Annotated in this window: 68 protein-coding genes and 2 tRNA genes (2 of these 70 cut by a window edge); 43 read left to right on the plus strand and 27 right to left on the minus strand. The window is 64.4% G+C overall.

Annotation, left to right across the window (positions count from 1 at the left end):
- Nucleotides 1-82, minus strand: partial view of an Rv1352/Rv1906c domain-containing protein gene (locus tag E1H16_RS18645; protein WP_208379069.1) — the start only. The gene continues 506 nt to the left of window position 1, outside the view; 82 of the gene's 588 nt are visible here — the first part of the coding sequence; the start codon lies at nt 80-82; the stop codon falls past the left edge of the window.
- A gap of 300 nt (nt 83-382) precedes the next feature.
- Here E1H16_RS18645 and E1H16_RS14655 point away from each other — a divergent pair, with 300 nt between their 5' ends.
- The gene (locus E1H16_RS14655; protein WP_134324653.1) at nt 383-1804 is read left to right on the plus strand and encodes an MFS transporter; all 1422 of its coding nucleotides are present in this window, start codon (nt 383-385) and stop codon (nt 1802-1804) included.
- A 51-nt stretch (nt 1805-1855) separates the two neighbouring features.
- Here E1H16_RS14655 and E1H16_RS14660 read toward each other — a convergent pair whose 3' ends face one another.
- On the minus strand, nt 1856-3202 hold the full coding sequence (locus tag E1H16_RS14660; RefSeq protein ID WP_134324654.1) for an NAD(P)/FAD-dependent oxidoreductase: 1347 nt from the start codon (nt 3200-3202) through the stop codon (nt 1856-1858).
- 116 nt (nt 3203-3318) lie between these two features.
- Here E1H16_RS14660 and E1H16_RS14665 point away from each other — a divergent pair, with 116 nt between their 5' ends.
- Nucleotides 3319-3765: a ribose-5-phosphate isomerase gene (locus E1H16_RS14665; RefSeq protein WP_134324655.1), complete on the plus strand. Its 447-nt coding sequence runs from the start codon at nt 3319-3321 to the stop codon at nt 3763-3765.
- Between the two features lie 82 nt (nt 3766-3847).
- Here E1H16_RS14665 and E1H16_RS14670 read toward each other — a convergent pair whose 3' ends face one another.
- Together E1H16_RS14670 and E1H16_RS14675 are read right to left on the minus strand one after the other, a co-directional pair.
- The gene (locus E1H16_RS14670) at nt 3848-4039 is read right to left on the minus strand and encodes a hypothetical protein (RefSeq protein WP_134324656.1); all 192 of its coding nucleotides are present in this window, start codon (nt 4037-4039) and stop codon (nt 3848-3850) included.
- Nucleotides 4040-4042: 3 nt separating this feature from the next.
- Entirely contained in the window at nt 4043-4771 is a 729-nt protein-coding gene (locus E1H16_RS14675; RefSeq protein ID WP_134324657.1) for a mycothiol-dependent nitroreductase Rv2466c family protein, read from the minus strand.
- 41 nt (nt 4772-4812) lie between these two features.
- On the opposite strand from E1H16_RS14675, the gene pepN reads away from it, so the two are divergent.
- Nucleotides 4813-7410 (plus strand): aminopeptidase N, encoded by a 2598-nt coding sequence (gene pepN / locus E1H16_RS14680; RefSeq protein ID WP_134324658.1) that lies wholly within the window; start codon nt 4813-4815, stop codon nt 7408-7410.
- A gap of 83 nt (nt 7411-7493) precedes the next feature.
- On the opposite strand, the gene E1H16_RS14685 is transcribed toward pepN, so the two are convergent.
- Genes E1H16_RS14685 through E1H16_RS14700 form a run of 4 tightly spaced genes read right to left on the minus strand, consistent with a single transcriptional unit; the run spans nt 7494 to nt 10667 of the window.
- Nucleotides 7494-7916, minus strand: a complete 423-nt coding sequence (locus E1H16_RS14685; RefSeq protein WP_134324659.1) for a DUF5130 family protein — start codon at nt 7914-7916, stop codon at nt 7494-7496.
- Nucleotides 7917-7931: 15 nt separating this feature from the next.
- On the minus strand, nt 7932-8198 hold the full coding sequence (ctaJ, locus tag E1H16_RS14690; protein ID WP_134324660.1) for an aa3-type cytochrome oxidase subunit CtaJ: 267 nt from the start codon (nt 8196-8198) through the stop codon (nt 7932-7934).
- A gap of 52 nt (nt 8199-8250) precedes the next feature.
- On the minus strand, nt 8251-9669 hold the full coding sequence (locus tag E1H16_RS14695; RefSeq protein ID WP_134324661.1) for an amidase: 1419 nt from the start codon (nt 9667-9669) through the stop codon (nt 8251-8253).
- A 59-nt stretch (nt 9670-9728) separates the two neighbouring features.
- Nucleotides 9729-10667 (minus strand): P-loop NTPase family protein, encoded by a 939-nt coding sequence (locus tag E1H16_RS14700; RefSeq protein ID WP_134324662.1) that lies wholly within the window; start codon nt 10665-10667, stop codon nt 9729-9731.
- A 96-nt stretch (nt 10668-10763) separates the two neighbouring features.
- Between E1H16_RS14700 and E1H16_RS14705 the strand changes: the two genes are divergently transcribed.
- From E1H16_RS14705 to E1H16_RS14715, 3 genes are all read left to right on the plus strand, one after another.
- The gene (locus E1H16_RS14705) at nt 10764-11684 is read left to right on the plus strand and encodes a mechanosensitive ion channel family protein (RefSeq protein ID WP_134324663.1); all 921 of its coding nucleotides are present in this window, start codon (nt 10764-10766) and stop codon (nt 11682-11684) included.
- Between the two features lie 24 nt (nt 11685-11708).
- Nucleotides 11709-12122 carry a globin gene (locus tag E1H16_RS14710; RefSeq protein ID WP_134324664.1) on the plus strand — a complete coding sequence of 138 codons (414 nt, stop codon included), beginning with the start codon at nt 11709-11711 and terminating at the stop codon, nt 12120-12122.
- Nucleotides 12123-12245: 123 nt separating this feature from the next.
- Nucleotides 12246-13298, plus strand: a complete 1053-nt coding sequence (locus tag E1H16_RS14715; RefSeq protein WP_134324665.1) for a hypothetical protein — start codon at nt 12246-12248, stop codon at nt 13296-13298.
- Nucleotides 13299-13382: 84 nt separating this feature from the next.
- Here E1H16_RS14715 and E1H16_RS14720 read toward each other — a convergent pair whose 3' ends face one another.
- The 5 genes from E1H16_RS14720 to E1H16_RS14740 form a co-directional block, all read right to left on the minus strand.
- Nucleotides 13383-14033, minus strand: a complete 651-nt coding sequence (locus E1H16_RS14720) for a DUF8185 domain-containing protein (protein WP_134324666.1) — start codon at nt 14031-14033, stop codon at nt 13383-13385.
- On the minus strand, nt 14030-14461 hold the full coding sequence (locus E1H16_RS14725) for an acyl-CoA thioesterase (protein WP_134324667.1): 432 nt from the start codon (nt 14459-14461) through the stop codon (nt 14030-14032). The genes E1H16_RS14720 and E1H16_RS14725 overlap by 4 nt, the downstream gene beginning before the upstream one ends.
- Nucleotides 14462-14463: 2 nt before the next feature.
- Complete coding sequence (locus E1H16_RS14730) at nt 14464-14895, minus strand: acyl-CoA thioesterase (protein WP_134324668.1); 432 nt, start codon at nt 14893-14895, stop codon at nt 14464-14466.
- A 3-nt stretch (nt 14896-14898) separates the two neighbouring features.
- Entirely contained in the window at nt 14899-16569 is a 1671-nt protein-coding gene (gene ettA, locus E1H16_RS14735) for an energy-dependent translational throttle protein EttA (RefSeq protein ID WP_134324669.1), read from the minus strand.
- Between the two features lie 131 nt (nt 16570-16700).
- Complete coding sequence (locus E1H16_RS14740) at nt 16701-17222, minus strand: hypothetical protein (RefSeq protein ID WP_134324670.1); 522 nt, start codon at nt 17220-17222, stop codon at nt 16701-16703.
- 124 nt (nt 17223-17346) lie between these two features.
- Here E1H16_RS14740 and E1H16_RS14745 point away from each other — a divergent pair, with 124 nt between their 5' ends.
- Nucleotides 17347-18627 (plus strand): lipopolysaccharide biosynthesis protein, encoded by a 1281-nt coding sequence (locus tag E1H16_RS14745; protein WP_166741789.1) that lies wholly within the window; start codon nt 17347-17349, stop codon nt 18625-18627.
- Here E1H16_RS14745 and E1H16_RS14750 read toward each other — a convergent pair.
- From E1H16_RS14750 to E1H16_RS14760, 3 genes are all read right to left on the minus strand, one after another.
- Nucleotides 18594-19793, minus strand: coding sequence for a beta-ketoacyl-[acyl-carrier-protein] synthase family protein (locus E1H16_RS14750; RefSeq protein WP_134324672.1), 1200 nt, complete (start codon nt 19791-19793; stop codon nt 18594-18596). The genes E1H16_RS14745 and E1H16_RS14750 overlap by 34 nt on opposite strands.
- On the minus strand, nt 19790-20035 hold the full coding sequence (locus tag E1H16_RS14755; RefSeq protein WP_134324673.1) for an acyl carrier protein: 246 nt from the start codon (nt 20033-20035) through the stop codon (nt 19790-19792). Before E1H16_RS14755 ends, E1H16_RS14750 begins: the two co-directional genes overlap by 4 nt.
- A 111-nt stretch (nt 20036-20146) precedes the next feature.
- On the minus strand, nt 20147-20407 hold the full coding sequence (locus tag E1H16_RS14760; RefSeq protein WP_134324674.1) for a hypothetical protein: 261 nt from the start codon (nt 20405-20407) through the stop codon (nt 20147-20149).
- Nucleotides 20408-20463: 56 nt separating this feature from the next.
- Here E1H16_RS14760 and E1H16_RS14765 point away from each other — a divergent pair.
- Nucleotides 20464-20536 (plus strand) — tRNA-Arg (locus E1H16_RS14765).
- 41 nt (nt 20537-20577) lie between these two features.
- Here the strand turns inward: E1H16_RS14765 and E1H16_RS14770 are convergent.
- Nucleotides 20578-21438: an EamA family transporter gene (locus tag E1H16_RS14770; RefSeq protein WP_134324675.1), complete on the minus strand. Its 861-nt coding sequence runs from the start codon at nt 21436-21438 to the stop codon at nt 20578-20580.
- Nucleotides 21435-21788, minus strand: a complete 354-nt coding sequence (locus tag E1H16_RS14775) for a DUF488 domain-containing protein (RefSeq protein ID WP_134324676.1) — start codon at nt 21786-21788, stop codon at nt 21435-21437. The genes E1H16_RS14770 and E1H16_RS14775 overlap by 4 nt, the downstream gene beginning before the upstream one ends.
- Nucleotides 21789-21971: 183 nt before the next feature.
- On the opposite strand from E1H16_RS14775, the gene E1H16_RS14780 reads away from it, so the two are divergent.
- From E1H16_RS14780 to E1H16_RS14795, 4 genes are all read left to right on the plus strand, one after another.
- Nucleotides 21972-22256, plus strand: coding sequence for a GlsB/YeaQ/YmgE family stress response membrane protein (locus E1H16_RS14780; protein ID WP_134324677.1), 285 nt, complete (start codon nt 21972-21974; stop codon nt 22254-22256).
- Between the two features lie 102 nt (nt 22257-22358).
- Nucleotides 22359-22988, plus strand: a complete 630-nt coding sequence (gene orn, locus E1H16_RS14785; protein ID WP_208379070.1) for an oligoribonuclease — start codon at nt 22359-22361, stop codon at nt 22986-22988.
- A gap of 157 nt (nt 22989-23145) precedes the next feature.
- Nucleotides 23146-23221: transfer RNA gene (locus E1H16_RS14790), tRNA-His, on the plus strand.
- Nucleotides 23222-23315: 94 nt separating this feature from the next.
- Nucleotides 23316-24461, plus strand: a complete 1146-nt coding sequence (locus E1H16_RS14795) for a tyrosine-type recombinase/integrase (RefSeq protein WP_134324679.1) — start codon at nt 23316-23318, stop codon at nt 24459-24461.
- Here E1H16_RS14795 and E1H16_RS14800 read toward each other — a convergent pair.
- The 8 genes from E1H16_RS14800 to E1H16_RS14840 form a co-directional block, all read right to left on the minus strand.
- Complete coding sequence (locus E1H16_RS14800; RefSeq protein WP_134324680.1) at nt 24399-24650, minus strand: DUF3263 domain-containing protein; 252 nt, start codon at nt 24648-24650, stop codon at nt 24399-24401. The two genes, E1H16_RS14795 and E1H16_RS14800, sit on opposite strands and share 63 nt — an antisense overlap.
- Nucleotides 24647-25093 carry an ImmA/IrrE family metallo-endopeptidase gene (locus E1H16_RS14805; RefSeq protein ID WP_208379071.1) on the minus strand — a complete coding sequence of 149 codons (447 nt, stop codon included), beginning with the start codon at nt 25091-25093 and terminating at the stop codon, nt 24647-24649. Before E1H16_RS14805 ends, E1H16_RS14800 begins: the two co-directional genes overlap by 4 nt.
- 116 nt (nt 25094-25209) lie before the next feature.
- Nucleotides 25210-25431, minus strand: a complete 222-nt coding sequence (locus tag E1H16_RS14810) for a hypothetical protein (protein ID WP_134324681.1) — start codon at nt 25429-25431, stop codon at nt 25210-25212.
- A gap of 53 nt (nt 25432-25484) precedes the next feature.
- Nucleotides 25485-26267, minus strand: coding sequence for a GIY-YIG nuclease family protein (locus E1H16_RS14815; protein ID WP_134324682.1), 783 nt, complete (start codon nt 26265-26267; stop codon nt 25485-25487).
- Complete coding sequence (locus tag E1H16_RS14820) at nt 26260-27417, minus strand: DNA cytosine methyltransferase (protein WP_134324683.1); 1158 nt, start codon at nt 27415-27417, stop codon at nt 26260-26262. Before E1H16_RS14820 ends, E1H16_RS14815 begins: the two co-directional genes overlap by 8 nt.
- Nucleotides 27418-27718: 301 nt before the next feature.
- Nucleotides 27719-28087, minus strand: coding sequence for a hypothetical protein (locus E1H16_RS18650; RefSeq protein ID WP_208379072.1), 369 nt, complete (start codon nt 28085-28087; stop codon nt 27719-27721).
- A gap of 15 nt (nt 28088-28102) precedes the next feature.
- Nucleotides 28103-28621, minus strand: a complete 519-nt coding sequence (locus E1H16_RS14835; RefSeq protein WP_134324685.1) for a hypothetical protein — start codon at nt 28619-28621, stop codon at nt 28103-28105.
- A gap of 5 nt (nt 28622-28626) precedes the next feature.
- The gene (locus E1H16_RS14840) at nt 28627-29103 is read right to left on the minus strand and encodes a helix-turn-helix transcriptional regulator (protein ID WP_134324686.1); all 477 of its coding nucleotides are present in this window, start codon (nt 29101-29103) and stop codon (nt 28627-28629) included.
- Between the two features lie 467 nt (nt 29104-29570).
- Here E1H16_RS14840 and E1H16_RS14845 point away from each other — a divergent pair, with 467 nt between their 5' ends.
- The 13 genes from E1H16_RS14845 to E1H16_RS14905 all read left to right on the plus strand — a co-directional run bounded on the left by E1H16_RS14845 (nt 29571) and on the right by E1H16_RS14905 (nt 38301).
- Nucleotides 29571-29864, plus strand: a complete 294-nt coding sequence (locus E1H16_RS14845) for a hypothetical protein (protein WP_134324687.1) — start codon at nt 29571-29573, stop codon at nt 29862-29864.
- 197 nt (nt 29865-30061) lie between these two features.
- Complete coding sequence (locus E1H16_RS14850) at nt 30062-30244, plus strand: hypothetical protein (RefSeq protein WP_134324688.1); 183 nt, start codon at nt 30062-30064, stop codon at nt 30242-30244.
- Nucleotides 30241-30435: a hypothetical protein gene (locus tag E1H16_RS14855; RefSeq protein ID WP_134324689.1), complete on the plus strand. Its 195-nt coding sequence runs from the start codon at nt 30241-30243 to the stop codon at nt 30433-30435. Before E1H16_RS14850 ends, E1H16_RS14855 begins: the two co-directional genes overlap by 4 nt.
- Nucleotides 30432-30620, plus strand: coding sequence for a hypothetical protein (locus E1H16_RS14860; RefSeq protein ID WP_134324690.1), 189 nt, complete (start codon nt 30432-30434; stop codon nt 30618-30620). The genes E1H16_RS14855 and E1H16_RS14860 overlap by 4 nt, the downstream gene beginning before the upstream one ends.
- Nucleotides 30617-31516, plus strand: a complete 900-nt coding sequence (locus E1H16_RS14865; RefSeq protein ID WP_134324691.1) for a hypothetical protein — start codon at nt 30617-30619, stop codon at nt 31514-31516. Before E1H16_RS14860 ends, E1H16_RS14865 begins: the two co-directional genes overlap by 4 nt.
- Complete coding sequence (locus E1H16_RS14870; protein WP_134324692.1) at nt 31513-31881, plus strand: hypothetical protein; 369 nt, start codon at nt 31513-31515, stop codon at nt 31879-31881. The genes E1H16_RS14865 and E1H16_RS14870 overlap by 4 nt, the downstream gene beginning before the upstream one ends.
- Before the next feature lie 83 nt (nt 31882-31964).
- Nucleotides 31965-32306 (plus strand): hypothetical protein, encoded by a 342-nt coding sequence (locus tag E1H16_RS14875; RefSeq protein WP_134324693.1) that lies wholly within the window; start codon nt 31965-31967, stop codon nt 32304-32306.
- On the plus strand, nt 32306-32533 hold the full coding sequence (locus E1H16_RS14880) for a hypothetical protein (RefSeq protein WP_134324694.1): 228 nt from the start codon (nt 32306-32308) through the stop codon (nt 32531-32533). Before E1H16_RS14875 ends, E1H16_RS14880 begins: the two co-directional genes overlap by 1 nt.
- Nucleotides 32530-33330, plus strand: coding sequence for a PD-(D/E)XK nuclease family protein (locus E1H16_RS14885; protein ID WP_134324695.1), 801 nt, complete (start codon nt 32530-32532; stop codon nt 33328-33330). The genes E1H16_RS14880 and E1H16_RS14885 overlap by 4 nt, the downstream gene beginning before the upstream one ends.
- A gap of 25 nt (nt 33331-33355) precedes the next feature.
- Nucleotides 33356-33997, plus strand: a complete 642-nt coding sequence (locus tag E1H16_RS14890; RefSeq protein WP_134324696.1) for a hypothetical protein — start codon at nt 33356-33358, stop codon at nt 33995-33997.
- A gap of 316 nt (nt 33998-34313) precedes the next feature.
- Nucleotides 34314-36758 (plus strand): phage/plasmid primase, P4 family, encoded by a 2445-nt coding sequence (locus E1H16_RS14895; protein WP_134324697.1) that lies wholly within the window; start codon nt 34314-34316, stop codon nt 36756-36758.
- A 313-nt stretch (nt 36759-37071) separates the two neighbouring features.
- Nucleotides 37072-37533 (plus strand): hypothetical protein, encoded by a 462-nt coding sequence (locus E1H16_RS14900; RefSeq protein WP_134324698.1) that lies wholly within the window; start codon nt 37072-37074, stop codon nt 37531-37533.
- Between the two features lie 12 nt (nt 37534-37545).
- The gene (locus E1H16_RS14905; protein ID WP_134324699.1) at nt 37546-38301 is read left to right on the plus strand and encodes a hypothetical protein; all 756 of its coding nucleotides are present in this window, start codon (nt 37546-37548) and stop codon (nt 38299-38301) included.
- A 320-nt stretch (nt 38302-38621) separates the two neighbouring features.
- Here the strand turns inward: E1H16_RS14905 and E1H16_RS14910 are convergent, their stop codons facing one another.
- Nucleotides 38622-39149, minus strand: coding sequence for a hypothetical protein (locus tag E1H16_RS14910; protein WP_134324700.1), 528 nt, complete (start codon nt 39147-39149; stop codon nt 38622-38624).
- A gap of 57 nt (nt 39150-39206) precedes the next feature.
- Here E1H16_RS14910 and E1H16_RS14915 point away from each other — a divergent pair, with 57 nt between their 5' ends.
- The 18 genes from E1H16_RS14915 to E1H16_RS15000 form a co-directional block, all read left to right on the plus strand.
- Nucleotides 39207-39479, plus strand: coding sequence for a hypothetical protein (locus tag E1H16_RS14915; RefSeq protein ID WP_134324701.1), 273 nt, complete (start codon nt 39207-39209; stop codon nt 39477-39479).
- A gap of 420 nt (nt 39480-39899) precedes the next feature.
- Nucleotides 39900-40616, plus strand: coding sequence for a VG15 protein (locus E1H16_RS14920; protein WP_134324702.1), 717 nt, complete (start codon nt 39900-39902; stop codon nt 40614-40616).
- 53 nt (nt 40617-40669) lie between these two features.
- Complete coding sequence (locus tag E1H16_RS14925) at nt 40670-41146, plus strand: phage terminase small subunit (RefSeq protein ID WP_134324703.1); 477 nt, start codon at nt 40670-40672, stop codon at nt 41144-41146.
- Nucleotides 41121-42767 (plus strand): terminase, encoded by a 1647-nt coding sequence (locus E1H16_RS14930; protein WP_134324704.1) that lies wholly within the window; start codon nt 41121-41123, stop codon nt 42765-42767. Before E1H16_RS14925 ends, E1H16_RS14930 begins: the two co-directional genes overlap by 26 nt.
- Nucleotides 42768-42781: 14 nt before the next feature.
- Nucleotides 42782-44137, plus strand: coding sequence for a phage portal protein (locus tag E1H16_RS14935; protein WP_134324705.1), 1356 nt, complete (start codon nt 42782-42784; stop codon nt 44135-44137).
- A 66-nt stretch (nt 44138-44203) separates the two neighbouring features.
- On the plus strand, nt 44204-44800 hold the full coding sequence (locus E1H16_RS14940; RefSeq protein WP_134324706.1) for a hypothetical protein: 597 nt from the start codon (nt 44204-44206) through the stop codon (nt 44798-44800).
- Nucleotides 44793-45161, plus strand: coding sequence for a capsid cement protein (locus E1H16_RS14945; protein ID WP_134324707.1), 369 nt, complete (start codon nt 44793-44795; stop codon nt 45159-45161). The genes E1H16_RS14940 and E1H16_RS14945 overlap by 8 nt, the downstream gene beginning before the upstream one ends.
- 12 nt (nt 45162-45173) lie before the next feature.
- Nucleotides 45174-46085, plus strand: coding sequence for a phage major capsid protein (locus E1H16_RS14950; RefSeq protein WP_134324708.1), 912 nt, complete (start codon nt 45174-45176; stop codon nt 46083-46085).
- Between the two features lie 10 nt (nt 46086-46095).
- Nucleotides 46096-46290: a hypothetical protein gene (locus tag E1H16_RS14955; protein WP_134324709.1), complete on the plus strand. Its 195-nt coding sequence runs from the start codon at nt 46096-46098 to the stop codon at nt 46288-46290.
- A 59-nt stretch (nt 46291-46349) separates the two neighbouring features.
- Nucleotides 46350-46697 (plus strand): hypothetical protein, encoded by a 348-nt coding sequence (locus E1H16_RS14960; RefSeq protein ID WP_134324710.1) that lies wholly within the window; start codon nt 46350-46352, stop codon nt 46695-46697.
- Complete coding sequence (locus tag E1H16_RS14965; RefSeq protein ID WP_134324711.1) at nt 46694-47026, plus strand: hypothetical protein; 333 nt, start codon at nt 46694-46696, stop codon at nt 47024-47026. Before E1H16_RS14960 ends, E1H16_RS14965 begins: the two co-directional genes overlap by 4 nt.
- Nucleotides 47023-47334 (plus strand): DUF5403 family protein, encoded by a 312-nt coding sequence (locus E1H16_RS14970; RefSeq protein ID WP_279586373.1) that lies wholly within the window; start codon nt 47023-47025, stop codon nt 47332-47334. The genes E1H16_RS14965 and E1H16_RS14970 overlap by 4 nt, the downstream gene beginning before the upstream one ends.
- Nucleotides 47331-47768: a hypothetical protein gene (locus E1H16_RS14975; protein WP_134324713.1), complete on the plus strand. Its 438-nt coding sequence runs from the start codon at nt 47331-47333 to the stop codon at nt 47766-47768. Before E1H16_RS14970 ends, E1H16_RS14975 begins: the two co-directional genes overlap by 4 nt.
- On the plus strand, nt 47761-48363 hold the full coding sequence (locus tag E1H16_RS14980; RefSeq protein ID WP_134324714.1) for a phage tail tube protein: 603 nt from the start codon (nt 47761-47763) through the stop codon (nt 48361-48363). Before E1H16_RS14975 ends, E1H16_RS14980 begins: the two co-directional genes overlap by 8 nt.
- Before the next feature lie 101 nt (nt 48364-48464).
- Entirely contained in the window at nt 48465-48857 is a 393-nt protein-coding gene (locus E1H16_RS14985; protein WP_134324715.1) for a hypothetical protein, read from the plus strand.
- 56 nt (nt 48858-48913) lie between these two features.
- Nucleotides 48914-49312, plus strand: coding sequence for a hypothetical protein (locus tag E1H16_RS14990; protein WP_134324716.1), 399 nt, complete (start codon nt 48914-48916; stop codon nt 49310-49312).
- Between the two features lie 3 nt (nt 49313-49315).
- Nucleotides 49316-53062, plus strand: a complete 3747-nt coding sequence (locus tag E1H16_RS14995; RefSeq protein ID WP_134324717.1) for an Mce/MlaD family protein — start codon at nt 49316-49318, stop codon at nt 53060-53062.
- Nucleotides 53062-53630: the 5' portion of a hypothetical protein gene (locus E1H16_RS15000; RefSeq protein ID WP_134324718.1), read on the plus strand. 250 nt of this gene lie beyond the right edge of the window; 569 of the gene's 819 nt are visible here — the first part of the coding sequence; the start codon lies at nt 53062-53064; its stop codon lies off the right edge, out of view. The genes E1H16_RS14995 and E1H16_RS15000 overlap by 1 nt, the downstream gene beginning before the upstream one ends.

The following is a 53630-nucleotide window of genomic DNA, read 5'->3' on the forward strand; positions in this document are numbered from 1 at the left end:
GGCGAGAAACACCGTTGTTCGGCGGCACCGGTCGGTTGGCCATAGTTGGCCCGGTAGTCACTTCGTAGTGTGGCTCCGTCATTTCGACGCCCTTCAATGGTTTCCCTGACGCGAACGTAACGCGCGTTCCAGCCCCACACCATCCGCCAAACTACTGGGCATTTTCGGCCCGAGACGGCGTAACCTGCCGAAGAAAATTCACGCGACAGTTGTCAGGGGCGGCGCCTACGCTTTTCCCATGCACCCTGACGCCGCATCCGGCGATGTTCCGCACGAATCTGACGCGCGCCTAGCCGGCGATCCTGGCGACGCGCTCGCGCCCGACCCTCACAGCTCAGCAACATCAGCCAGATCAGAGGGGCCTAAGGTTCCCGCCGACGGCATGCGCACATTTCTGCACGTGCTCGTCAACACCGCGCTCGCTAACGTCACGACGAGCTTCCTATGGTTCGCGCTCACTTTCTGGGTATACCTAGAAACTAGGTCTGTGCTCGCAACCGGGGTGATCGGTGGCGCGTACATGCTGCTGGTCGCCATGTTCAGCATGTTCTTCGGCACGCTCGTTGACCGCTACCGCAAGCACCAGGTGATGGTGGCCTCCGCCGTAGGTACGTTCGCCCTGTTCGGTCTCGGCGGACTCGTGTACGCCGTCGTCCCCACCAGTTCGCTGTTGGATATCGGCCAACCATGGTTCTGGGTGTTCACCGTCATCATTCTCTGCGGCTCAGTCATCGAACAGTTGCGCAATATCGCGTTGTCGACGACGGTCAGCCTGCTGGTGCCGGCCGAGCGGCGCGCCAACGCAAACGGGATGGTCGGTACCGTTCAAGGTCTGGCGTTCATGGTCACCAGCGTGTTCAGCGGTCTGGCGATCGGCATGATGGGCATGGGGTGGACCATCGTGATCGCCGTCGTGCTGGTTGCTGCCGCGCTCGTCCATCTGCTCACACTGGGCATCCCCGAACCTGAAGTCGCGCGCGATCCGAACAACCGAGGCGTCGATTTCCGTGGCGGTTATCTAGCTGTGCGCGCGGCATCCGGTCTGCTGGCGCTGATCATTTTCACCACGTTCAACAACCTCACCGGCGGCGTCTTCATGGCGCTGATGGACCCGTACGGGCTCGAACTGTTCTCCCCCGAGGTGTGGGGCGTCGTGCTCGCCGTCACGACCACGGGATTCCTTATCGGTGGTGCGGTCATCGCGAAATTCGGGCTCGGCAAGAACCCGATCCGCACGATGCTGATCATGGTCATGGTGATCGGCGTGCTCGGGTCGACGTTCGCGATTCGCGAAGTGTGGTGGCTATACGCGATCGGGATCTGGCTGTTCATGATCACCATGCCGGTCGTCGAGGCGGCCGAGCAAACGATCATCCAGCGCGTCGTTCCGTTCCGCAAGCAAGGGCGTGTTTTCGGGTTCGCGATGACGTTCGAGTCGGCATCGGCGCCCATCACATCGTTCCTGGTCGCACCCATCGCTGAATTCTGGGTGATTCCGTATATGAATGGGGAGTCTGGACAAGAGACGTGGGGCTGGCTGCTCGGCGAAGGCAGCACCCGTGGAATCGCGCTGTGCTTCCTCGCCGCGGGAATCGTGTCGATTCTGCTCGGCGCCGGGGCGTTCATGACGAAGTCGTACCGGAATATCTCAGCGCAGTACCGAGAAGCGACAAAGAACGACCCGGGCCAAGATAGGCAGCCGTCCAACGCGAGTGTTGACGTGCCGATCAACTCTCCCGAGCAGCCCGCCCAGCTACCGGACGAGCCCGACGAGACGCCGGCAACGGCGCCAGCACCGCGATGATCTCTGCGGGCGACGCCCGGCGGCGATCACTGGTGCTGGCCCCGGGCGGCGTCAAGCCGATCGCTGAGCGTGCTTCTCGAGTGGACTGTAATCAGGACCAAGGTCCTCGATCGCGGCGCGAGCGATCACCTGCTGGACCGACACTGCTCGCTCGGAACGGCCGCGTCCGATGAAGGACACCGTCCAATGCAGCAGAGTCGTCAATCGCTTCTTGAATCCGATGATGTAGAAGAGGTGCACGACCAGCCACATCAGCCAGGCGATCCACCCCGTGGCACGGATCGGGCCGGCGCTGACGATCGCGCGGAATCGCGAGATCGTTGCCATACTGCCCTTGTCGCGGTACTCGAACTTGCGGGTCACCGTCGGCATAATCAACCGATCACCGATCAGTCCCGCTGCATGTCGTCCGCCCTGAATCGCCACCTGCGCCACTCCCGGCAGCCCGTCCAGTGACATCATGTCGCCGACGACGTACACCTCGGGGTGATTCGGCAGTGTCAGGTCGGGGTTCACCATGATTCGCCCGGCCCGATCAAGCTCCGCACCGGACTGCTCCGCCAGCGTCTTGGTCAACGGCGAGGCCTGCACACCAGCGGCCCAAATCTTGCACTCCGCCGGGATCCGATAGGTCTTACCGTCTGGCCCCTCTACGACCAGACCGTAGGCGTCGACGTCCACCACCTTGCTGTTGAGGCGTACGTCGATGCCCACATGTTCGGCGGTTCGTTTTGCCTTGGCCGACAGTCGATCGCCGAACGTGCCGAGCATCTGCGGCGCGCCGTCCAACAGGATGACCTTGGCCTTACGGGTGTCGAAGTTGTTGAACTCCGACGGAAGTGCCCGGTACGCCAGCTCGGCGATCTGTCCCGCCATCTCGACGCCGGTCGGTCCAGCACCGACGACGACGAAGGTCATCAGCCGCTCGACCTCGGCAGGGTCAGCGGTGAGTTCCGCGCGCTCGAACGCACCGAAGATGCGACCGCGCAGTTCCAGCGCGTCATCGATTGACTTCATACCGGGCGCGAATCGCGCGAAATGATCGTTGCCGAAGTACGACTGCCCCGCTCCGGCGGCGACGATAAGCGAGTCGTAGCTCATCTTCATCCGCTTGTCGAACAGCCGGTAGTGAACGGCCTTGTTGTCCAGATCGATGTCGGTAACGTTCGCGAGGTGCACCTGCACGTTCTTTTGACGCCGCAGCACCTCACGCGTCGCCGGCGCAATCTCGCCAGCACTCAGAATGCCGGTCGCCACTTGATAGAGCAGCGGCTGGAACAAGTGCTGGCTAGTACGGCTGACCAAGGTGACGTCGACGTTCTTCTTCTCGAGCGCACGAGCGGCGAACAACCCGCCGAACCCGGAACCGATGATGACTACGTGGTGGCGCCTGCCCATCGTTAATCCCTCCGACTAAACGACTGCCCTTATCATGGTATGGGCGCTAGGGGCAAAACTGGGCCCGATTCGACACCGACTACCTCACGTTGAGACGTGCGCGATACGTTTTCCGTATGCGCGTTTTTATCGGCTGCGATCACGCCGGATTCGAACTCAAGAACTATCTCGTTGACCACCTCACCGACGCCGGGCATGAGGTGACAGACATGGGTGCCCACGTCTACGACAAGGACGACGACTACCCACCGTTCTGCATCGCCACCGCTGAATCCGTCCGCGACACCGCGGGGAGCCTCGGCATCGTGATCGGCGGGTCCGGAAACGGCGAGCAGATCGCCGCAAACAAGGTGAAGGGTATCCGGGCCGCGCTCGCCTGGAGCCCGGAAACCGCCTCGCTGGCGCGCGAACACAACAATGCGCAGGTTGTCGGCATCGGTGCGCGGATGCACACGCTCGAGGAGGCAGCGCAGATCGCCGACGCGTTCCTCGCCACGGCGTGGAGCGGCAACGAGCGTCACCAGCGCCGGATTGATCTGCTGGCCGACTACGAGGCGAAGTAGCAAGCTTTAGGACGTCGAAAGCCGCCGGTCGCCCCGTGGAGTGGGGTTACCGGCGGCTCGCTGTTATTGGGCGTTATTGGGCCTACGTCGGCGGCTTCCAGTTGCGCCGGACGATCTGCAAAGTCTCCTCGGCCTCGTCAAAGTCCTCCGCCGACGGGCGGTCTACGTCACGTACTCGCATCGCCCGGGGCCGTTCGATCTGCGACGGACCGTTCGCGACGACCTCGTGCACAGCGCGAGACTCGCCGTCCTGCTGTCCCCGTGCCCGTCCCATCGATTAGTCGAACTCGGGCGCTTCGTGCCGCGTCCGCTTGAGCTCGAAGAAGTGCGGGTACGAGGACAACAGCACCGTGCCGTCCCAGACCGTTCCCGCATCCTCGCCGCGAGGAATGCGCGACAGCACCGGCCCGAAGAAGGCCACGCCGTTCACGTGGATCGTGGGCGTGCCGACGTCCGGTCCGACCTTGTCCATACCCGCATGATGCGACTTGCGCAGATCATCGTCGAAGTCGCTGCTACGAGCCGCCTTCGCCAGCGACGCAGGAAGTCCGACCTCGGCCAGCGACTCCGCAATCACCTTGGCGTAGTCCTTGCGGCCCTGATTGTGGATTCGGGTGCCCATGGCCGTGTACAACCCGGAGAGGACCTCGTCGCCGTGGTTCTTCGCGGCGGCAATCGCGACCCGCACCGGTCCCCAGGCCTTCTTCATCAGCGCCTGGTACGACGAAGGCAGATCGCGTCCTTCGTTCAACACGGCCAGACTCATCACGTGGAAGTGGGCATCGATCTCACGGACCTTCTCGACCTCGAGAATCCAGCGCGAGGTGATCCAGCACCAGGGGCAAAGCGGATCGAACCAGAAGTCCGCACGATCACGCCCAACCGATGCGGTCGCCGAGGCCTTGCCCTTCTTGCCGAGTTTCTTCGCCGATCCCTTGCCGGACTTCTTCGCCGACTTCTTCCTGGCCTTCTTGGCCTCGTCGTCCGCGTCCTTCTTCTTGCCCATCTCGGCTCCAACGTTCTCGACAGCGTGGTGCGTTCGATCCTATGGCAGGATCGATTTCACCCGCTCCATCTGCCGGTAAGGACAAGGAAGCTCTCTTCGTGGCACACCCCAATCTCACGCGCGATCAGGCGCGGCAGCGTTCGTCCATCCTCTCCACCACCTCCTATGACGTCGCGATCGATCTCACCGACGGCACCGGTAAAGCGACTGATCGCACCTTCCGGGTGCACGCCACGATCGCCTTCGGCGCGACCGCAGGAGCATCGACATTCATCGACGTTGTCGCCGATTCGTTTCACAGCGCGACACTCAACGGCGTCGCGCTCGACACCTCGGCGTACCGGGCGGAGCATGGCCTGGCACTACCCGATCTCGCCGAGCAGAACGAACTGCGCATCGATGCAGAATTGCTCTACACCAACACCGGTGAGGGCCTGCACCGTTTCATCGACCCGAGCGACGGCGAAACGTATCTGTACTCGCAGTTCGAGACGGCGAACGCGAAGTTGATGTTTCCTTGCTTCGACCAGCCTGACCTCAAGGCCACGTACACGTTCCACGTGCGTGCGCCGCAGGGATGGCAGGTCGTCTCCAACGGTGTCCCCGAAGCCACCACCGAACACACCGATGGTTCGAAGACTGTCGACTTCGAGACCACCAAACCGATGTCGCCGTACATCACCGCGCTGATCGCCGGTCCCTTCCACCACGTGCACGATGAGCATGACGGCATTCCGCTCGGCATCTACTGCCGTGCTTCGCTGGCGAAGTATCTCGACGCCGAGGAGATCTTCGAGGTCACCAAACAGGGCTTCACGTTCTTCCAGGACCTCTTCGATTTCCCTTATGCCTTCGGAAAGTACGACCAACTGTTCGTCCCGGAGTTCAATTTCGGCGCGATGGAAAACGCGGGCGCTATCACCTTCCGCGATGACTACGTCTTCCAGTCCAAGGTCACCGAGTACCGCCTCGAGCGCCGCGCCGAAACGATCCTGCACGAGATGGCGCACATGTGGTTCGGCGACCTCGTGACGATGCGGTGGTGGGATGACCTATGGCTGAACGAGTCCTTCGCCACCTACGCGTCCGTGCATTGTCAGGCCGAGGCCACGAAGTACACGTCGGCGTGGACGACGTTCGCGAACGTGGAGAAAACCTGGGCCTATGACCAGGACACGAAGTCGACTACGCACCCGATCGCCGCTGACATGGTCGACGTCGAGGCCGTTGAGGTGAACTTCGACGGCATCACTTACGCTAAGGGCGCCTCGGTACTTAAACAGCTCGTCGCGTACGTCGGACAGGACGCGTTCTTCGCCGCGATCCGCGCGTACTTCAAGAAGCATCAGTACGGCAACACCGAACTCAGCGACCTATTCGCCGAACTAGAGGCGACCAGCGGGCGGGACCTGTCGTGGTGGTCGCAGCAGTGGCTGGAAAGCGCCCAGGTCAATACCCTGCGCCCGCTCATCACCACGGACGCTGACGGCGTCATCACGTCGTTCGCGATCGAGCAAAGCGCGCCGACCGACCACCCGACGCTGCGCACGCACCGCATCGCTGTGGGGTGCTACAACCTCGAGGGTGACGCACTCGTGCGTACGCAGCGAGTAGAGCTAGACATCTCGGGCGAGCGCACCGAGGTACCCGACCTCGTCGGCGGTGTCCGCGCCGACCTGATCCTGCTCAACGACGACGACCTCACGTATGCCAAGGTGCGTTTCGACGAGCAATCGCTGGCCTTCCTGCTGGATAACATCGACAAGTTCACCGAGTCGCTACCGCGAGCGCTGTGCTGGGGTGCGACGTGGGATATGACCCGCGATGGCGAGATGCGGGCGCGCGATTACCTGGCGCTGTTCCTGAAGGGCGTCGGCAGCGAGCAGACCATGAGCGTCATCCAGACGCTATCCGGGCAGGCGCAGACAGCAGTCTTCTCGTACAGCGCGCCCGACTGGTCGGCGACCGGCACCGAGCAACTGGCGGACTTTGCATGGCAGCAGACCGAAAAGGCGACCGGCGGTAGCGACGCGCAGGTTCACTGGTCACGCGTGTTCGCCTCGGCAGCCGTCACCGATGCACAGTTGGACACGCTCGCCGCGTTGGTCTCCGGGGAGCGCGTGCTGGAAGGTCTGGCGATGGACCTCGATACCCGCTGGGCTCTGCTCACCCCGCTGGTCGCCGCCGGACGCGCAGGCGATGTGGAGATCGAGTCCGCGATCGCCATCGACGCCGGCGATGTCGCGCAGCGTCGCGCGGCCACCGCTCGCGCCGTACGGGCAACCGAGCAGGCAAAGGCAGCTGCCTGGCAGGACACGGTCACCTCGAACGCGCTGACGAACTACATGCACGAAGCCACCGCACTCGGCTTCTATTCGTGGCGCCAGTACGAACTGACCCGCCCGTACCGAGATCGCTTCTTCGAGGCGCTGGACGGTGTCTGGCAGGACCGCTCGTCCGCGATCGCGCAACAGGTAACCGAACTGATGTTTCCGCGGTTGATCGAGCCGGCGACCGTCGACGCCGCCGATCGCTGGCTAGCGCAGGATGGCCACGTCAGTGCGCAGGTGCGCCTCGTCGCCGAGCAGCGCGATGCGATCGTGCGCGCGTTAGCGTGTCGCCGCAAGGACGCCGAATAGCTCGACCGCTGCGGCACGAACGACGTGCGGCGTACTTCCCCCAGGGACGGGAAGTACGCCGCACGTGGCGTTTCAGGCGTGTGTTATTCGGCCGTGTTGCCTGCGGCGTCGGCGAGCATCCGAAGCGCGTTGACCAGGCCGCCGATCAGGTCGCCACCGGCGAAGCTGGAGGACATCGCCGCGACGGCGAGCTCGCAATCGCGGTCATCGATCCGCCGGGCAGCGTGTTCACCGACGCCGATTTCGATCGCATGCTCGTTGGGCGAGACTGCTACCAGGCAGGTATCGCGCGCTTCGTGGCCGAAAGTGCGGTGCTTCGCCGCGACGGCGCCGCGCCGGTCCGGCCCGAGGTCACCGATCAGTACCGAGAAGTTGATGCCGGTTTCGTGTGAGGACCTCGTCAGTGCCTCGGAGAGCCGATCCATCTCGGTGAAGTTGAACGGACCCGTATTGCCCTCAGGACCGAACGCGAGCGTCGGTGTGGATGTAGTGAGTGTGCTAGCCATATCGTCTCTCCTCGCTTACCAGGTACCGCTCGCGCCACCGACCATCGTCGTCGCGGGGACACTGTCGGTCCCGGACTCGATGGCGTGGATGGACTGGTGAACGCTCGTGCCCTGCTTCGGGCGTCCGACGAACCACAACGTGCCGCGATCCCAATGCTCGCCGAGCTTGTATCGCTTAGCGGTCTCGGTGTCACGGCTGGTCAAGAACGCCAGGAGGTAGGTCAGCAGGAGTACCAGGACGGGTCCGCCGACGAAAACAAGTAGGACGTGCGGGATGCTCATGCCTACAGAATCTAGCCCAGCGCTGAACTTTCTTCAGCCACGGGTTTGCCGATCAGGACCGCCACAGGTCTGGTACTCGCTCACGCCAGGGCGCGGCCGCCTGAAGTTGCGCGCTCAGCGCCAGCAGCGTGACCTCATCGGCCGGGCGCCCGACGAACTGCATTCCGATCGGTAGTCCGTCATCGCTCATCTGCAGCGGCAGGCTGATCGCAGGCTGACCGGAGACGTTGTACAACGACGTGAACGCCGAGTACTGCTTTTGCAGCTCGAAGTCGACGGCTGGGTCCTCGCCGTACCAGTCCAGCGGTCGCGCGACATCGGTCGTGACAGGCGTGAGGACGACGTCGTACGGCGCCAGCTTCTCCACGACACTGCGCCCGATCTGTCCCATCGTGACGTGCGCGGCCATCGCCTGCTGACCGGTAAGTTTCATGCCTTGCTCACGCAGCCAGCGGGTCAGCGGCTGCAGTCGCGGCAGTTGGTCGTCGGTGACCGGTAACGTCGTCGCTCCCAGCACCCACACCTGCACAAAGGCCGCCATTGCTTCCGGGCCGACCGGCGCTGGGATGTCCTCGACCTCGTGCCCGAGCGATTCCAGCAGTTCGGACGTGCGCTGCCATGCGGCAGTCACGTCCGGCGAGACCTGCGCGCCAGGTATGACCGGGTCGACGTACCGCCCGATCCGCAATGGGCCCACCTCGCGGCGCGTGGCGTCCAGGAATGTCTGCCCCGATGGCAGCGGTGGTGCCCAGTGTGGATCCGATCGCCCCGGCCCAGCGGTCAGGTCCAGGAACGCGGCGGCATCTTCTACCGTGCGCGCCAACGGGCCGGTCACTCCCAAACCAGCAGGGTCTACCCGCAGCGGTCCGCTCGTGATCCGCCCGCGAGCGGTCTTGAGGCCGACGAGCCCGCAGGCCGACGCGGGGCTACGGACGGAGCCACCGCCGTCCGAACCTTGCGCGATCGGCGCTAGACCTGCGGCGACGGCGGCTCCTGCGCCACCGGAGGACCCGGCAGCGAATCGGCCGAGGTCCCAGGGCGTGCGCGCGGTCGGACCGACGTCGTTGCGTGTCCAGCAAGGAAACCCGAACTCGGGTGTCTGGGTCTTACCGAGGCTGACCATGCCGCCGTCCAACAGGCGCGCGATCGCCTCGTCCGTGTGTACGGCGATGTTCTCGCGCATCAGCGCGCTGCCGAATGTCGTCCGCACGCCTTCGATGTTGTTGAGGTCCTTGATCCCGATCGGCACCCCATGCAGCTGGCCAAGTCGCTCGCCGTCTCGTACAGCGCGCTCGGCCCGGCTCGCGTCTCGTCGGGCGTCCTCAGCGGTGATCGTGACAAATGCGCCGACCGATTCATTGAGCCGCTCGATGCGCGCGAGATAGTGCTCGGTGAGCTCGACCGGGGATAACTCACCGGACGCGATGGCTGCGGCCTGCTCGGTGGCGCTTAGATCATGCAGTTCGGACATGGCCCCACGCTAGCGGGCGATCGGCCATGTTCGGTACCGGGCATTCGGCGCCAACTTGTTCAGTACCGGGATCGAAACACCTTGCGTGGACGGCCGGAACGACCCGCGCTGCGTTCTTCGCTGTCGACCGCGCCGGCGGCCTCGAGTTCGGCCAGAACCTGGACAAGCCGAGATCGAGTCCAGCCGGTCGCGGCCTGTAGCGCCGGATCCGACGCGCTGGCCGGGCCCCGAGTCACCAATTCCTCGAGTAACATCCGCGCCGGGCGCGATAGTGGGCGGCCGATCTCTCGGCGCAGGAACACTGAGCGGGACAGTTCGGCTGGGTCGACGCCCTCCAGCACGATGCGGCGGGCCGACTGAACCAGCGCCCGCGGGTTCCCACCGGAAGTCGCCACGACCACACGCAGCGCAGCGGCGTCCATTTCCTCCCGGTTGACCCGACGTCGCAGGAGCCCCGCGGCCTCCACGTCGGTCAATGGTCCTAACTCAACGACCACGTCGAAAAAATCCGAAGCACGGCTACTGAGCACGCTGGAGCGATCGAGTTCGGTACAGGTAACCACCCAGGCGACCGGCACTTGCCACATATCGTCGCGGTGGGTCCCGAATGCCTCGATGAGCAAGCGCGCCGGCGCGTTGTCCACGAGAACCACGAGATTGTCCGGCACCCCGGTGAAGCGAGCAAACTTCGCGTACGCCGAATCGCCGTCCACTACCGCCATCGCCGGCACCAGTTCGCTCAGCGCCTCGTGCAGCAACTCCTCCACCGATCCGATGGTCGCCGCGTTCACAAATCGTGGGTGTAGTGCTTCACGGGGCAGACGTCGCAGCAGCTGGTGAATGGTCGTCGTCAACCCGCTGCCGGCGCTGCCGGACAGCAAGACATTCAACCGCTGAGCCACCGCGGATTCGACTCGCGCGCATTCGGGTCCACGCTCGATGACGAGATCGCGATCGACGGAGGTTGACAACAGCGGACGGTTGGACAGTGTTGCCATTCACTTACTTTACTTACTGAAAGTTTTGTTAGTCAACTATGTCACGTCGAGCGCACCGACGGGCCAGCCGCGCGCCACTCTCTTACAGTGGACCGCATGACTGTCCACACCACTGCAATCGAGGCAGCGAGCGTGCAACTGGAGTTGAACGATGCGCTCGTGACTGGAGGCAGGATCGCGCTCATCGTCGCTCTGGCGATCATCGTGCGCTACCTGCTGCACCGCGCGATCCGGCGCGTCACGAAACGCTCGGTCGACGGCAGAATGCCCGTGATGCTGAAGGGCGTGAAGGGTCGCGCCCGGAATGTGATCGTGAACGCGGCCGGGCTGGACACTGAGCGCCGACGCCAACGCGCGGAAACGATTCGCTCGGTGTTGCAGAGCGTGGTCTCGATCGCCGTTTTCACCCTGGCGACTGCGCTGGTGCTCGGTGAACTGGGAGTCAACCTTGCGCCCATTGTGGCCAGCGCAGGCATCGTTGGTGTCGCCCTCGGTTTCGGCGCGCAAAACCTGGTCAAGGATTACCTCAACGGCATCTGCATGATCCTCGAAGATCAGTACGGCGTCGGCGATCTGGTCGACTTCGGCGACGTGGTCGGCACCGTCGAGGCAGTCAGCCTGCGCACGACGCGGGTACGGGATGTGGAAGGCGTCATTTGGTACGTGCGCAACGGCGAGGTGCTGCGGATCGCCAATCAGAGCCAAGGTACGGCCAGCGTTGTTGTCGATTTCCCGGTCGCGCACGGCACCGACCTCGAGCTCGCGCAGCGCGAGGTGCAGCGCGTACTCAGCGAGTACGCCGAAACCGAGGACGGCCAGAAGGTCATCCTGGCAGCACCGGAAGTGCTCGGCGTTCAGGCCGTCACCGCCGTCGGGATCACGCTGCGCGCGACACTGAGTGTGACCCCGCCCGACCGGTACCGGGTAGCCCGCCTACTCAACGGCAAACTCGCTGAGGCGTTCGCCGCCGCCGGAATCCGTACACCGCGGGTACCCTTCGAGTCGAACCCCCAATAGGCACCTTGGCGAAGTAGGAGCAACGTGACCACCCGAGCCCAACGCCACGGATCGTTCTACGACCAGATCGGCGGACACGAGACCTTTGTGCGTCTGGTGCGACGGTTCTACGAAGGAGTCGCCGCGGACCCCGAGTTGCGGGCGATGTACCCCGAGGAGGATCTTCACCCGGCCGAAGAGCGGCTGCGCATGTTCCTCGAGCAGTACTGGGGTGGCCCGTCAACGTATTCCGACCAGCGCGGGCACCCGCGCCTTCGGATGCGCCATGTTCCGTACCGCGTGACACCGCGCGCACGCGACATCTGGCTAGCCCATATGCGCGATGCACTCGATTCACTCGAGTTGGATCCCGAGCACGACGCACAGTTCTGGCAGTACCTCACCAATGCCGCGCACTCGCTGGTGAACGCCGACGATACGCATTCACCTCTCGGTTGATGTAACCCAGCGCACACCCCCGGACTCTGTTCTGTCACGGCGTAGTCACGGTTACGCGCCAGCAGGTAACGCCGCTGCCCAACGACGCGCAACCTCGGCGACTATAGATACAACATGTCGTCGATGAGCCCAGCCCCCGCTACCGGCGGTGCCCCCACGGCCCCGCCGCCCTCCCGCGTCACCAAGTATGCGTGGAGGTTGCTGGTGATCCTGCTGCCGCTGACGACCTTGCTGCTGTTCTTCCCATGGACGACGAACGCAATCACTCCGTCTGTCGACGTACGCCCCGAATTGGTGTGGTCCAGCGTGGCCACCATCGTGATCGGTGCCATCGCGCTGGCGTTCCCCAACCGCTGGATGTCTTACACCGCGGCGCTGCCCACCATCGGCGCGCTCACCGACCTCGGGCCGGTGCTGATGCCAGAGTCCGGTGAGTACCCGCTGGTCGTGCGAATCAACGTCATCGTTGTCGCGCTGATCGGCATCGCGTGGATGACGATGGCGATGGGCTATCCGGCCCGTGAACAACAGACCCGCTGGATCGTCGCGCCGGTCGCGGCGGCGTTGACCGTCGCCACGCTGTGGCTGCCGTGGTTGGTGATCTTCGGTATCGGTCAGCAGTCGGGCCAGGCGACCGCGATCGACGTGTTGTTCAGTACGTACGCAACCGCTGCGCCGGGGGTCGTCTTCACGCGCCTATCGGTCCTGATCATCATGATCGTCGGAATCGTTGGTGCCGTGCTGCCACTACTCAGCCGCACCTCGCGGGCCACCCGGATCGCGATGGGAATGACCCTCGCGTCAACGGTGGCGCTGGTGCTGCTGTGCTTGTGGCTATCGATGCCCGGTGACTCCGTACAGCCCGCTGATTACGCCTCTGGTCCGCGCGTGGCGATCGCCGGTTTCGCGATCATCACGTTGGTGTGGAACTCGCGCCTGAAGGCCGCCGGAGGCCCGGACGATGCTCCTCCCCCGCGCCGCATCGACGACAGCGGGTACATCCCGGTCATCATGTCGGGTTCGCTGCATTCGGATCCGCCGACGCCGCGACAATTCACACCCGGTCTAGATCTCACCCATCTACCAGGTACCGACCCGAATCAGTCCACCGGTCCGCACGGCACCATCGGCAACACCCTCAGCGGCGGCCCCGCCTACGGCACCCGAATGTTCTGAACTCGCTTGACGAGGCTGCAGCTCGCGGCACGAGCCCTTAGGTGAGCCCTCAGCAAAGCGCTCCGGCGAGTCCCAGCAGATCGCTCAGGTGAGTCCCAGCAAATCGATAGTCGCCGGCCGCCGGAACGCTGCGCCGATCCGCGTCGCGGCCACCACCCACTTCCCGTTCGTAGCGACCCGGATGGTGTCATTTGAGCCCTCTGATTCGGTGAGGAAACCCAATCGACTCATCGCCACCAGCATCCGCATCGGTATCTCTACCGGGTCAATGCCGTCCCGATCGACCATCGCGATCGTCTGGCTCAGCATCGCGTCACCGGCCGCGGCCACCTGGCTGTCGTCCAGCGCGCGCAACTGAGATCCGGCGAGATCGAGCGTTTGGCGAATCTCGGTCGTCGGCAGGTCCTCGCGATGAGTCCACGCCGACACCGGCGGCAACGATGCCCGCCACTGCTCATCGACACGCTGCGGCAACGGCACACGATCAGACGCCGTGACGGAGCGTTCGACGGCGTCGGCCAGCGCGGACGCCGGGGCCGTGATGTCGGTGGCGCCGTCCAACGTGGCCGTGAAGTCCTTGCGGATCAGCACTCCGACGACCAACGCGAACGCCGTCGTGCCCGCGTCGCTGCTCTTGAGGCGCACCAGCCCGTCCGGCGCCAACCGCGCCACTCGCGAACTGAACGTGAGCAGATCGGTACGCGCCGCCGGAGTCGCCGGCAACAGCTCGATCATCCCCTGCCCCCTTCCGGGGAGAACGACAACAGGTACTCGCGCTCGACCGGGGTAAATCGGCGTGGCCGCCCGGTCTCGAAGTTGATCGGCGCCAGCGTCGTCGTGGCAGTCACGGCCAACTCCGGCTGCTCGCCTGAGTCGTTCCACAACTCGTACGCCGTGATGTAATGCGCGGCCTTGAGCGTCTCCACCCACAGCCGCGCCCGCAGCGGGGTTGACGAGAACGGCACCTGTCGCCGGTAGCGAATCTGGTGTTCGACCACGACGATCCCGTTGGCCAACAAATCGTTGCCGGTCTCATCGCCCGGACGCGAGTCGAACGCGCTGACGCGAGCCTGTTCGAGGTACGTCACGAAGGTCGCGTTATTGACGTGACCATAGGCGTCCATATCCCCCCAGCGCAGGGGGATCTGTGTTTCAAAAACCATCGCTATGTGTCTTCAGCGGCGGCGTACGACTCGATCCAGGAGCGCTGAGTCTCATCCCACGCCAGCGACTTTCCTGCCTGATAGTCGAAGTGCACGAGCACGCAGTGCACCGTGCATGCGGGGCTGGAATCGCCGCTACCCCACAGTTCCTCGCGGATTCGCACGGAGGTACGGCCGATGCTCAGCGCGGAGCAGCGCATCACCATCTGCTTGTCGGATTCTTCCTCGGTGAGGACCTGCCGGTGATAGTCGATCTCCTGGCGCGCCAGGATCAGCGACGAGCCCATATCGCCGTCGGCGCGGCCAGGCAGATTCGAGAACCACTCGATCCGGGCGTCCTCGGCGAATGTCGCGAACTTGCCGTTGTTGATGTGCCCGTTGCGGTCGGCGTCTGACCAGCGCAGGTAAATCGTGTAGTCGTAGGTCTGCGCCATGCCTTATCCCCGAGTGAGCTTGCGGTAGGTCGCGCGGTGCGGGCGAGCCGCCTCCGGGCCGAGTCGTTCGACCTTGTTCTTCTCGTATGCATCGAAGTTGCCCTCGAACCAGAACCACTGCGAATCGCCTTCGTAGGCGAGAATGTGGGTGGCAATGCGGTCCAGGAACCACCGGTCGTGGGACGTAACGACGACGCATCCTGGGAATTCCAGCAACGCGTTTTCCAGGCTGGACAGCGTTTCGACGTCCAGGTCGTTCGTCGGCTCGTCCAGCAGGATTAGGTTGCCGCCCTGCTTGAGGGTGAGCGCGAGGTTCAAGCGGTTGCGCTCACCACCGGACAGCACTCCCGCGGGCTTCTGCTGATCGGGGCCCTTGAAACCGAACGCGGAAATGTAGGCTCGCGACGGCATTTCGACCTTGCCGACCTGGATGAAGTCAAGGCCGTCGGACACGACCTCCCAGACGGTCTTCTTCTCATCGAGTCCCAGACGTCCCTGGTCGACGTACGACAAACTGACTGTCTCACCGAGCCGCAGCGCACCAGAGTCCGGCTGCTCCTGGCCGACGATCATCTTGAACAGAGTCGTCTTACCGGCGCCGTTGGGACCGATTACGCCAACGATGCCGTTGCGCGGTAGATCGAAGGTCAGATCATCGATCAGGATCCGGTCATCGAACCCCTTGGTGAGGTGGTTTGCCTCAACGACGATGCTGCCCAGGCGCGGGCCCGGCGGGATCTGAATCTCTTCGAAGTCAAGCTTCCGCGTCTTCTCGGCCTCAGCCGCCATCTCCTCGTAGCGGGCCAGACGCGACTTGCTCTTGGTCTGTCGTCCCTTCGCGTTCGAACGAACCCACTCGAGTTCTTCGGCGAGCCGCTTGGAACGCTTGGCGTCCTTTTGACCTTCGACCTTCAAGCGGGCCTGCTTCTTCTCAAGGTACGTCGAGTAGTTGCCCTCATACGCGTGTGCGCGACCGCGATCGAGTTCCAAGATCCACTGCGCGACGTTGTCCAGGAAGTACCGATCGTGGGTCACCGCAACGACCGTTCCGGCGTACTTCTCCAGGTGTTGCTCAAGCCAGTTGACCGACTCGGCGTCCAGGTGGTTGGTGGGCTCGTCGAGTAAGAGCAGGTCTGGCGCTTCGAGTAGGAGCTTGCAGAGCGCGACGCGACGCTTCTCGCCACCGGAGAGGTTGCTGATCTCGGCATCTCCTGGCGGGCAGCGCAGCGCGTCCATGGCCTGCTCGATGGTGTTGTCGAGTTCCCAGCCGCCGCCGTGCTCAATCTTCTCCATGAGTTTGCCCTGCTCGGCCAGCAACTCATCGAAGTCGGCGTCCGGCTCGCCCATGGCCGCCGAGACTTCCTCGAACTTCGCGAGCGTGTCGCGCATATCGGCGACCGCGAGGTTGATGTTGTCCCACACAGACTTGGTCTCGTCCAGCTGCGGCTCCTGCATCAGGATGCCGACGCTGTACCCCGGGCTCAGGAACGCGTCGCCGTTCGACGGCGTGTCGATCCCGGCCATGATCTTGAGGACGGACGACTTACCGGCGCCGTTCGGGCCGACGACACCGATCTTTGCGCCCGGGTAGAACGCGAGAGTGACGTCATCGAGGATGACCTTGTCGCCGTGCGCCTTGCGCGCCTTGCGCATCGTGTAGATGTACTGCGCCACTGTCGGGTGCCTCTTTCATAACTGCGGTTGGGTAGAACTTTCACGCGTGCTCGACCCTGATTGTCCCTCAGCACGCGGCGGCGGTGCGCATCGGTCGGCAACGTCTCAACACGCCGAGGACCGACGCGCGCTCAGAACAAGACGAATAGCAGCACAACCACGAGCACCACGAGCACAACAGCAACCGCGGTGACTATCAGGCCGCGCGCGCCACCGACGCCACGGTTTGCTGTCGCAGGGACGCTCGGGACATCGGTCCGATGCTTGCGTGCCTCTGCTGGCGCACCAGCGGGACCCGGTCGGGCGGTAGCGTCGTCCGCGGGCTCGGCGGCTGCCGACTCGCCGCCGGCAAATGCGCGAAACTGCGCCGTACTGCCCAGCTCGGCTGGCGGTAGATCGACGTTGGGCCGCAGCGAGCCCTCCGAACGTACCGGCGGAGTGGGGTCCGAAAACCGAATTTCTCGGTCGTTGTCCTCGTCGATCGCCGGAGTACTACGCGAGCGCGGCCCGTCCGGATCGGCGGCCGCACGCGCACGCGCCTCGTCCGGGTCGTCGTTATGCGCGACGAAAGCCCGGAACTCGCCGGTGCTGCCCAGTTCAGCGGAATGCTCGCCAGGCTGCTGCGATTCGTGGGACTCGTGGGGAGAAGTCATTCCTCGTCCTCATTCGGGTGCCTTGTTCGCCCAACCCTACTCGGCACGCCGACGGGCCGTATCCTGGTGGCGACGTTGATAACGCACCGCCATCCCACTACGTACCCGGGGAGCTGCGCCGCCCGTGAGCTTGCGAGTCCCCTCGAATACGTCGCTTCGCAGGCTCGTCCCGTTTATCACGATCCTCTCGAACGTCCTGTCCTACTTGTTGTTCCTGGTCGCGGCGCGGCTGCTCGATCGTGCGACGTACGGCGAAACCCTGGCGTTGCTGAATGTCGTCGTCGTCGCGACCATCCCGGCATTCGCGATCCAGACTGTCGTCGCGCGGCGTACCGCAACCGGCGCGGTCGGACCGCGACTGTTGCGTTCCTCGGCCATCGTCGGCCTCGGATGCGCACTGCTGATCGCTCTCGCGTCACCGGTACTGGTCGAGTTCCTGCACCTACCCGGCTATATGGGCGTCATCAGTGGCGCGCTGACGGTTCCGCCGCTCGTCGTACTCGGGTTCGCCCAAGGCATCGCGCAGGGCAATGAGCGGTGGGGCCTGTTGTGCGGCGCGGTACTGCTGATGGGTGTCGGCCGGGTCGCCGGCGGTATCGCAGGGCTCGTGGTGGCTGAATCATCTACCGGTGCGCTGGTCGGCACGGCGGTCGGATTGATGATCGCGTGCCTGTTCGTCCTGCGCCCATCGGTACGCATGCTGCACCACTCGCGGCTCGACGAGACGCAGACGGTGCGTGGGCTGTTCGTCGAGACCGCGCATGCGGCCCATGCGCATGGTGCGTTCTTGCTGCTGGCCAGTCTTGACCTGCTCATCGCTCGCAATGTGCTCACTGCCGACCAAGCCGGGTGGTACGCCGCTGGAAACGTGGTCTTCCGGGCGGCGCTATGGCTGCCCCAGCCGGTCGCCACGCTGCTGTTCCCCGCAATGTCCGATACCCGACGGCATCGGCACGCGAGCCGTCAGGGCATCGCCGTAGTTGGCGCGCTGGTCGCGGTCACTGTCGGCGTATGTGTCGCATTCGGCGGTCTGGTCAGCCTGGTTATCGGCGGAAACAGCTTCGAGGACCTTGCCGACGACGTCTGGATGTTCGCCGTAGCAGGTGGCGCCCTTGCGCTGACCCAGTTCTGTATTTACGCCGGACTATCCCTGCAACGGCGCGGACGGCTGACCTTGGTCTGGGCGTGCATCGGCGCCGAGTTCGTGGCGGCGTACGCGCTGGGATTCGGCGACACACCGCACCAACTCATTGGCGCGGTGGCCGTGATCGTCGCGATCAGCGCGGTGATCGCGGTAGCGCAAGCACTCATAGAGAGCCCCGAGCGGTCCAGGCGACCGCTCGGGGCGAAGGTTAACGCAACTCAGGCGTCTCAGGCGGGTCCGAAGACTACCGAACCGTTGTGACCGCCGAACGCGAAACTATTGCTGATCGCGTACGTCGGCTCCCAATCGCGCCACTGCAAGACAATGTCGGAAACGATCTGCGGATCGACGTTCTGCGTACTCATCGTCGGCGGAATCTGCTTGTGCACGTAGCTCAGCGCCACCGCCACCGCCTCGATCGCGCCGGCCGCGCCGAGTGCATGCCCGGTGACCCCCTTGATGGACGTCATCGCCGGTCCGGGGTCGGTGCCGAACATGCGCGCAACCGCGGCACTCTCGGCAGCGTCGTTGAGCGGCGTCGAGGTACCGTGCGCATTCACCTGGGCGATCTGCGCCGGCTCGATCCCGGCGTCCTCCAACGCCAGACGCATGCAGTTGTACGCGCCATCGCCCTGCGGATCGGGTGCGGTGATGTGGTGCGCGTCGGCAGTTGAACCGCTGCCGAGCACCTCCGCGTAGATCTTCGCGCCACGAGCCTTCGCCGCTTCGTACTCCTCGAGCACGAGTACGCCGGCCGCCTCAGCGCTGCAGAAACCGTCCCGCTCGATGTCGAATGGCCGCGAGACGCCACTGGAACTGGTGGCCTTCATGTTGTTGAATCCCCCGCGCATGACACCGGTTTGGCACGATTCCGAACCGCCGGCGAGGACGACGTCGCAGCGGCCGGATGCCACGAGTTTGGCTCCGTTGGCGATCGAGTGAGTGCCTGAGGCACACGCGGTCGCTATGGTCTCGACGGGGCCGCGCAGGCCCAGCCGCATCGAGGCTGCCGCCGCGCCCGCATTCGGCATGACCATCGGCACGACGAGCGGCGATACGCCCTTCTCGCCCTTATCACTCAACAGCACCTGCGCGTTGCTTTCCCAGGCGTGAGCGCCACCGATACCGGTGCCCAAAACGACGCCGCACTTCCATTCGTCGTACCCGGTGATCCCGTCCTCGCCAAAGCTGTCGGCGATTGCCATCTTCGCCGTCGCGAAAGCGAGTTGTGCGAATCGATCCATCCGGCGTGCTTCGGTGTGCTTGAGCCCGTACTCTTTCGGATCGAAGTCGGCGATCGTTCGCTCTGTCTCGGGCTCAGCGACCTGACCCAAACCCGCCCAGAACGCATCCAGTCCTGTGCCGCACGGGGCGATAACACCGAGACCTGTGATGACTACCCGACGTCCGTCACGCGATTCGATCACGCCTGTCCTCCTGTTTTGCTCAGCACTAATTTCTCCAGGTCGCCGTACGTCGCAACCTGCGCCAGCTCCTCATCGCTGATATCGATCGAGTAGCGGCCTTCGAGTTCGATTGACATTTCGATCGCGGTCAACGAGTCCACGCCGAGGTCTTCGGTCAGTAGCGCGTACTCGGTGAGCTTCTCGGGATCGAGCTGCAGGTACGTGGCGACGTCGCCCCTGACCTGGTCTGCGGTGATGCTCATCAGCTACGGCTCCTTCTCGACGATGGCCATCGGTGTTGCTGTTTATTCTGTCGTGACTCATGTGCGACTGCGACATGGCCGTATGTTTCACCAGCCGCGTGTCGCCAAGGCCTACTCGGCCTGCGGGGTCGTGGTGCTGCGCGCCCGGCGCTCGGCCGCCTTACGTTCGGCGATCTTGATATCGCGAGCTCGCTTACGCTCGCCGAGAGTCTCGCCACGAATCGCGGACAAGAAGAAAGCCACCGCGGACAGTATCGGCACCACGCTCCACAGGAACCATGCCGCGTTCGAAGTCAGGATCGAAACCCCGGTGAATACGAACAGCACCGCGATAAGAGAAACAGCAGCCCAGATGGCCGCACTACGTGACATATGACCATCTTAGAGATGGGACTCTACAATGATCCGGCGACATTCCCCCGTCGCGCGCGCCCGTAGCTCAGCGGATAGAGCAACCGCCTTCTAAGCGGCAGGTCGCAGGTTCGATCCCTGCCGGGCGCACCTTGTTGAATCTCCGATTTCTGTTTCGGCTGCGGTACCGCTTATCCGACCACCACGAGGATGATGCCGGCCGCGGCGAGCGTCAGGCCGACCAGTTGTGCACGCGACGTGCGCTCGGCCAGCAGCACGCGCGCAAGTATCACCGTCGCCGCCGGGTACAGCGACGTCAACACCGAGGTCACCACCAGGAGCCCGTGATCTGTCGCGAACAGAAACGTTGCCACCGCCAGCGCGCCTAGCAGCCCGGCCGCGACCGCCGCCACGTGCGCCCGCCGCGCTCCGTCAGCAACCGCGTGCCCGCGGTTCGCAGGCCGGATCAACAAGGCCGCCGCGAGCGCGATCACGGCCAGCGCGGAGAGTTGCGTGTACGCCGCGGGCCACAGGCCCGCACCGGACGGCGCGCCATCGAGCGCGATGTAACTGATCGCGAACGCCGCCCCGGCGAGCGTTCCGTCGACAGTGCCCTTCATGACGCGCCGGCGCCCGCCGGGTTGGGCGCGTACCGAGGAGATCAACCCGATCCCCGGCACAATCAGCACCACACCAAGCAGGATGACCACCGACGGGCGCTCCCCGGTAATCAGGCCGAACGCCACGGGAACCACCGCGGCAGTCGCTGCCGACAGCGGCGCGACGACGTTCATCTGCCCCGACCCGAGGCCGCGGTACAGCATCACTGTGCCTGCGCCGGAACCGACGCCCGCGAGCGCGCCCCAGAGCAACGCGTCCATCGAGGCGTCGCCGGGCACGAACCCGACCGCAGCCCAGGTCACCACGGCCATCACGCTTTGGCACACGAGCGCGACCCGGCCGTAGTGCATGAGTCGGCTGGCGGTGCCGGACAGGAAGTCGCTCACGCCATACGCCAAAGCGGCACACAACGCGAGCAGTACGGCGGTCACTTCGGGTCGACGTCCAGGACCTCACACAGCACGCGAGCATTGTTGTGCTCGGCGTCTTTTGCGGCGTACAGGATCGTGACGGTCCCGGCAGCGACGCGTGCGCGCAACTCCTCGAGCGCCTCCGCGTGCTCACTGAGTTCGGCTGTATATGCGGCGCGGAACTCGTCGTACTTCTCCGGACGCGCGTGGAATTCACGCCGTAGCTCATTCGAGGGCGCAAGCTCCTTGAGCCAGTCGTCAAGCTGCGCGTTAGCCTTGCTGATGCCTCGCGGCCACAGTCGATCGACGAGGACGCGATATCCGTCGTCCTCTTCGGGCAGGTCGTAGATGCGCTTCAGCCGGGCTCCCATAACTGCGATTCTGCTCCGATCCGGCCGCTCAGTCACCGCGAGGTCACGGATCCGCGACTTCACGCGAAATTCCCAACCAATGTCCGCGCAAATGATCAGTTTGCCCATTAGCCTGACCCTGTGGCGCGCACCACATCGCGCCTATAGGAGGCTACGGCCCCCGCGACCAGTAAGGAGAACCCCATGCTCGGCACCATTATCGGCATCCTCATCGTCGGCCTGGTGGCAGGTTTCCTCGCTCGGGCGATCGTGCCCGGCGATGATTCGATGAGCTTCGTACAAACCCTCGTGCTCGGCGTCGTTGGGTCATTCATCGGCGGTTTCCTCGGATACCTCATCTTCGGCAAGGATTCCGATGAAGGATTCCTGCAGCCGTCAAGCTGGATCGGGTCGCTCATCGGCGCGATCATTGCGCTCCTGATCTGGCGAGCAATCAAGGGCAAGTCTGGTAAGCCGATCAACCGGTAACCGGACTCGTGATGCCCCGTCCACGTCCGTGGGCGGGGCATTCGTCTGTTCGCGACAGCGCCAGGTGATCGGATGCCGAGGGCAAGACTTAGGGTTGTCGACATGACTGACTCCGCGAAATCCGACGTGCTGGTGTGGATCGACTGTGAGATGACTGGCTTACGGCTCGATACCGACGCGCTGATCGAGGTCGCCGCGATCGTCACCGACGGCGACCTCAACGTGCTTGACGAAGGGATCGACCTCGTCATCCACACGTCCGAGGAGAAGCTCGCGGGAATGCCTCCGGTCGTTGTCGACATGCACGCCGCCAGCGGCCTCACCGACGAGGTTCGCGCATCGACGCTGACCCTCCAGCAGGCTGAGGACCAGGTCATCGAGTACCTCAGCAAGCACATCGCCAGCCCGGGCACGGTGCCGTTGTGCGGCAACTCGATCGCAGTGGACCGAGGGTTCATCGCTCGCGATATGCCGCGCGTCGACAACCTGCTGCACTATCGAATGATCGACGTGTCCTCGGTCAAAGAGTTGACCCGCCGCTGGTTCCCTCGCGCGTACTACAACAAGCCGGAGAAGGGCCTGGCACACCGCGCTCTAGCGGACATTCTCGAGTCGATCGCGGAACTGAGGTACTACCGCAGCGCTGTCTTCGTTCCGCAACCGGGACCGTCATCCGAAGAAGCGAAACGGATCGCCGCAGAGCTGCCCCCGGTAACTCCCCTCGGCGCCTGAGCCCGCCTGCCAAATGCCCTATAGCTCCCGTCGCTGAGGGCGCGCAGGTGAACCTTGCCGCAATGCGGCCGCCAGACACTGCTCAGTTGCTCGCCACCCCGCAGAAACATTGGTTCGGGGTATCCGTTATGCTTGGTCGTCGCACTTTGCGGCAATGGTGGGTATAGCTCAGCTGGTAGAGCGCTGCGTTGTGGTCGCAGATGTCGCGGGTTCGAGTCCCGTTACTCACCCCACAAAGTGCCTGGTCAGGGCACATAACGCCGACAGGTGTTGACGAGAATCCCGCTCTCGTCAACACCTGTCAGTCGTTTTAGCCATCATTGACGCATGGCAAGCATCCGCAAACGCGCACGCAAGGACGGCACCCCGTACTGGTCCGTACTGTGGCGCAAGGACGGCCGCCAGACGTCCATCAGCGTCGATAGCGAGCGAGACGCCGAACACATACGAGCCTGGCTCGACCTCACCGGGCGACTCCCCGACTCCCCCGCACCTGAGGACGCCACCCAAACCGTCTCTCAGGTCATCGAGGAGCACATCGCACAGTTGTCCGGCGTCGAGGATCGCACCATCACCGGCTACCGGGCGCTCGCGCGAAACCACATCGCGCCACACCTCGGCCATATCCCCATCAATGCGCTCACGCGGGCCCACGTCGCCCAATGGGTCAGGACGCTCGGCCAGGGCGCCAGTGAGCGCACGAAACGCCCCCTGCGGCCCAAGACCATCCGGAACGCGCACGCACTGCTCAGCGCAGCACTCTCCACCGCACACACGGCGGGACTCATCCCCAAGAACCCCGCCGAGGGGCTCCGCCTTCCCGCACGCGACACCAAGTCCAGCGTGCTGCTACCTCGTGACGAGTTCGAGCTCGTCCTCGATCAGTTCACCGATCTCGCGTGGCGACGGTTCTTTCTCGTGCTCGCACAGACGGGCATGCGATGGGGTGAGGCTGCCGCGCTGACCGTTGCAGACGTCAACCGGCGCGCCGGGACCGTCAGCGTCACCAAGGGCGTGAAACGTATCGACGGAGCGCACAATATCGTCGGGACCCCGAAGACGCAGCGATCCAACCGCGTCATCAGCATCCCGCCGTCGCTCATGACCGAACTGCTCCCGCTACTCGTGCGCCCCGGCTCCGCGCAACTGTTCGCTGGCCTCACCGGTACGGCGTACTCGTCACGACCGGCACACCACGCCTGGACGAAAGCCGTCAAGGCCTCCGGCGTGCCCACGGTCGCGACGATGAAAGATCTCCGCTCCTCGCACGCCTCCTGGCTCCTCGAGGACGGCGTCAACCCCAAGGTCGTCCAGGAGCGCCTTGGGCACGACCGGATCTCGACAACGATGGAGATCTACGCTCACGTCAACCGCGGCGCTGACGCGGCCGCCGCTGCCCTACTCGACGGTCTAGGCAAGTCCCAGACGTCGGGGGCTACGAGCGCGCTGTCGGGTGACTCGCTGGCGACCTAGCCGGTTCACGGTCGTCGGTGCGTACGCCAGCGCCGCCGGCTGATCAATCAACGCGTTCAGCAGTTGGTAGTACCGCGTGCCAGTCACGCCAAGCTCATCGCTCGCCGCTTGCTCCTTCGCGCCGGCGTAACGCCACCAGCGTGCCTCGAAATCGAGGATCGCTCGGTCCCGCTCGCTTAACGTGTTCATTCGTCTTCCAGTTCGTGCGTGACCTGATCTAAGCGCCGCTGTATGTGGCGCTCCTCGAATGGCGTCAGCGCGCGGAAACGAGCGCGGATCATGGCGACGTCAACCCAGAGGTCCTCGGCGAGTTCGTGCTCGTTGCTGGACCACTGCAGCGCGTACACGAGCTGCTCCAGGCTGATCAAGCGGCGCGCGGCCTCGCGCTCGACTGTCTCCTCTTCGCGCGCATCGAGCACCATCTCACCGGCTAGCGGGCCGCGCTCGAGATGCACGAGTTCGTGCGTCAGCGTCGATCGCCGCTCAGCCTGCAGTAGGTCTTCGCGCAGCGTGATTCGTGGCGGGCTCGACCATTCCGTCCAGCCGTGCGCCTCCTCGGCCGCGTCGTGACGGTCGAGGGTGACGTTAGTGAGTGCTCGGAGTGCTCGCCATGGGTGCCAGATCTGCCGCATGGGTGCAGCGTAAAGACGAGGCCAGACAGGAACGGGCGTCCTACGCGAAAGCGGCTGCGCGCAAGCCGGAATCCCCAACGCGCGGGCGGTATCCGGGACGATAGTGTGAACCAGTGTCAGGTAGAGGAAAGCCGTTGCCCGACGACGATCCACGCCACGGCACGACCAACGGCTACGGGAACCTCGGCTGCCGCTGCGATGACTGCCGCGCCGCGCATGCGGCCCACCACGCTGCGTACATCCGACGGAAGCGAGAAGAAGGTCAGATCGTCGGCGAGCACGGCTCGAGCGTCGCCTACGACACCGGCTGCCGGTGCGACATATGCCGTCTGGCCCACAACGCTCGATCGGTGGAGAAGAAGCGGCGCATCAGAGCGCGCCGCGAGAACGGCTAGGACGACTCATCAGATTCGCCGTCGGCCGAGAACTCGGCCATGACGTTCCCGACGAGGGCAGGGACGTCGATCGCCTCGGGTGCGGGGCGTGCTCGACCCTCGGCGTACGCCAGACGCGCAGCGGCGAGGTCGGCCAATCTGACGGCCTGGATCACGATCACGCGCCGCAGGCCTGCCGACACCTCGCCGCGCTCGTGGGCGACAGCCGCGACCCTCGACAGAGTCTCGGCGCGTCGAGCGATCCGCACGTCGGGATGCTCACGGTCCTCACGCATGTCGGCGGGGACCAGCCCGAACCGAAATGATGCCGGGAGCGCCACAGGCGTCGACACCGGCGGAATCTTCTCGTTGAGGATGGCCTGGTACTTCGAGTTCTTGATCGCGTTGACGTACACCGAGTACTCGATGGCGTCGAGCTTGGCCTTCTTCTCCGGATCGGTCCGGAGGTCCTCGACCGGGTACAGCTCGAACTCAGCGACCTCGAAGGGGTCGAGGATGCGGTAGGCGAGGGTGTCCGACCGCTGGCCGCGGAGGTGCCGGCCGATCCGGGTCCCGAAGTCCTCCCAGGTCTGTCCGACGTAGATCGGCTCGCCGTCGTAGTCATAGAACGCGTAGACCCCGATGCACTTGTTGAGCTTCTTCCCGCTCGCCGGGTCCTCGGTGCTCAGCGCCTCAGTCAGGAGCTCGCGGAAGCCCTGCACAAACCGGGTCGGCATCGACTTCTTGGTCGGCGGCGTCCTCTCGGGCTCGTTGTAACTCGCGATCCCTCGGCTAGCCATGAGCGGCCTCCGTCACGAGATCCGATGCCAAACGACCGCGCACGAGCGGCATGAGGTAGTGCTCCGCCAGCCACGACACCACGGGGGCGGCGACCGCGTCGCCGAAGCCAAACAGCGCCTGGTTCGTCCGGGCACCGCTTAGGTCGTACTCGCCCGCACCCATAAGTCGGGCGTACTCGCGCGGGGTCATCCAGCGCACCTGGAGCCGCTTGTTGCCCAGCCTGACGACCGCCTGCTTCGAGGACCCACCGCGAGCTGTGCGGAGGCAGCCCGAGATGTCGTCGGGCCGCGCTTCCCAAACGGCGACACCGTTGCGGGTGCGCCGGTAGGCCGTGCGGTACTTGACGCCGGGCGTGCGCTTGAGCGCCATCAACCGCTCACTCTGGGTCGGTGAGAGCGAGGACACGAACGCGGCGGTGCGCTCGGCGTCCCACCAGCGTTCGTCGCCGAGCGCCATCTCCTCGATCTGTTCGCTGAGCCCTTCTGTCAGTGGCGACGGGGGTGTCGGCAGTGATGCACGATGGGTCCGAAGGCTCTTGTCGCCGTAGACCCACTGGAGCCAGTCGGGTCGAAGCTCGGAGTTGGGCTCTGGCTCGTCCGCGGGAGGGTTCTGTGCGCCGACGATGAACAGGCGGGGTCGGGACTGGGGCACGAATCGACGAGCGTCGATGGACAGGACGTCGACCGAGTAGCCCAGCGCGTTGAAGGCCCGGATCGCCGCGGCGAGGTCGTCGCCGCCGTGTGAGGTCGCGAGGCCGACGACGTTCTCCAGGACGACGGCCTCCGGCCGGTCGTCTCCGAGATCGTCGAGCAGACGGACGAACTGCCAGAACGTGCCGGACTGCGCGCCGGCGAAGCCCGCGCGGTTGCCCGCCAGGGAGAGGTCAGTGCAGGGCGAGGAGGCCCATGCGAGGGAAGCGCCGCGGGGCAACTGGTCGACCTTGACCTTGCCGATGTCGCCGAGCGCGAAGGCGTGGCCGTCGGACTCTCCGAACTGGGCGTCGTACATCGCTTTCTTGTCGGCCTCGTAGTCGTTGGCCCACGCGACGCGGAAACCGGCCGCTTCCAGGCCCATGCGCGCGAGGCCGATGCCTGCGAAGAACTCCAACACTTGCGGCCGGGCAGCCTCGATCGACGTCACGTTTCGCACGACTTGAGCCTAGCGACAACGTCTGTCGTTCCCGTGAGGCGGGCTGGTGTGGCGCATTTTCGATCAGCCGACGCCAGGTCACAGCCCGTCATAGCCTTGGATGATACTCGGTGAGTCGTGGGCGTCGAGCCCGGCAGACCCGCCATCAACGCCAAGCGACCGCATATGTATTCATTCGCGACGGTGTAGGCCGCGTTGCTGCTATTGAGTTTGAGTACGCCGCCCATCGAGATTCTCACTGCGTCCGTCACACCGCTAGTTGTGCGGACCCCCCGTGCCCTCGATCGCGTACCAACCCGCCTCAGCCACAATCTGCCCCCATCTCCCTATGAATCCCAAATCGCCGGCCCAACTCAGCCAGCAGTTGCTCCGGCTGCGCCAACCGCAACGCTTCCTCGATCGACATCACGCCGATCGTTCGCCGCGTCGGCGAGCCACCCTCCAACACGGCGGCGGCGCTACCGGGCGCCCAGTCGAGGACGTCGTCGAGCCGCGCGATGCTGGTCGGGCCTACGCGTACGCCGGCGAGGATCTTGAGCGTGGTGTCTTTGCCTGGTCCCCCGCGTGCCGCGATACCGCGCGCGGTGACATTGAGGCGGGCCATTTCGGTGCGGACGAATTCGGCAAGGCGTTGGCGGTTGGCTGTCGAGACCGATCGAGTAGGTGTCACGAGTATGTGTCCTGCTCACTCGGTCACTTGAGCGTTCGTGACGCGGTACGTGTCGTCATCGAGCGTGACGTCGCACGTGTAGGTGAATGGCACCGTTCCACCAAACGAATTCGCCCCGTGGCCAGTCCCCGCGACAGTCGCGACGTTGCCGTCGCTATCACGACCGAGCGTCGGACCGAGGTCGAAACTCGCCGAACCGGGATCCTTCAGTTTCGCCTCGGCGGCGGTCTGGCACGCTGCGACGGCGTAGTCGTCGGAGGCCGTTGTTCCACTGCTGCCAACTGCTATCGCGACGACGATGCCTATTACGACCGCACCGAACGCACCGAACCCGATCCAGGTGTTGCGGTTCTTTTTCTTCCGTTCGTCATCACCGAGCAAATACTTGTAGCGGTAGATGCCCTGACGGTCCTTGAGTGAAAGCGGGCGCTTTTCGGGGCCACGCTGGATGTCGTAGTCGTCGAGGTCGGCATGCGTGAGCGAATCGGCGTCGGTGGGCCACCCATCGGGAAGCCGCGGGTACTCCTCGCTCATCGCGCTCACCTGGTCCTGTTGTCCTTCGGCGGCTTCCGAGCCGCTCGCCTAACAGGTTTTTTACCAGACTCGGTGTCGTGAAGCATATTTGGCTCTGGCGGATTCGCCTTCGGGTCGAAAGGCGAACGCGCCGCATCGAGATCGGCGACTGTAGCGCCGGCCGAGTCTTCGGACTTCTCGAGCAGGGCATCAACAACGGAAAGCACGACGCGTCTTTGCTTACTGGTAAGCCGATCTGCTTCGCGAGGCAGTCGGAACGGCGGGCCTGCAGACTCCTCGCCACGCAACCGCTGAAGCTGCTCCTCGGGCACACGGAAGTACTTCGCCGCTGTTTCCAGAGTGCCGCGGCTCACGGACATGCCATTAATCAGGCGTCTCGCAGTCTCGGGCGCGACATCGATCGCCTTGGCGAGGTCTCGGCCACTCTCTAGGCCTCTTCCCTCGAATAGGTCGCGCCACTGCGCGGGGACTTCTTCTCTCACGTCTACGAGCCTCCCGCGTGCCCTGTCTCGCTGTCTAGCCACACCTGTAGACATGGCGTCTACAAATAACGTCCTTGTAAGTATGGCTGGCGCTGATTATCTGCGCAGATTCGACACGGGTTGTGTAGACAGAACTGTCTACATCGTCTAACGTCTTGCAAGACACGAGTCATACGTCTACAGTCGAAGGGGCAAGCAATGGAGTACTGGAGGTTGCTGGTGAAACTCATCAGCCATCAGGCATTGGCAAGCTATATGAACCATCGGGGCATGTCGGTGCGCACGCTCGCCGAGAGGTCGGGCGTGAACCGTTCAGTGATCGGCCACCTACGCTCAGGCCGTCGCAACACCTGTGGATCCGATTCAGCGAGGGCGATCGAGAAAGCACTCGACGCGCCATCCGGGTCTCTTTTTTTGGCGTCGGTGTCTCGCGTCTCGATAGCCGCTAGCCGTGAACGGCAAGCGTCATGACCGCCCAGTTCATGGCGTACACCGTTGAGAAAGCCGTCGAGGTCTGCGGCGGCGTCCTCACCCTCAACTACCTCAGCGAAGCGATCCGTCGGCGCGAATGCGACCACGTCCGCATCGGCCGCAACGTCGGCATCACCCCGAAGCAATTGCGGGACTTCCTCGCGAAGCACGAAGTGAAAGCCAAGACCAGCGACGACGACACCAGTAAGCCGACGCTCAACGTCCTCGACGGCATCGCACTCTCCCCGCGTAGCCGCGCCCACCACGAGCGGAAAGCGGCCGGCCGATGAACGAGCGCGACGAACCCGAGTACGTCACCGAATCGTGGCCAGCCGTCCTCATGGGCGCCGCCGCGATCGTCCTCACCATCTACCTCCTGCTGTGGATCGCAGCGCTATGAGCCACGCCAGCACCTAGACCCCAGCACAAGAAAGGCCCGCCCTCGATTGCAGCGAGACGGGCAGCCACCCACCACGAAAGGACCGTCATGGGCAGCTACCACAGACTACGTCGCGTCGATGTCGAACTGAGCATCGTGATGCGGCGCGCCGACCAGAAGCGCGGCGATCGCCTCATGAGCGTCAGCGAACTTCCCAGCCTGCTCGACTTCGCCCGCAAGCAAACCCTCACCCCGTACGTCGATGACGAGCCGACCGGCGGTGCGGCGTGAGCGACACGCATCACGACTATGACGCCGGCCCGCACGTCCGCCAACGGGACTACGAACCATCCCGCGTCGATGAGCTGCTCACCGCGCACGCCGTCGGTATCGCTATCGACGCCCCCGAAGCCGCGCTCGACGTCGCGTTCCTCGAAGCACCCGCACTCATTCACCACGACGAGGAAGAAGACGACTCGTGACGATCACCGAAGCCAGCGCAGTCAACGTTCTGCTCGAGTGCCTCTACCGCGGACTCGGCGAGAACGGCGACGTCGACCGATCCGCGAAGGTCCTCGCCGGCAAGGCTCACAAGGTTCTCGGCGCTGGCGTGACGCCTGCAGAGATCGACGCGATCTCCGCTCAGTGGGTTGGCGGTGCGAAGTGAGCCAGGTCGACCGCACCCCGAAGCCGTGCCGCCACAAGATCGCGAATCATCAGCACGGTACGCGAACCTGCTACGTCCTCGACCGGTGTCGCTGCACGCCGTGCGCGCGCGCACACCGAGAGTACGAACAGCATCGCCGCAAGCAGCACGCCTACGGGCGCTGGGACAACTACGTCGACGCCGCCCCCGTCCGTGCACACGTACGCGAACTACGCCTCGCCGGAATGGGGCTCAAGACCATCGCCCCAGCCTCGGGTGTCTCGCACGGATCGCTATGGAAACTGGTGTACGGCAAGACTCGACCGGACGGCACTCGCACCCCATCGCGGCGCGTCACGAAAGCGACCGCCGAGAAACTCCTCGCCGTCGCGGCTCCGGTCCTGGCCGACGGCGCACGAGTCGATGCGACCGGAACCACGCGACGCATCCAGGCGCTCGTCGCTATCGGGTGGTCCGGTGCTCGCCTCGCTGATCGCATCGGTGTGCAGCGCAGCAACTTCACGCCGCTGCTGCACGGAACGCGCGACGTCCTCGTCGCCACCCGACGCGTCATCATCGATCTCTACGAAGAACTATGGGATCAGGCGCCGCCGGCCGACGAGCGGCACGATCGCATCAGCGTGAGCCGCTCGAAGAACTACGCGGCTCGGATGGGTTGGGTGCCGCCGCTGGCGTGGGATGACGACGCTATCGACGATCCGGCCGCGACACCGAACGTCGGCGAGCACGTCAAGGTCACCACCGCCGATCGGGTCCGCGAACTCGCCGACCTCGGCCTGGGTGTAGCGGACGTGGCACGTCGACTCGGTATGCGCGAAGCCGCCGTCGAGCGGGCCTTGTATCGCGCGGGTGCGCGCGAAATGGTCACTGCACTCAAGCGACGTGATGCTGCATGAGTCGCACCAGGGCATCCGCCAAGGCCGCGGGCGCGCGTTTTGAGCGCAGCATCGCCGACTGCCTCGCCGAGCACGTCGACGACCGGATAGATCGTCGCGTGAAAACCGGCAGCGCCGACAAGGGCGACATCGCCTCAGTCCGATCTCGATTCAACGATCGCATCGTCGTCGAAACCAAAGACTACGGCGGGCGCTACCACGTCGGCCCGTGGCTCAGCGAAGCCGAGATCGAACGGCTCAACGATGACGCACGCGTCGGGCTCGTCGTCGCGAAACGCCGTGGCACCACCGATCCGCTCGACCAGGTCGCCTTCATGACCGTCCGCGACCTGATTGCCCTACTGACTGGAGGCCGTCCCGAATGACCGCCTGGCTCGTCCTCACCGCGCTCGCTCTCGTCGCGATCGCACTCACCGCCGCTAACAACATCGACCACTAGGAGACCACCATGAGCCACGACGACGAAGATCGCCAGGCCACTCTCGACCGGCTGTGCTCGGACTACCTCGACGCGAAGATGTACGCCGAGAAGCACAAAGAGAACGCCGATGCAATCAAGGCGCAGATCCTCGAACTGCAGCCGGAGAACCGCGAACTGCGCGGCGTCGCACTCACCAAGCCGCGCGCCACCTGGAACGACGCGCAGGCCCGAGCCGTGCTCAGCGCTGAGCAGATTACGGCGTGCACCGAATCGAAACTGTCGGGCTCGCTCGCGAAGAAGGTGCTACCGCCGGCAATTTATGGCGCCTGCACCCTGCCGTCGGGCACGCCGGGATTGCGGGCGCTCTGATGACTACGAAGCGAACCGTCACCGTGACGATCGGTGACAACATCACCGTCACCATCGACGAGGCAATCCCGCTCGTGCCGGTCGAAGAGATCTGCTCCATGTGCAAGATCCGACCGAGTGAAGGTACTGGGCGCTGCGAAGATCGTGATTGCCGCCGCATCAGCAATCCCCCGGTCATCCAGACCATCGACGAGATGCGCGCACGGCTACACGGCGGTGCGTCGTGAAGGTCCCGCTCGCTCGCGGGAGCGCCGACCCCGCGCTGTTCGCGCACTTGCCGGAAGTCGACCGACCCGAATTCGTCATCGCCAGCGTCGAGCAGATCTTCGAACGCGCCATCCGCCACGACCCGCGTTCGCTACAGAAGCGCATCGGACCGAGCGAGGTCGGGGAGGAGTGCACGCGGGCTCTCGCCCACAAACTCAACGGCGACGCGGAGCCCGAGCGCGCACTGCAGACGAAAGCGTGGGTCGGCACCGCGATCCACGCTGAACTACTCGACAAGATCATTCCCGCGGCCGACCCGACCACGGCGATGTATATGACCGAGACGCGGGTCAGTGTCGGCGAGATCAACGGCGTCGAGGTCACCGGCAGTTGCGATCTGTTTGATTGGCAGTCGGGCACGGTCATCGACGTCAAGACCAAGGGCAGGAGCACGCTCGCCGGCCACAGGCGCCACGGACCCGGCCAGAAATACCGCGTCCAGTTCCACCTGTACGGGCGCGGAATGCAGCGCGCCGGCCACACCGTGAACACGGTCGCAGCGTGGTTCATCGGCCGCGACTCCGAATGGTCCGAGCGGCTCTGGTGGTACGAGCCGTACGACGAGCAGGTCGCCATCGACGCACTCGACCGAGCAACCGCCGTCGCGCAACTCGTCGACGCGCTCGGCATCGACGCCGTCCTCGGCATGTACCCGGAATGCGAGGACCCCTGGTGCGCCTGGTGTGCAAAGCCTCGCCGCTTCTCCACCACACCCACTGCCCCACAAACCACAGCAAGCCTCTTCGCGACCGCGTAGAGCACCACTCTGAAAGGAAAACACCATGTCATTGCTCGACCAACTCGGCGGCGAGAAGATTCCTGGCGCGTTCGACAAGAACAGCCCGCTCGGTGCCACCGTCACCGGCACCATCGTCAAGGCGGAGATCGTGCAGATGCGCGACTTCGTCACCGGTAACCCGGAGACGTGGGACGACGGCAACCCGAAAAACCAGGTCCGCATCGTCTTGGACGTGAACGGCGACAAGCAAGCCGTCTACATCAAGGCGTGGGGCGTCGGCACCCAGAACCTCAAGGACGCGGTCCACGCAGCAGGCATGACGGATCTCGACGTCGGCGCGACGTTCACGGCGACATTCGAGAGCGTCATTCCCAGTGATAACCCGAAGTTCAGCGATACCAAGGTGTTCGCGTACGGGCTCAAGCCCGCGTCGGCGACCGCCGGGATGTTCGCCGACACGACCACAGGTGAGATCACGCAGCAGCAGAGTGCGACCAGTGTCCCCGTCGAGGCGCCAGCGCCGCAGCCTGCAACTGCACCGCCAGCACCCGCGAGCGGGCCGACAGTTGTCGAGCAGATCAAGCAGCTGCACGCCATGGGCCTCGCCGCCGACGCCATCAAAGCCGCGCTCGGCAACAACCCCGCCGTCAACGATCAGGTCATCGCCGCCGCCATCGCAGCTTGACCGACCCAGTTCGCTCGTCGGACCGTTCTCCGAAACGGCCCGACGAGGGGCGGCCGACTAAGACTTCTCTTTGACCGCACATCGACGCTCGTTTCCTACGTTTGCCCACCTTTCGGTACGAGTCCAGCCCGCTTCATCGAGACACCGATCGAGTTGTTCATCGCTCATTTCCTTCGGTCCTTTGAGGTCAAGCACGTGGTATTTGACGTCCCGTGACCGCGAACTAACCCAGATCTTTCCAATATCGGCCCGATAAAAGGCATCCGCACTCATTGTCGGAACGGTAGTCGACGCCCTTGCCAACAGAAAGCGCGCCATGGCTCACGAAAACCTGCTGAACGTCTCCCTCGCGTGGCACGACGCCGGCGCCTGTGTGCTCCCGGCCGCCAACGACGGATCGAAACGCCCCGCCGTCAGCTGGAAGCAATACCAGTCCGAGCGACCCGCGCGCGACGAACTCGCGCGGATGCTGCACGACACTGACGGCATCGGCGTCCTGTGTGGGCACGTCAGCGGCAACCTCGAAATGATCGAGCTCGAAGGTCGCGCCGTCGCCGACAGCCTCGGTGCGCGCCTCGCGCAGCTGCTCGCCGACAACGGCTTCAGTGACCTCTGGACGCGCATCACCAGCGGGTACGTCGAACAGACACCGTCCGGCGGCGTGCACTACCTGTACCGCGTCGATGGCGAAGTCCGCGGCAACACCAAACTCGCCCGCGACTGCGCAGGCGAAGCCACCATCGAAACTCGCGGCGCCGGTGGTTGGGTCGTCATCGCCCCCTCAGCCGGACGCACACACCCCACCGGCAAACCGTGGCGCGTCCTCGTCGGCGGGCCCGCCACCGTCCCCGTCATCACCGAGGACGAACGCGACGCGCTGCATGCCATCGCCGCCATGCTCGACGAAACACCCCCACGCGAGGAACCGCACCAGCCAGCCGCCACCGGCATCCTCGCCCAGATCGACGAGCAGCCCGCCAGCATCGGCGGTAAGCGCCCCGGCGACGACTTCAACGAGCGAGCGACCTGGGATGACATCCTCACCCCGCACGGCTGGCAGAAAGCACACCGCCTCGGACGCGGCCACGCCTGGACACGTCCAGGCAAACACGTGCGCGACGGCACCAGCGCCACCACCAACCAGGCTGCCGACGGCGTCGACCGGTTCTACGTGTTCTCCTCGAGCACCGACTTCGACACTGAGACGCCGTACACGAAGTACGCCGCGTACACGCTGCTCAACCACGGCGGCGACTACAAAGCGGCCGCTAAGCAACTCGCCAAGGATGGCTACGGCGAGCAACGACGCCTCGCCATCGTCCCGACCGCTCCCCCGCTGACTGAAACGCCAACCGTCAGCATCGAGACCGACGGGACCAGCGCCAAGATTGTCGAACTATCGCCCACCATCGACGCATCCACCTACGGACCGACCGAGGACGGCGTTGCGCGCGCACTCGCACACCTGCACGCCGACGACCTCCGATACTGCCCCCAGCGCGGGCAGTGGCTCACCTGGAGTGGCTCACGGTGGGAATGGGACGAGCGCGACCTGCACCGCGAATACATCAAAGCCCTCACCCGCGCGCTCCCCGAAGGGGACAGCTGGGCGTCATTCAAGAAGCGCGCCCTATCCGCAATCGGCGTCACGGGAATCGCCCGCCAGGCACGCAGCGACACACGGCTCGCCGTCAACATCACCACGCTCGACGCGAACCCCTACGAACTGAACACGCCCGCCGGAATCGTCGACCTACGCACAGGCGATCTCGCGCCCAGCGACCCCAGCAAACTACACACGCGCAGTACCGCCGTCGCCCCCGACTTCGACATGGCAGCGCCCGAGTTCGAACGATTCCTAGACGACACATTCGGCACGCACCCCGAGCTACGGGGATTCGTGCAACGCGTCCTCGGCCTGGCACTCGTCGGCCGCGTCCTCGAGCAGATCCTCATCATCGCGCACGGCCCCGGCGCGAACGGAAAGTCGACACTGTTCGAGGCAGCCATGTACGCGATCGGCAAGGGTATACACGGGTACGCCGGTTCACTGCCCACCAGCACACTTCTCGCCCAACGCTACGAACCACACCCCACCGACATCGCGCGGTTGTCGGGCCAACGCCTCACCGTCGCCAGCGAAATCGAGGACGGGCAACGGTTCCACGAAGAGAAGATCAAGAAACTGACCGGCGGCGACACCATCAGCGCCCGCTTCATGCGTCAAGACACATTCGACTTCACGCCAACCCATACCCTGTTCCTCCTCGCGAATCACTTGCCATCGGCGACTGCCGGCGGACCCGCGTTCTGGCGCCGAGTCGTCACCGTCCCGTTCGACCATGTCGTGCCTGTCGAGCGCCGTGACCCGCGACTTCCGGAGAAACTCGAAGCCGAAGCGCCCGCAATCCTCGCGTGGATCGTGCGAGGCGCCGCCGCGTACTTCGAGAAGGGGCTTGCCATCCCCGCGGACGTACGCGAAGCCACGGAGGCCTACCAGCGCGACCAGGACACCATCGGTCGATTCATCGAGGACCAATGCAACCTGGTCCCGCGCGGCGTCGGCAGCACCGACGTCAGCCACCTCCGCGAGCGGTACGAGCGCTGGTGCTCCACCAACGGCGACACCCCTGTCTCGGCGCGCCAACTCACCCAGCAGCTGCGCGACAAACACGACGTGCACTCCGTCAAGGGCGCCAAAGGTAGGCGCCGCTACGACGGCATCGTGCTGCCCACCTACGAGGACGAGGAAGGTGAGTAATGAGGTCGCGAGAAGTGCCACCCGCGAAGCATCTGCCACCCCAAGTGCCACCCATTCTGAGACCACAAACGCCCAGGTCAACCGCAAAGTCCGGAAGAAGTGCCACCCGTTGTGCCACCCCTGGGTGGCACTTGGTCCGCACTACGCGCTTCGCGCGCGTGCGCGAAGCCGCTAAAGCGGAAACTCCTGCCACAAGTGCCACCCGGTGGCGCTGGGTGGCACTTCTGCTATTTATCAATTTCCTATCGACTCAAAGCGCGCACGATGACCTGAATACGGAAACCCCGGATGAAGTGCCACCCGGTGATCTGCGATGACGAAAACCGACTGGCAGAAACTCAAGCCCATCCTCACCGCCAAGGGTCTGCTCACCGACATGGGTAACACCCGGTACGCCACCGCCAAGCCATGCCCGCGATGCGGACAGACGATCATCGCCGGCATCGACTGGGAGATCGAATGGCTACAGCCCTGCCCAGAGATCCACGCAGACATCGAGCCGATATCCGCACAAGGCGAACTCGCCGCACTGATACTCGAGCGCGTCACCTACGACCTCGTACGCGACCACGCGAAAGGTCGGTGGCAGATGCGCAGCCGCACCGCCACCAGCACCGGACTACTCGGCAGCGTCGCCTACCGGCGTAACCCGATCGGCACATCCCGGCAGCGCTACGACGTCGTAGCCGGCCACGAATGTGGGTCAGTGTTGCCGAGACAGCCGAGCATCACCCCCGAGCCCACCATCCACGCATCCGACACCCCGCCGTTCTGAGAGGACCACGACGTGACCGAGTGCCCATGCGGTGAGCCGACCACCTCCGGCTACCTGTGCCGCTCCTGCGCAAAGCGCCTCGACGAGGATCTACGCCAGATCGCTGCGCTGTGGCCGGAGAGCCACACCACGCTCACCCGGCAGGACCGCGTAGGCCCCGGTGGCTCTCGCGGGTCCGGCGGCGCTCATGGCCTGCCAGTGAGCCTGGCCGCCAGTGAGACGCGCGACTATGTGCGGCTGGTCGTGTCGACGTGGCTTCGCCACCTGGCAGGCGATCGCACGCCCGAGGATGTCCGCACGATCGCGCAAGCGTGCCGCTGGCTGGAGTTGTACTCCTCGGCATGGCTGCTGCTACCCGAGGTGATCGAACTCGCTGAGCAGATCGCAGACGCTGCGCAGCGGTTGCGGTGGCTAGTGGATCGTCGAGCGGATCGAATCGTCGTCGGCCAGTGCGACGTCTGCGGGTCGGACCTGACGGCGTACGAGCGCAGCAGCGAGGCAACCTGCCGCCCCTGTGAACGCGTCGTCGACGTCGGCTCGGTGCGCCAGGCTCGAATCGATGCGCTGATGGATTACCACGGCAGCGATGCGGACGTGGCCGAGCTGCTGACCTCGATGTACGGCGTGGCCTTCACGCCGGCGACAGTGGGTCGCTGGGTTGATCAGCGTCGACTATGGCGTAATGGCATGGGCCTGGTGCCATTCAGGCGCGCGGTGGAGTTGGGTGCACAGCACGCCGCGCCACGCCGACGTCGTACTGCTGGATGACAGATGCATCTGCGTCACGTATGCTACGAGTTGTGGGGGCAGAGCCTGCCCTCAACCACATCCCCGACGCCTCTCCACGATGCGCACTCTCGGGGATCTTTACTTCCCTCGCCCGCCCTGCGACACACAAAGCGCAGATAGCGACCGACAGCCTGCCACCGCACCGAGGACGCTCGGCCAGGGTGAACCTAAGCGCAGGCGCTCTCGCCCATGCCACAGCGCAGCGAGCAGGCGAGGGTTCACTTTCCCGCTGGTCTCGGACACACCACCAACGAGGCGTTGGTGACTGCATGGTCCGCAAAAGCCGAGGCCAGCGGGGACTACTTCGAGACGAAAGCACCCACGAACCCGGCGACCGAAGCAATCAACGTCCCCAACAGGTAGACGACGAACGTCATGTCTATCGCGATTCGCTCAGTCGCCGTGATTGCTATAACGCCGAACAGGCCGGCCGCCGCGACTGCAGCGAACGCCAATGCAGTCCACGCGCCAACGTCCCAGCGGCAACCGCGCGCCAGCCGGACGATCCCGTTCGACAGGCACGACAGGCCAAGCAGGGCCGTGAAGGTGAATGCGAGCAGCATGACCCAGCCGGGACCGCTGAGCACGTATCCGTCGAACACGGCGCCCCATCCGTCGCTGAGCGGTTCAGCGGCGACGGCGGTCGCCAGTAGCGCCAATGGAGCGCCGACCAGGTACAGGACGGTCACGGCCACAACGTAGGGATCACGCCGCACCGGAGGCGGGCCGTACTGCACATGCGGTGGCTGCCCGTACATCGACGGGCGCTGCCCGTACTGCGGGTACTGCTGAGGCATGGGGCGCTGAGGCGGCATCTGCGGGTGCATGAGACTGATGTTAAGCCCCAGGTACGACAAGAGCCAGAGGACTTTTACTGATGCGCGATGGCGAGCGAGGCGAAGGGTGACACCATGGCGATCGACACCCACCCTGGCGGCGAGCAGCTACATAGGTACTGGGTTATCGGCAAGGGCCGCGCCAAGTGGAACACCTGGACGGAACTTTATCGGCACCTGCTGAAGTACCTACCGCCCGAGAAGGCTCGACGCACCGCTAGCAAGTGGTTCATCGAACGCTTCGGATTTGCCGCTGGGTCAGACGTGAACCGGGTACGCCAAGGTAAGCCGCCACGCGGCAAGGTCGTAGGTCCGGGCTGATGGCGTGGCAGAAGCGAGGAAGTAGCAAGCGCCGCCTCGAGATGCCGCCAGACTGGCCAGCGATACGCCGAGCAGTCATCCGTAGAGACCAAGGCCTGTGCGTCCTATGCGGTCAGCCTGGTCGAGATGTCGACCATATAAACGATCCGCACGACCACTCCCTAGCCAACCTACGGTTGCTATGCTGGCCTCATCACAACGCGCACACGCAGAAGCAGGCCACGGCAGGCAAGGCCGCTCGAATAGCGCGAGGGAAACGCCGCAGCGAACCGAACCCCGGACTGCGAAGAGCTTAACGACCAGGCCGTCGACCACCCCACCCCTGGGGCATACCCCAAGATCGTTCTCCCCGGCCCGGCCCGGTGGTCATAGCGGCTGGCTGGCTGTACGGGTTTCAGAGTCCAGAATCGAGGTCTACCGATGGAGACCGCGGCGGTTCGGTTGCTCCGGCAGGTGTTAGCGGCGCTGATCCAGCAGGCTCCCGATCGGATTTCGGATCCGCAGTGGCGGCGGCTGCTGCAGGTGCTGTTCCCAGTTGTTGTCCAGGCTCGTCGCGGCTCGTTGACCGAGGCTGCTGCGGCGATGGTTCGCGAGGCTGAGCTGCACGACGGCGCTCCGATCGGGGATATACCGTCGTTGTATTACGACATGCACGCTTTGGATGTCGCGTTGACGCGCGTGCTTCGTGAGCCGTTGGCTCAGGGACACGATCGTCCATTGGTTGAGGTCGCCTCGCAGGCTGCGGTGGAGCGGCATGTTCAGCAGGCTGCGCGGGATGCGACGCGGGTCGTCGTGGAGACGTCGGAGGGTCCGGGTTCGCCGGTGGGCTGGGCGCGCCGGTTGACGGGTGCTGAGAATTGCGGCTTCTGCGTGATGCTCGCGAGCCGAGGCGCGGTCTACAAGTCGGCCTCGTCGGCCGGTCGCCAGGATTTGAACAGGTTTCACGATGGCTGTGATTGCGAGATCGTGCCGGTTTACGACGTGAACGATTGGCCCGGCCTGGATGGCTTCATTGAGGCGAATCGGCGTTATCGCCGGGCGCTGGATCTCGTTGATGGTCGAGGCGACAACGTGCTGAAGGCGCTTCGCCGTGACCTGTACGCCGATCCGTTCGAGATTCCCGCTAAGGCGGCTTAGTTTTCCTGCGGCGCCCAGGTGGTGCTGCGTTCTTCTGACCCAGGAGGTTGGATATGGGCACTCGTGGCCCCGCTCCTAAACGTTCGACTCAGCGCCGCCGGCGCAATAAGCCGGAAGGCCCGCAATCCGAAGGTGTCGCGTCGATCGACGTCGAGATGCCTGACCCCGACGAGGATTGGCACCCGATCGCGGCTGCGTGGTACCGGTCGTTGCGTGCGTCTGGCCAGTCGGACTTCTACGAGCCATCCGATTGGGCGATGGCGTACTTGATGGCCGAGTCGATCTCGCGTGATCTGAATCCGCAGTTCGTGGGGTTCCGTCAGGTCGACAAATTCACGACCGAGGCGGTGAAGGAGACGATCCCCATGAAGGGGGCGTCTTTGTCGGCGTATCTGAAGGCAATGTCGAACCTGCTTGTCTCTGAGGCGGATCGTCGTCGCGCTGGAGTCGAGTTGTCGAAGCCTACGACGGACGAGGACGAGGACGCCTCTGTAGCGATGCTTGATGAGTACCGCGACGCTCTCGCCTAGCGACCGTCTGGCGACTCTCCCTGATGGCCTGCCGGAACTCACCCTCGGTTGGGAAGCGGTCAAGTGGGCCGGGAAGTACCTTAGGCATCCTAATGGGCCTCGCGTAGGTGAGCGCTGGAAGTTTGTTCCCTCGCAGGTGCGGTTCCTGCTGTGGTTCTACGCCGTGGACGAGCAGGGGCGATGGCTGTTTAACCGCGCGGTTCGGCGGCTAGCGAAGGGCGCCGGCAAGTCGCCGAACGCGGGAGCGATGGCGCTGATCGAGTTCTGCGGGCCGGTACGGCTGAAGGATTTCGACCCGAAGCGCCCGGGTGGCTGTGTCGGCAAGCCCGTCGACATGCCGCTGGTGCAGATCGTCGCCACGGCCGAGTCGCAGACTGCTAACACGATGCGGATGGTCCGCGCGATGTGCGCGAAGGGTTCGCGCCTATCGATGGACTATCACATCGATGTCGGTAAAACGCAGTTCTATCGGCTGCCCGAGGGGACGCTCGAAACGATTACATCATCTGCGCGTGCTGCGGAAGGTGCTGAGGCGACGTTCCTGGTCGCTGACGAAACCGAGCACTGGTCAGTGTCGAACGGCGGCCGGGACCTGATGGAGACGGTTGAGGACAACCTGATCAAGTCGGGCTCTCGTCTGATCGAGACGGCGAACGCGTGGGTCCCTGGGTCGGGGTCCGAGGCTGAGCGCACCTATGACGCGTGGGTGGCTCAAGAGGAAGGGCGCACGAAGGGTGAGCAGCGGATCCTGTACGACGCGCGTATCGCCCCTCCCGATACCGACCTAGGTGACGAGGCTTCGCTGCTGTCGGCACTGGATTGGGTCTACGACGACTGTTTCTGGGTTCCGAAGTGGGAGATTGCGCAGAAGATCCTCGACGGCCGCACGACGGCGGACAACGCGCGCCGCAAGTACCTGAATATGCCGACCGCTGTCGCGAACGCATGGGTGACTCAGCAGGACTGGGCAACACTCGCCGATCCGAGCGAAGTTGTCGCGGACGGCGACGCTGTCGTGTTGTTCTTCGACGGCTCGAAGTCGCGTGACGCGACCGCACTGTCGGGCTGCCGGATCTCGGACGGCTACTCGTTCGAAATCAAGGTGTGGGAACCCGACCTCGAAGTAGACGGGTGGACTGTCCCAGCGGACGACGTAGATGCGCACGTTGCGCAAGCGATGGATCGCTTCGATGTGTGGGCGTTCTTCGCTGACGTGCGCGAGTGGGAGTCGTTCGTGAAGCTGTCGTGGCCGGAGAAGTACGGCGACCAGCTGCGGGTGTGGGCACAGAAGGGCGGCCAGGATCCGCAGGTGATCGCGTGGGATATGCGCTCGAGGTCGTATCTATTCACGCGAGCCGTGGAGCTTGTTGAGCAGGAGATTTACGACAAGACGTTCAGGCACGACGGGGCTGCGATCACCGCGCGGCATGTTGCGAACGCTCGCCGGAAGTTGAACCAGTACGGAACGTCGATCGGCAAAGAAACGAAAGATTCACCACTGAAGATCGACGCGGCGGTGACGATGATCGGCGCTCGGATGGTCCGAAATCTTGTCCTGGCTTCCAGTGAGTGGAAGTCAGGGTCCACGCCTGAACGCACAAACGAAGCGGCTTTCTTCTGATGGGAGGCAAATAGGTGGCTCTCAGTAAGAAGCGGGCCCTGGAGTCCGTTGTCGACATTCTTAATGGCCCACGCAGTGCTGAGATGCCTCGTCTGCAGCGAATCGCTGACGCGATGCGCCCCGCGCGCAAAGGCCAGTACCGCGTGGATGTCCCGGATGGCGCTCCGAAGGAGATGCAGTCTCTGGCCCGTAAGGCCGAGACCAATTACATGCCGCTCGCAGTGGACACGTTCTCGCAGTCGATGAAGGTCGAGGGAATCTATTCCCCTTCCGACAAGGGCATGGAGAAGCAGCCGGCCTGGAAGCACTGGCAGCGCAACCGGATGAACGCCCGCCAGACGGGCCTGCACCGTGCGGCGCTGCAGTACGGCGTGGCGTACACGATCAATCTGCCTGGCGACAGCGGTCCGGTCGTGAAGTGTGTGTCACCCCGCCAGTTGACCGCCCTGTATCAGGACCCGTCCGATGATGAGTGGCCGATGCTCGCGCTGCACATCGACGACGACCTGATCACGCTGTACGACGAGGAGCAGACCTACACGTTCGGCCGAGAGAACAAGCCGCGCTCAGGACTGGCGCCGTCCTGCTCGGCCGAGTACCTCGGTGGGCGACTGACGTTCATCGAGGCGAAGGAGCACGGCGTAGGCGTGTGCCCGGTCGTGCGCTACCGCGACCGAATGCTACTGGACGGCGAGGAGCAGTACGGCATCGTCGAGCCGCTGCTGGCGATCCAGGACCGCATCACCGAGACGACGTTCGGGCTGTTGGTCGCGCAGTACTTCGCCGCGTTCAAGCAGAAGTACATCATCGGCTGGATCCCACAAGACGAGCACGAGCGGCTTAAGGCTTCTGCAGCTGCGATCATGTCGTTCAAGGACCCCGACGTGAAGGTCGGCCAGTTCGACGAGACCGACCTGACGCGGTACATCCAATCGAAGCGTTCCGCCGTGATGGATCTTGCCGCGATCGGGCAGATCCCGCCGCAGTCTCTCGGCGCAGACGGAATCTCGAACATCTCCGCCGAGGCGCTGGCCGGCCTGGAAAGTGCGAAGGACCGCAAGGCAGACGAGATCACCACGAGCCTCGGCGAATCGCACGAGCAGACGCTTCGGATTCAGGCGCACATCGCGGGCGATCCAGGTGCCGACGATTACGAGTCCGAGATCCGCTGGAAAGACGCGACGGCACGCTCATTCGCCCAGATGGTCGACGGCCTCGGGAAACTCGCCCAGATGCTGCAGGTTCCGGTCGAAATGCTGTGGGAGGACATCCCTGGCTGGACCGACACGAAGGTCGATCGCGCGCGCCAGATGCGCGAGACGGACCCCGTTCAGTCGCTCGCACGGACCGTTTTCAGCGAGCAGGGCTAACAAGACTTCCTCGACCCAGCGGGTTGAGGGCGCACCACCACATCCATGTCCCAGGAGGACGCCACCATGTCAGACGACGCAACCCAGACTGAACCTCAGGCGCAGGAGCCCGAGGCGACGCAGGCAGCCCCGCCGTGGGGTTCGGAAGAAGAGTTCAACGCCGAGCGTGCGTGGAATCTGATTCAGGGCCTGAAGGAAGACAAGGCGCGGCTTTCCGAGCGCGCGTTCGGTTCACGAGAAGAGTTCGAGGCGGCCAAGTCCGCCCGCGACCAGCTCGCAGAGACGAAGCGTGCCCAGATGAGTGAGATCGAGCGCGCGAAGGCGGAACTCGCCGAGTTTCGCCAGGCCGCCGAAACACACAAGGTCAACGAGTTGCGATGGAAGGCCGCTGCAACTCACGGGATCCCGTCTGACTACTTCGACTTCATCGGCGGAGGTAACGAGGAGGAGGTTCTGAGCCGCGCTGAGCGTCTTGGCGATCTCATCCGCGCTGCCGGAAGCACGGAAGTCGTGCAGGCCGAACTGGATTCCCTGAAGGCAGGGAATCCGCTCCAGAAGGGTCGGTCCGTCGCGGCATTGAAGCCGGGCGCAACACCTTCTGAACATCAAGACGAGGACGACGTCCTTTACAACGAACTCTACGGAGGAAAGAGCAATGGCTAATTACTTGCCAGTGCGCATTCCGGGTAAGGCTCTGCCGATCCCGGCTAGCGCGGCAATCACTGCCGGTCAGCTCGTTGCCGTTTCGGGATCCAACACGGTTGGCCCTGCTGGTGCTGCTTCGGTTGCATGGCTGGGTGTGGCTGCGTTTGATGTCGCTTCGGGCGAGCTTGTCACTGTCCACTGCGGTGGCACTCAGGAACTCACTGCTTCCGGTGCGATCACCGCTGGCGCTGCTGTCGCGGCTGCCGCAAACGGGGCTGTCGCCACTCTCGGCGCAGATCCGGCTGCAGGCACTGTTGTCGGTGTCGCCCTGACCACTGCCGCGAACGGGACCAAGGTCCGCGTTCAGATGGCTCGATAAGGAGGGGCTGACATGGGAAACGCATACCCTAACGCGTTCACCCAGAACGATCTGGGCACGCTGAAGAAGTTTCTGAACTCGCCGACGCTGATTGCACGTCGTTACGACGAAATCGCGCTGAACCAGTTCATCGGTGATTACCTGCTCACTGGGCGCCCGAACGTCGAGGGCGGCGCGATTCAGTACGAGTCGCAGGGCACGGAGGTCACCGACCGGCCGGTCGAGTCCATCTCGCCCGGGGCTGAGTACCCGCTTGCTCTGATCGGTGACGTGCCGGCGCAGATCGCTAAGACCGACAAGCGCGGTCAGGATTCGCTCGTCACTGACGAGAAGTTGAAGCGTGAGCGTCGTAACGCGATCGACCGCGCGATCACCGCCCTGGTGAACTCGAACGTCATCGACTTCGACTCGACTGTTCTGGCGTTGGTTGCTTCGGTGGTGACTCAGGAGCAGACGATCACCACTGCGTGGAGCGCGAGCGGCGCGACGATCCTGCGAGACATCCTGCTCGCTAAGGGCAAGATCACCGGCCAGAAGAAGGGCTACAACCCGAACGTCGTTGTCATGAGCGATGAGGTGTTCGCTTATGTCGCCTCGGACACTGCGATCGCCGCACTGATGGCGCGCGAGTCAAAGGCGAACGCGGTGTACACCGGCGAGTTCCCGGTTATCGCGGGTCTGGAGGTCCGCACGACTCCGAACATGCCGACCGGTATCGACGCACTCGTCGCCGATCGCCAGATGCTCGGCGGGGTCGGCTACGAGGACCTGGGCGGCGGGTACACCCGCACCCAGTCCGGCGCCGAGACCAAGTCGATGCGCGAGGACCAGAACGACCAGTGGCGGTTACGTGCGCGTCGTGTGGCCGTCCCTTACGTGACCGACCCGGGTGCCGCGTGCGTGCTCGACGGCGTCTTGGCGTAGGGGGTAGGAGATGGCGAAGATCGTTACGGCTCCGCTGATCGCGGTGTCCGATAAGGACGGAAGGCACCACTACCTGAAGGCGGGCGCTGAGGTTCCCGCATTCGTGTCGGCGGACGACCAGAAGGTTCTCGCGAAGCGGGGACTAATCGGCGATGGCTCGAAGCCCGAGCCCAAGGTCGCGCCGAAGGTGGCTGACGCTAAGTAGGTCGATGTGCTGAGGGGCCGGGGAAACTCGGCCCCTCAGTCATGCCCGAGGAGGGTCTGATGATCACCGTTCCTGTCGACGAAATCAAGGATCGCTGGCCCGGGCCGTTCCCGTTCGACGACGTCTATGTGTACAAGCAAATCGAAGATGCGCTCACGGAGTTGCGCGAGCATATCCCCGACCTAGACGCTCTGGTGGATTCTGGGCAGATCGGCGAGGAGTCGGTCACGAAGTTGGTCGCGAAGGCGGTCATTGGGGCACTTCGGAACTCGGAAGGCTTCAAGACCGAGTCCGAGGGCGACTACTCGTATTCGCGTTTCGGTGATGGGTTCGTGTGGTTCCGAGACTCCGATATCGAGCGGCTCCTGCCGCGCAAGCCGAGTGCGACTTGGCGGTGGGTTCTGTGAGCCTGCTGACGAATCCGCCGCACGTGGCAACGGTGATCCCGTTGTCGCAGCCGCCGGATCCTGACGATGGCCCGGTGGCTGGCGCTGCGGTGTCGTGGGCGTGTTCGTCGCAGCCGATCAGCGTGGATCTCGCGACGTCGGCGGGGTACGACTTCACGACGACGCGCCGGTTCGCGGGCGTCGGGTATCCCGGCGGGTCGATGGCCCGCATCGAGTGGGATGGCCGCACGTGGGAGCAGCTCGGTGAGCCGACTCGGCATCGCATGTCACCTACGACGTCGCATGACGTCGTGTTCGCGAAGGCGGTGGGCACGAAGTGGCAAAGGTGAGACTGCGGCCCAAGCGGGCTTTCAATCGTTCTGTCGCTCGGAACCCGAAGGTGAAGGCGGCGGTCCGGGAGAACACCGAGACGATCGCTGCTAACGCTCGAGTGTTCGCTGCGCCGCACGGAACGTTGGCGTCACGCATCTCTACCGAGTACGGCGATGTCGACGGCTACGTGGTCATGTCGGACAACGGCAAGAAGAAGAACGAGCCTGCTGCTGCGGCCATCGAGTTCGGCGGCACGTTCAAGAACGGGCGGACCCAGAAGGGCCTGCGTGTTCTTGGTCGAGCTGTGGATACGGCCGGCGGATGATCAGCGATATCGACGGCGACGTGATCCTTCGGGGCGTCGCCTCGCAGGTGTGCCCTGCGGACCGCTGCTCACCAGTCGCGTCGGCATCTGACGTCGCTGCGGCGTTGTCGTCAGCGTCGCCGCGGTTCGTTACGTGGCTGATCCGGTTCCCCACCCCTGAATCCACGCTGCAGAGGGCATCCCGCGTGTCGTTCGAGGTCCAGGTGACCGCGCATGGCTACTCGCGCGGCGTAGCGAAGCGGCTCGCCGCGGACCTATTCGACGCCTTCCGGTCGTCGGTTGGCCAGTCATTCGGCGGCGTGGAGATGAAGTCGGCCAGGTGTCGACAGTTGCCCACCGAGATCCGGTTCGAGGGCCAAGCAACTACTCACAACCGATACATCACAACGTTTGCGGTCACGGCCGCGCATGGAAAGGAAACCGATCATGGCTGATGGGTTTGTCATTGAAGAAATGTTCGAGGCCGGTGACGCGCGAATCCTCATGGGTGACGGCGTCACTACGGTCACGATGCCTACGCTCACTGCGATTGAGGCGTATATCGCTGACCCGGTGGCGGGTGCGATTGCGGGCCTGGTGAGCCTCGGCGATACGAAGATTGATGAGACGATCCAGTTCGAGGAAGATGCTGCGACGTATGAGAATCGTGGCACTCTGCAGCACCGCGTGCTGAAGGAGACTCTGACTCAGGCGGCTGTTTCGCGGTTCACGTTGAACTCGATGCAGCCCCGCAAGGGTCGCATTATGGAGTTGTACTACGGCGGCGGCACCGAGGGCGATGGCTATTTCGATGCGCCTGCCGCGGCGGATTCGAAGCCGATTGAGGTTCCGTGCCTCATCATCTTCAAGGACGGCTTGGACGTGTTCCCCGCTTTCATGCCTCGCGTGAGCGTGCGCCGCAATGGTCCGATCACGTTCCCGATGGACCAGTTCGCTGAGGTCCCGCTCGCTGGAACGATCCTCGAGCCGGAAACCGGTACGTCGACTCGCTGGTACTCGGAGACCTTCACGGCTCCGGTCGGCGGCTAGGCCCCCTTGTCTGGGCGCCTGGTCGGCAGTCTCCTAGCCCTGTCGGCTAGGCGCCCTCCAACTCTCATTTATGGCTAGGAACCTGCTAGGGAGGCTAGGAAATGTCTGACGTATTTGATGCTGATGCGCTGCTGGATTCGGCTAATGACTTCAAGGCGAAGGTCGGCGGCTCGGTGCTGGAGTTCCGCCGGTTCGGGATGATGAGCCCGGCGGAGCGGAAGTTGATGAAACCGCTCATTGAAGCCCGCGAGATGCTGTTCCGCCGCGCCGCGCAGATTGCGCGCCAGAGTGAGGACGACCTCGAACTCTCGTTCACCGAGATCAACGAGGACATCCACATGAATCTGGTGGAGCAGTTGAAACTTGCCTGCACCGGCACGGCTGCCCAGAAGAAGAAACTTGGCGAGTTGCCTAGCGACGTGGCCGAGAAGATCTACGACGCGTACAACGAGCGGACCGAGTTGGGGGAAGCCTCGCCCTCGTCCGACTCCTAGCAGAGTCTGACGGGGCGCTTATCGCTGACTTCGCCGCCGAGTACGGCTGTTCCCTCGTGACGATCATTCGCGAGGGTCGCCCGTACTCGTGCCGCGAGGCGTTGCACATGCTCCGGTGGCTGCCTGAGCGATCGGCGTCGGTTGCGGTGAAGCGTGCCGCGTTCGCCCGCGCTGAGGCGGAAGCGAAGAAGGCCGGCAAGAAACTGAAGCCCGTTGATCCGGACCCATTCGATCCGGTGCAGTTTCACGGATGGGACACGGACCGCTTCATCGCCGTGAGAACGGCGAACGAGGTGATCTCGGCTAACTACATGACGCAGGCGATCAACTCGCCCAAGGGGAAGAAGCCCGACGAACCGACGTTCGTCGAGGTCCCTGGGCAAGCGAAGCCCAAGAAGCCGTCCGGGATCTCGATGATCCGCGCTCAACGGGAGCGACAACTCAACAGGGGGTGACCGGTGGCCGAGGTCGATCGTGTCGAAGTCAAGGTCACGCCCGACCTGGACGGGTTCCGCGCGAAGGTGCACGCGGAACTGTCCAGGATCAAAGACCTGCAGGTGAAGATCGACCCGGACGTCACCGGGTTTCGGCAGAAGGTGCAGGCCGAACTCGCTGGAATGCGGGCATCGGTCGGCGTAGACGTCGACCGGGACCGGGTGCGTTCGGTAGCCACCGGTGTCACTCGCGCGCTGCGGGCTGAGGCTCCGGCGATGAAGCGGACCGTCGCGGGCGCGCTGTCCGAGGCTGTGGACGAGGGCTACACGAAGGCCGTCAAGGACGCCTCGCGCGAGGAGGAGAACTCTCGCCGCCGCGTGCTGAACGTGGAGCGGCAGATCCAGCGCACGAAGGACCGCATGCTGGTCCTGTCGCGGGAGATGGCGCGTACAGACGAGAAGGACCACAAGTCCATCGCGCTCCTACAGAAGGAGTACGACAAACTCGCGGCGTCGCAGAAGAAACTGAAGTTCGAACTGGACGCGGACCGCGGCGGGTTGGCACGCGCCTCGGCGCAGCTGCGTGCCGCGCAAGCGCGTCTGCAGGCTCAGGCTTCCGCTAACCCGGTGAAGCAGCCGGTCGAGGTCGACATCGACCGCAACTCGCTGCGGCGCGTGTCGTCGTCGCTGACGTCGGTCACGGGTTCGGCGTTCCGGTTCGCTGGCACGACTGTCGGCGTGGCCGGTATCGGCGTTGCGGCGTCGACTGCGGCAGCCGGTCTGGGCGCGATGGTCGTGCAGGCTGTCCCACTGGCTGCGGCGTTGGCGCAGGCTTCCGGTGCGGCGCTGCTGATCCCTGGCGCGCTGCTTGGTGGCGCGGCTGCTGCCGCGACGCTGGCGGTCGGCATGAGCGGCGTAACGGAGGCGTTCAAGAACTCCGGTGATCCGGAGAAGTACGCCGAGTCCCTCGCGAAACTCACTCCTGCGGCACAAGATTTCGTGAAGGCCGGGGTCGGCCTCAAGGACGTCCTTGCTGACATTAAGGCCGTCGTTCAGGAGAACTTGTTTCAGGGGCTCGGCGACGAGCTGCGGGACTGGCAGCGGGACTTGTTCCCGGCGCTGAAGACCGGCATGGCGAATATTGCGGGCGGGCTGAACGATGTCGTCCGCGATTTAATGCGGACCCTCGGGTCAGCGAAGGTGTCGCAGGCGATCGAGACGTTGTTCGGCAACACGAGTCGCGGCTTGTCTGCCGCGAGCGGCGGTTTCAGCGGGTTTACTGAGGGCCTTATCGGCCTCGCGTCGGCAGGGTCGCGGTTCTTTGAGGAACTTGGTCAGTCGTTCACGAACGCTGGCGAGAACTTCGCTGACTGGGTCGACAGGATCTCCGAGAACGGCGACCTGGACCGCTGGATTCGTAACGGCATCGACGCGTTCAAAGACATCGGGTCGATCCTCGGCAACATCGGCTCTGGCCTGGCCAGCATCTTCCGTGCGGCTCGCGAGGCCGGTGGCGACATGCTGGGCCGGTTCGACGCGGTCACGGAGCGGTTCGCGTCGTGGGCGAAGTCGGATGAGGGTCAAGACTCGCTGACGGGGTTCTTCACTCAAGTGCGGCGCGTCACGGATGCGCTCACGCCGGTTGCCGGCGCACTGTTCGGCGTCGTCGGGCATATCGCCGAAGGCGCTGCGGATATCGCGGTGGCGTTCGCGCCGTTTGCCGAGAAGGTTCTCAATAATCTCGAGCCGGTCGTGGACACGATCGCCCGGATTCTGGAGGATGTCGCGCCGCCGTTCGGTGAGTTCCTGGACGTCATCTCGCAGTCGCTCGGCCCGGCATTTGAGAACCTCGGCCCTGGGGTTAAGGACTTGTTCCAGGCTCTGGCCGATAGCGCACCCGCTATTGGCGAGGTCTTGGAGGCTGCCGGTTCTATTGGTGGCGCGGTGCTCGAGGGCATCGCGGACGTGCTGCCGACGATCGCTGATTGGTTGTCGCGGCTGGCTGGGTTCCTTGAGGATGTCGTAGACGCGATCGGGCCGCTCCCGGCCGCTATTGGTGCGTTCCTCGCTGCGTTGGCTATCGGTGGCGGCGGTAAGGGCGGCAAGGGCAAGGGTATCGGCAAGGGGTGGATCGCCCTTGCTGGTGGCGCCGCTGTTGTCGATGCTGCCTCGAAGGGGGTCCCGGAGTCTGCGGCCGAAGCGGCTGCGCAGTGGGTCGAAGGGTTCGCTGGCGGCGTGGCTGCAGGGTGGGCGATCGGTGGTCCCATCGGCGCGGCGATCGGCGGTATCACCGGGACGGTCGCGGCGTTCGGCCCGACCTACAAAGAGGCCGGCAAATCCCTGTGGAACACCTTCAAGAACGCGGTAAACCCTGACGACGTCGCATGGGACGAAGAGTATTTCTCGTGGACCCCAGGTAAGGGCATCGTCCAGGAGGTCAAGGGTAAGGCCACGCCGGACAAGGAGAACGTCGACGCGTGGAAGGACTACTACGCTGCGATCGAAGAACTCTACAAGATCGACTTCGACAGCGCGAAAGAGTGGGACGACAAGAAACTCAAGTCGACCGAGGAGGTCGCGGACGCGGCCTTAGCGATCGAAGAGGAGTACCAGGCTAAGTACGGCGAACTCGCCGCGCGTGGTCCTGCCGAGATCGAACGAGCCGAGAAGGCATCCCTAGACCGGCGTCAGAAGTCGGCTATCGAGAACTTCGGCACGGTCGAGTCCGAGCACGGCGTCATGGTCGAAGGCATCATCTCGGGCGCGGAGAAGGTCGCCGGTCCGTGGCGACGGGCTAGCCAGGACATCTCCGATAGCCAGAAGAAGACCTCGACTGAGGTTAAGACGAACGTCGATGGTCTGGCGGGTGGGATTGTCGCTGCGGCAGATAAGTCCAAGGATGGCTGGCGCGTCGCTGCCGCTGGCATGTCCAGCAGCAACGAGGATGCCGCGAAGAAGTCGAACCTGTCGTGGCAGGGCATCGTCCCGGCGATCAAAGGTGCGGCATCGAGCACTGAGGGCGCGTGGAAGAAGGCTGGCACCGGTATCGGGTCGGGCGTCTCGCAGACCACGACCGGCGCGAAGCAGAAGTGGCAGGGCGCCTATGCCTATATCCGGCAGGGTGCGACGTCGACGAGCAGCGGTCTGACGAACGCGTTCCGCCGCGCGGGTGACGCTGGTCAGAACTCGGCCAACCGGAGTAAGGGCGCGTGGTTCTCGTTCGCATCTAGTGCTGGTTCTTCGGTGAACGGGTTCTACAACCTGTTCAACAACAGTAAGCCGCAGGCGGCGTCGCGGGCTCAGGCTCAGGGAGCGGTCGCTCAGTGGGCCGGCATGCACGGCCAGGGGTCGTATGTCGGTGGGATGTTCGGTCAGGGCCTCGCGGACGGCATTAACTCCCGCAGTGGGCAGGTTGAGGGTGCGGCGGCGCGTCTCGCTGAGATTGCGGCTCGCGCGGCTCGTCTCGCTGCCAGGGTGTCGTCGCCGTCGCGGGTCGCGATGGAGATCGGCGGATGGTGGGGCGAAGGCCTTGCGGTCGGTATCGAGCAGAAGGCGGCGCGCGTGGGCCACGCGGCCACGGCCGCAATGAACGCCGCGAACGTTTCGGCAGTCGGCGCTGGATCGCTTGAGTCGCCGGGATTCCCAGACAAGGTAACGCTGCTCGACCGGAACGGGTCACTGCTGGGCCACATGGATGTCCGGACAGACCGCGCCGTCACCACCTATGACTCGTCGCAGAGCCGACTCGTGAAGTTTGGGGTGTCTCCCTGATGGATATCTCGCTGAACCCGCTCTACGACAAGGACCCGTGCCCTCGCGTCGAGATCGAGATTCAGAACGCTCCCTCGGGGGCACTGGTCACTGTGTACCGCCTGTTCGGCGGCTCGGAGATGGTCGTGCAGAACATGCGGGCTCGGGCGCAATCCGCGTTCATCGGCTCGGACTATGCCGCGCCATTCGGCGTCGATGTGGAGTACCGCGCCGAAGCGACGGTCGACGGTGCCCTGGTCGAGGCGGTCGCAGAATCCACGCTGATCCCCGACCCGCACGCGCAGGATTACGAGCGGGGTTGGCTGCAGCTGCCGTTAGCGCCGGCGTCCGCGATCGAGGTCTATTGGGCGCCGGGGGCGCTGCAAGCGTTTCGGTACTCGGGCGCTGAAGCGGTTGAGGCGTCGATCGGCGCGGGTCTCCCGTTCGGGTTCGGCGCTCCGCTGTCTCGGATGCAGGACATTTCGCTGGTGTGGCACGCGCTCGGCGTCGATGCGATCACGGCCGTGGAGAAGATCCTTACCACCTCGCGGGTGGTGCTCGTCCGAACGCGTGACCCGATCGGGACCCC

This window comes from Cumulibacter soli (assembly GCF_004382795.1).
Classification (GTDB): domain Bacteria; phylum Actinomycetota; class Actinomycetes; order Mycobacteriales; family Antricoccaceae; genus Cumulibacter; species Cumulibacter soli.

Coding starts and splice junctions, on each gene's coding strand:
- E1H16_RS14655 (WP_134324653.1), top strand. CDS start 383: ATGCGCACATTTCTGCACGTGCTCGTCAACACCGCGCTCGCTAACGTC.
- E1H16_RS14660 (WP_134324654.1), bottom strand. CDS start 3,202: ATGGGCAGGCGCCACCACGTAGTCATCATCGGTTCCGGGTTCGGCGGG.
- E1H16_RS14665 (WP_134324655.1), top strand. CDS start 3,319: ATGCGCGTTTTTATCGGCTGCGATCACGCCGGATTCGAACTCAAGAAC.
- E1H16_RS14670 (WP_134324656.1), bottom strand. CDS start 4,039: ATGGGACGGGCACGGGGACAGCAGGACGGCGAGTCTCGCGCTGTGCAC.
- E1H16_RS14675 (WP_134324657.1), bottom strand. CDS start 4,771: ATGGGCAAGAAGAAGGACGCGGACGACGAGGCCAAGAAGGCCAGGAAG.
- pepN (WP_134324658.1), top strand. CDS start 4,813: ATGGCAGGATCGATTTCACCCGCTCCATCTGCCGGTAAGGACAAGGAA.
- E1H16_RS14685 (WP_134324659.1), bottom strand. CDS start 7,916: ATGGCTAGCACACTCACTACATCCACACCGACGCTCGCGTTCGGTCCT.
- ctaJ (WP_134324660.1), bottom strand. CDS start 8,198: ATGAGCATCCCGCACGTCCTACTTGTTTTCGTCGGCGGACCCGTCCTG.
- E1H16_RS14695 (WP_134324661.1), bottom strand. CDS start 9,669: ATGTCCGAACTGCATGATCTAAGCGCCACCGAGCAGGCCGCAGCCATC.
- E1H16_RS14700 (WP_134324662.1), bottom strand. CDS start 10,667: ATGGCAACACTGTCCAACCGTCCGCTGTTGTCAACCTCCGTCGATCGC.
- E1H16_RS14705 (WP_134324663.1), top strand. CDS start 10,764: ATGACTGTCCACACCACTGCAATCGAGGCAGCGAGCGTGCAACTGGAG.
- E1H16_RS14715 (WP_134324665.1), top strand. CDS start 12,246: ATGAGCCCAGCCCCCGCTACCGGCGGTGCCCCCACGGCCCCGCCGCCC.
- E1H16_RS14720 (WP_134324666.1), bottom strand. CDS start 14,033: ATGATCGAGCTGTTGCCGGCGACTCCGGCGGCGCGTACCGATCTGCTC.
- E1H16_RS14725 (WP_134324667.1), bottom strand. CDS start 14,461: ATGGTTTTTGAAACACAGATCCCCCTGCGCTGGGGGGATATGGACGCC.
- E1H16_RS14730 (WP_134324668.1), bottom strand. CDS start 14,895: ATGGCGCAGACCTACGACTACACGATTTACCTGCGCTGGTCAGACGCC.
- E1H16_RS14740 (WP_134324670.1), bottom strand. CDS start 17,222: ATGACTTCTCCCCACGAGTCCCACGAATCGCAGCAGCCTGGCGAGCAT.
- E1H16_RS14755 (WP_134324673.1), bottom strand. CDS start 20,035: ATGAGCATCACCGCAGACCAGGTCAGGGGCGACGTCGCCACGTACCTG.
- E1H16_RS14760 (WP_134324674.1), bottom strand. CDS start 20,407: ATGTCACGTAGTGCGGCCATCTGGGCTGCTGTTTCTCTTATCGCGGTG.
- E1H16_RS14775 (WP_134324676.1), bottom strand. CDS start 21,788: ATGGGAGCCCGGCTGAAGCGCATCTACGACCTGCCCGAAGAGGACGAC.
- E1H16_RS14780 (WP_134324677.1), top strand. CDS start 21,972: ATGCTCGGCACCATTATCGGCATCCTCATCGTCGGCCTGGTGGCAGGT.
- orn (WP_208379070.1), top strand. CDS start 22,359: ATGACTGACTCCGCGAAATCCGACGTGCTGGTGTGGATCGACTGTGAG.
- E1H16_RS14795 (WP_134324679.1), top strand. CDS start 23,316: ATGGCAAGCATCCGCAAACGCGCACGCAAGGACGGCACCCCGTACTGG.
- E1H16_RS14800 (WP_134324680.1), bottom strand. CDS start 24,650: ATGAACACGTTAAGCGAGCGGGACCGAGCGATCCTCGATTTCGAGGCA.
- E1H16_RS14805 (WP_208379071.1), bottom strand. CDS start 25,093: ATGCGGCAGATCTGGCACCCATGGCGAGCACTCCGAGCACTCACTAAC.
- E1H16_RS14815 (WP_134324682.1), bottom strand. CDS start 26,267: ATGGCTAGCCGAGGGATCGCGAGTTACAACGAGCCCGAGAGGACGCCG.
- E1H16_RS14835 (WP_134324685.1), bottom strand. CDS start 28,621: ATGAGCGAGGAGTACCCGCGGCTTCCCGATGGGTGGCCCACCGACGCC.
- E1H16_RS14845 (WP_134324687.1), top strand. CDS start 29,571: ATGACCGCCCAGTTCATGGCGTACACCGTTGAGAAAGCCGTCGAGGTC.
- E1H16_RS14850 (WP_134324688.1), top strand. CDS start 30,062: ATGGGCAGCTACCACAGACTACGTCGCGTCGATGTCGAACTGAGCATC.
- E1H16_RS14870 (WP_134324692.1), top strand. CDS start 31,513: ATGAGTCGCACCAGGGCATCCGCCAAGGCCGCGGGCGCGCGTTTTGAG.
- E1H16_RS14875 (WP_134324693.1), top strand. CDS start 31,965: ATGAGCCACGACGACGAAGATCGCCAGGCCACTCTCGACCGGCTGTGC.
- E1H16_RS14880 (WP_134324694.1), top strand. CDS start 32,306: ATGACTACGAAGCGAACCGTCACCGTGACGATCGGTGACAACATCACC.
- E1H16_RS14890 (WP_134324696.1), top strand. CDS start 33,356: ATGTCATTGCTCGACCAACTCGGCGGCGAGAAGATTCCTGGCGCGTTC.
- E1H16_RS14895 (WP_134324697.1), top strand. CDS start 34,314: ATGGCTCACGAAAACCTGCTGAACGTCTCCCTCGCGTGGCACGACGCC.
- E1H16_RS14900 (WP_134324698.1), top strand. CDS start 37,072: ATGACGAAAACCGACTGGCAGAAACTCAAGCCCATCCTCACCGCCAAG.
- E1H16_RS14910 (WP_134324700.1), bottom strand. CDS start 39,149: ATGCACCCGCAGATGCCGCCTCAGCGCCCCATGCCTCAGCAGTACCCG.
- E1H16_RS14915 (WP_134324701.1), top strand. CDS start 39,207: ATGGCGAGCGAGGCGAAGGGTGACACCATGGCGATCGACACCCACCCT.
- E1H16_RS14920 (WP_134324702.1), top strand. CDS start 39,900: ATGGAGACCGCGGCGGTTCGGTTGCTCCGGCAGGTGTTAGCGGCGCTG.
- E1H16_RS14925 (WP_134324703.1), top strand. CDS start 40,670: ATGGGCACTCGTGGCCCCGCTCCTAAACGTTCGACTCAGCGCCGCCGG.
- E1H16_RS14930 (WP_134324704.1), top strand. CDS start 41,121: ATGAGTACCGCGACGCTCTCGCCTAGCGACCGTCTGGCGACTCTCCCT.
- E1H16_RS14940 (WP_134324706.1), top strand. CDS start 44,204: ATGTCAGACGACGCAACCCAGACTGAACCTCAGGCGCAGGAGCCCGAG.
- E1H16_RS14945 (WP_134324707.1), top strand. CDS start 44,793: ATGGCTAATTACTTGCCAGTGCGCATTCCGGGTAAGGCTCTGCCGATC.
- E1H16_RS14950 (WP_134324708.1), top strand. CDS start 45,174: ATGGGAAACGCATACCCTAACGCGTTCACCCAGAACGATCTGGGCACG.
- E1H16_RS14955 (WP_134324709.1), top strand. CDS start 46,096: ATGGCGAAGATCGTTACGGCTCCGCTGATCGCGGTGTCCGATAAGGAC.
- E1H16_RS14960 (WP_134324710.1), top strand. CDS start 46,350: ATGATCACCGTTCCTGTCGACGAAATCAAGGATCGCTGGCCCGGGCCG.
- E1H16_RS14975 (WP_134324713.1), top strand. CDS start 47,331: ATGATCAGCGATATCGACGGCGACGTGATCCTTCGGGGCGTCGCCTCG.
- E1H16_RS14980 (WP_134324714.1), top strand. CDS start 47,761: ATGGCTGATGGGTTTGTCATTGAAGAAATGTTCGAGGCCGGTGACGCG.
- E1H16_RS14985 (WP_134324715.1), top strand. CDS start 48,465: ATGTCTGACGTATTTGATGCTGATGCGCTGCTGGATTCGGCTAATGAC.